Source organism: Sphingobacterium haloxyli (assembly GCF_002980525.1).
Lineage (GTDB): Bacteria > Bacteroidota > Bacteroidia > Sphingobacteriales > Sphingobacteriaceae > Sphingobacterium > Sphingobacterium haloxyli.
Genome location: NZ_PVBQ01000010.1, coordinates 1 through 57,671, shown reverse-complemented (window position 1 = coordinate 57,671; position 57,671 = coordinate 1). Strand labels below are relative to the sequence as shown.

Here is a 57,671-nt window from a genome sequence, read left to right as displayed (position 1 = left end):
CTCATGAAGGCGGAAGGACTGATCCAGCAAGGCATGAATGGCGACGCAGAAATCAACAGGGTGCGCAACAGAGCGGGGCTACAGCCAATAACTGGAGCTACTATGGAAAACCTGAAAAAGGAACGCCGCTCCGAGTTTGCGGGAGAGTATACCGATAGACATTCGGATCTGGTCCGCTGGGGCGATGCCGCAGCCGCCTATGCGAAACCTGCAACGGGTAGGCAACATAGCAATAGAAATGATCCGGAGTCGGCGTACGAGATCATCGAGGTCTGGCCGGCACGCGAGTTCAATCCAAGCATACATCACGTGTGGCCAATCCCACCGCAAGATCTGAGTAATGCCAAAATCCCACAAAACGAGGGTTGGTAGATCTTGCTTTTTGAAGCCAGTGCATATTCGATTGTGCTGGCTTCATTGTTTCTCAACGCTTATTTTTCAACGAAGCCACATATTCAGAAGGTGCCATCCCAAACTGCTTTGCAAAGCTCCTGGCAAATTGCGCCGACGAGCTAAAGCCCGTTATGGATGCAATTTTGAGAATTTTAAAATGGCCCTCCGCTAGCAGTGAAGCAGCGTGTTTTAATCGCGTGATGTTAATGAGTTCATGTGGCGACAGGTTGGAAATAGCTTTTGTTTTCCGGTAAAGCGTCGATCTGCTCATGTTCATCACATCCGCTAAAAAGTCGACATCTAGCGTCGTGTTGTCCATATTCTTGACAATGGTATCATTTATTTTTTCTAAGAAAGCCTCATCCGCTTTATTGTACGCCATACTTTTAATATGTGCCAGTGGAGACTGCGCGTAATGATTTTTAATTTTATCTCTTACCGTAAGAAGATTAACAATCTGCGTTAACAAGTGATTGGGCGAATACGGTTTTTCAATATAGGCGTCAGCACCAACTTCTAAACCTTCAATCTTCGCCTGCAAACTATTTTTCGCCGTTAAAAGCACCACCGGAATATGCGCATGATCAACGTTCATCTTGACCGATTTACACAATTCAAACCCGTCCATCCCTGCCATCATCACATCGCTGACGATCAACTGCACACTGACTTGTTCCAGCAGATCCAAAGCAGCTTGTCCATTGTCGGCCGTATAAACAATAAAATCCCTTTTTAGGATATTGCTGGTGAAGTTTCGTACTTCGGCATCGTCTTCAACAATTAAAATTACAGGGAGATCGTGCTCGGTTAGACCAAGATCGATTTCCGAAACCACCAACTCCTCCGCTGATAAGGTGTGACGATCAAGCGTATAACGATGCTCCTGGTACTTGGGCAATGAAAGCTCAAAACAAGTCTGGCCAGCGGCATCCATTTTCCAAGTCAACGATCCCTTATGCAATTCGGTCAACGATTTTGCCAAAGAGAGGCCTATTCCCGATCCCGATTTTGTTTTAACACTGTCTAAACGGAAAAAAGGTTCAAATATTTTCTCGCGGTATCTATACGGTATCGGATCACCGTCGTTCGTCACGACAATCTTAAACTGCTCATCGTCTACCGAAGTTCGGATACTGACCTTGGATAAGGCATATTTCAAGGCATTATCCACCAAGTTGCTCACTATCTTGGTCAACGCTTCCGCATCCGCGTACACCAATAAAGACCCTTGCCCCAACTCCACGTCCATTATTATTGACCTGTCGTCAACCGCTGGTTGAAAACGGGTGCATATTTCTTTAATGAGTGCATGAACATCCAATTGGACAAAACTAAGATTAAAACCCTTCTGCTCTGCTTTTCTAAAATCCATTAATTGGCGGGAAAGTTCCAAAAGTCGGTCTGTGTTCTTTTTCATGATCATCAGGTTCCCCCTGAGGGGCGATGTATCTTCACAAGTATGGAGCAAATCTTCCAGCGGCCCGTGGATCAATGTCAACGGCGTTCTGATCTCATGCGTTACTTGTGTAAAAAAATTGATCTTCGCGCGATATAGCTCCTTTTCTTTTTGGGTCTCCCAACGCTCCATCTTCGCCTTATGCTTATGCAGTACTCTTTTATGGTAGTTCCGTATGATAACTAAACCTACGCCCACAACAAGGAGTGCATACACGAGCAGCGCGGAGGTACTCGCCCACAACGGTGGAGATATGATGATCTCCAACTGCGTAACAGAATCATGTTCCACAACTCCGCTGTTAAATGCTTTAACTTTAAAAATATACCTGCCAGGAGAAAGATCCGTAAAATAAACTTTTCTATTCGTTTTGAGATGCGTCCAATGGTCATCGATACCTTCCATAATAAACGAATACTGAATCATATCGGGCGCCGTAAATCCTAATGCTGCAAAATCAATACTAAAGTTCGCTTGGTTATGGTTTAATCGAATGGTTTTCGTGAAACTGATCGGACTACTCAATGGCGAACCATCCACGCCGATATCCACTTCTTTGTTGTTTATTTGAAACCCGGTAAAATAAACTTTAGATATAGCGCGGTTTTTTTGGAAAGAAGCTGGGTAGAAGCTAATCATCCCCTTCAAACTCCCAAAATACATTTTCCCATCGTCGTCCTTAAAAGCAGAACCATAGTTAAACTGATTACTAAGTAAGCCATTGGACTTGCTATAAGTAAGAATTTTACCGGTTTTCGGATGGAATACGACCAGTCCCTGAGCGGTGCTGATCCATAAATTTTTTCGACTATCTTCCAGTATCTTATAAAAGGTATTTGTCGGGAAATTATTCTTTGTTGTATAACGCTTAAAAGTTTTTGACCCACGGGGCATCACACATAAGCCATTTTCCGTCGTGACCCAAAGATTGCGATCACTATCGATAAACAGTCCGTTGATTTCATTACTACTCAGACTGCTAGTGTCTTGTACATCAAATAAATAACTGCCCGATTGGTTTGTCTTGCTATTGAAGAAGTAAAGACCATCCCGGAGCGTTCCCGCCCAAATCGTGCCGTCGCTATCTTCAACCAAAGCCGAATAGTGTTTATTGCCTGGCACATCATTCAATAGAATAAAATCATCCGTATGCTCATTGTACCTATACAGTCCGACCGCAGTACCAACAAGTAACCCGTTGCGGTCTGTGGCTATCAGGCTTTCTGTAAAATTACTTTTCAGTTGATTGGCAGCCGGTCCGGCCTTATACTTTTTTACCACCTTATTAGTACCGATGTCCAATACATCGAGGCCATGTTCAAAAGTCCCAATCCACAGTCTGCCTTTATATAAGGCAAGTCCATGAATATTAGAATGCGAAATCCCATTCTTCTCCGTCGTGAGATTTTCAAAGGCATTCGTTTGCGGATTAAATTTATTTAGCCCGCCGTCCTCTGTACCGATCCAGAAATTGCCGTTTTCATCCTTCACGATCTCCCGTACAGCATCACCTTGAATGCTGTTCTCGCCAGATTTTGGATAAAATGTATCGAAGGCCGTGTATGGTCGAGGGTAATAACTTAATCCCCCAAAATAGGTGCCGCACCAAATGCCTCCTTCTTTGTCTTTTGTTAATGTATAAACCGCATTATCCGAGAGCGAATAGTTATCGTTCGTTCTATTTCGCAACTGCGTATACCGATGATTATTAATCGTATACACGAAAATTCCTGACTCCGTCGCAATCCAATATTCGCCGGTATCCGTCTTCAAAAAGTCTCGTGCAAATAGAAGCGATTGATCCGTGTTTTTTATAGGAATATCTGTAATTTGGTGCGTCTTCAGATCGAATAATTTAATACCTCGGCTTGCTGTCGCAACAAACAATTGCCCATCGCCCGTGTCCTCAATCTTTTCTATCCATTTTGTTAAGGCAGCGGCAGCGCCATCAAAAACATCAAAACTTTCAAATCCACCCGTTTTGTCATCGTGTCGCTGGAGGAACCCCTGCGCGGTAGATACCCATACTGCATTGTCCTTGGTGATAATTACAGAGGTGATTTCGCCATGCTCGCCATGCTCAAACTCCGTTAGCTCTTGCCGTTTAGGATTATACCGCTGCAACATATTTCCCGCCACAAACCATATGTTACCATCTCGGTCGCACTGTAAACTGGCAATATCGCTGCCTTTCGTTTCGGTTAAACATGCAAAGGTGTCTTTGCTAGGGTCATAAATGTACAGGCCTTTAAGCGTACCCACCCAAATAAAGCCGTTTTCATCTTCTAATAGCGAATGTATAAAATTATGCCCCAAACTGCCAGCTTGCTCCGGATCATGACGATATACACTAAAACGATAACCATCAAATCTGTTAAGCCCGTTTTTTGTCCCAAACCACATAAAACCATACCGGTCCTGCAAACTACATATAACCGTATTATGTGCCAATCCGTCCTCTACTTGGTAGTGCCTGAAGTTATACGACTGGGCGAATAAAGAAAAACTAGCGATCAGCAAGACATAAATCAAGCATAAGGTTTTAATTGTTCGCTGGTAGCAGATCATCATTGATTAAATTTTAAGGCAAAATATACAAAACCAATAAAATAATACCGATAGGACGTCAAAATAGGCATAATTGATACGTATTGCATACATTTTGAACCAATATGTGCTTCGATAATATCGTACTTAGCCCTTACCAATTTTAAATTTATTGTATATGAGCAAGATCATTTTTGTTTTTATGTTATGTACGCATGTCTTTTTTGCACATGCGCAGATAACCGGATCTGTTAGCGACAAAGACGGACCATTGAAAGGCGTCGCTGTTGTGTTGAAAGGCAGCACACTCGCTACACAGAGCGATTCCAGCGGTTATTTTAGTATCCCGACCGACCAAAAAGAGGCATCCGTTTTGGTTTTTTCACATATTGGATACATTACTAAGGAGGTTCCTGTAGCAAATGCACAACCGCTTCATGTGGTCATGGAGGCGTCCAGTACAGACCTTGATGAAGTTGTCGTCGTAGGATATGGCACACAGCGTAAACAAGACCTCACAGGAGCTGTGTCCGTTGTAAAAGCAGCAGACGTACAAAAAAGACAAGCAACAACCGTTGCCGAATCGCTACAGGGGCTGGCCACAGGTATCAGGGTCCGCGGCGGAGGACAGCCTGGAGCGGAAGCCCAAATTCAAATTCGGGGCATGAAAAATTTATCCGGTACGCCGCCTCTTTATGTGGTTGACGGGTTAATCACGACAGCCAACCGAGATTTCAATCCGAGCGACATTGAATCCATCCAAATCTTAAAAGACGCGTCAGCAGCAGCCATCTACGGCTCGCGTGCTGCAAATGGCGTTATCATTATCACTACCAAACAAGGTAAGAAAGGACCCGCGCAAATCGACGTCTCGGCGAAGTCAACCCTACAAACCACACCCCGGTACGACCTAGCGAAGACCGAAGAATTTGCGAGATTGAACAACATGGCTTACGATAACGCCAATGTTCCCCGGCAAGATCTAGACCTTACTGTCGATACCGACTGGCAAGACGCTGCTTTCCGTACTGGGAGAGTGCAGGATTATTCCGTTAGTTTCTCGGGTGGAGGCGATGATGGACAGTACTTTATCTCCGGAGGTTATTTCGACAACAAAGGAGCGGTCATCAGTACCGACTTTAACCGGTTTAACTTTCGAGTAAACACCGTCACGAAAAAAGGCATCTTTACCATTGGCGAAAATTTAGCCATCAGCAACGCTAAAACCGATGAAATGTCGGGGAACCCGTATATTGATGTGCTCCGTCTATTGCCAACGATCCCGATTTACAATCCAGACAACCCCGGTGGCTATGGTTACGGTGATGAACGTCGGGCCCGTACCTTTGGGTCAAATCCGGTCGCTATTGCAGATCTGGAAGATAGGACCAACGCGAACCTCCGCATACGGGGTAACGTCTTTTCGGAGCTACAATTTTTACCATCCTTAAAATACAGGTTCAATTTGGGTTATGAAACCAGCCGGGATCATCACACCTTTTTAAGAAAAGCAGGAAGTTGGACATTAAACCAACCCCTGGATCCCTCACGCTATCATGAAAATAGAGCAGAATCCTCGACGATCTTGGTCGAAAACACCCTTTCTTTTGAAAAAGATTTTAACCAACACCGGCTGAACGTCCTCGCAGGGCAATCCTATCAACGGGATCGCTATGCGCAAATGTGGGGCACTAAGCGTAACATGTTGGAAAATCCGGCCGGTGGTTATTATATGGTGCTCGATCAAGGAAATGAGCCACAAACGGGCGGATTCGCACGCAGAACGGACTTGATCTCTTATTTTGGTCGATTTGAATACAATTACGCCGATAAATACCTAATCAACGGAATTATCCGTACCGATGGCGTTTCTCGCTTCGGCAAAAACTACAAGTTCGGTACATTTCCATCCCTATCTGGTGCTTGGCGCCTTAGTCAAGAAGATTTTTTCCAGGTCTCCTGGATCGACGATCTAAAACTGCGGGCGAACTACGGAACCCTGGGCAGCAGCAATATCGGTCCGTATGATTATATACCTATTATCAATACCTTTCCCACGATCGCGATGGGTCCGGGTCAGGTGACGTTGCCGGGTGCGACACAGGTTCAACTAGCGAACCAAGATCTTCGCTGGGAGACCTTAACGCAGCAAAACTATGGCTTTGATGCGACCTTCTTGAAAAATCGACTTAACGTTAGCGCAGAATACTTTATTTCCAAAACCGAAGACGTGCTGATTCAATATCCGCTATTGATTTCCACCGGAAATGACGGCGGCAATCCGTACACCAACGGGGCAACCCTCGGAAACCGAGGTGTAGAATTGTCTGTCACCTATCAGGAGAACACGAAACCTTTCCAATATAGTGTAACCGCTAATATCACCACCTTGCGAAACCGGGTAATCGATTTGGGGTATGGACAAAACAGAACCTTTTCGGGCAATACCGTAACGGAGAAAGGTCAGCCGCTCGGCATGTGGTTTGTGCTCGAAACAGACGGCATATTCCAGAACATGGAGGAGGTCAACAGTTACAAAAATGCGGACGGTCGCGTTATTCAGCCGAATGCGCAGCCGGGCGATATCCGCTTCAAAGACCATAACGGTGACGGCACGATTACCAATGCCGATAAGGTTATCGTGGGCGATGCCTGGGCAGATTATGAGGTCGGTTTAAACATGAACGCCTCCTATAAGCAATTCTCGTTCAGCATGGATTGGTTCGGATCCGTAGGGGCTATGGTATTTAATGGCCCCAAGAGTGTGACGGACATGTTCTCCGATAATACAAACTACCGTGCCGGTATACAACCTTGGACACCGGAAAACCCCAATACCGATGTGCCGCGCGCCTATTATGCGAGTACGATGAACTCCCGCGGAGACATCGACCGCTGGCTGGAAGATGGTAGCTTTGTCCGCTTAAAATATATCGGTATTTCGTACCGTCTTCCAAGCAGCCTACTGGACAAAATCTATTTTAGCGAGGCACAGGTTACATTGTCCGGCCAAAACTTACTCACGTTTACCAAATACACAGGCCTTGATCCCGAATTCAATAATAACAGTGTTTTTCAAAAAGGTCACGACTTCGGGGTATTCCCGAACCTGAAAACCGTTTCATTAGGTGTACAATTTAGATTTTAAAAGATGAAAAATAGCATATTTATCCTCTTCATAACAGTGTCCAGTTTGATTTCGTGCGATAAGAGTTTGCTCGATCAGGACAATCCCAATACCCTCACCGAAGAACAATTTTGGATTACAGAATCCGATGCACAGCGTGGGGTAAATGCCATTTACCACATGTTTTACCAGCCCGGAAACTGGTCTCGGTGGATCTATTTCCGCTTAGATCTCACTTCCGATGAAGGCTTTAGCAAAAGTCCTTGGATAGAACTGGCGGACTGGACGCGGTTTCAGTATGTTAATTACAATTTTTTTGAAGGCAATGTCATCACGTATAAGGATACCTATAAAGCGATATTTCGGTGTAACCAAGTATTGACCCATGTACCGACTATTGAATTTGCCGATGAGCATAAGAAAACACAGCTTTTGGCCGAGGCCAAATTCCTTCGCGGGTTTTACTATTATTATGCGGCGTTGCTATGGGAGAACTTCCCGATTGTCACCACCTTGCAAAGCCCGACGGATATGCCGGAGGCCAGTACATTAGCGGAAGTCTGGGCGCAGGTCGAGGCGGATCTGTCCGAAGCCGCTCAATCATTACCCATGCAGTGGACAGGGAATGATATCGGCCGGCCCACCAAAGGTTCTGCGTTGGCGCTGCTGGGGAAAACCTATATGCAGCAGCACAAATGGAACGAGGCAAAATCAGCTTTAGACTATTTTATCACCGGCGAAGGAGTGCCCTATTACGATCTAGTAGACTACAAGGATAACTTCCGTGCGGAAAATGAAAACAACAAAGAATCCGTTTTCGAAATCCAGTTTTCCGATGCGAACAAAACCGCCGAGGGCGATATTCCGAGCTCCACGATGAGTACCAACCGGGCTCAGTTTTTTGCACCCCGATCGATTGGCTGGTCAGACGGACAAGCGCGCTACTGGTTGGTCACGGAGTTTAAGAAAGAGAAAACCGTGAATGGCGAAATTGACCCCCGTTTGCGCTATTCCCTGTTTTACCCAGATTTAGAAGCAGATTTTGGGGACAAAGTATACGGTAGAAGTTGGGAGTGGAATGCCGACGAAGCCTGGTTCCGAAAATATGCTCGGGATTACAAACAGAACCACGACGACTATTTTAACGAAGTCAATAACCGAATCATTCGATTTGCGGATATATTGCTATTATATGCCGAAGTGCTGAATGAACTTGACCAAACGGCCAGTGCCTATCCTTATGTGGATCGGGTACGCACGCGCGTAAACCTAGCGCCCTTGGCAACCACGCATCCCACCATTGGGAACGATAAGGATCGCTTTAGAGAACGGTTGAAAATGGAAAGGGCGTTAGAGCTATGTGGCGAAAGTGTGCGCTGGGCAGACTTAAAGCGCTGGGGAGATTTAGAAACCCAAGCGGGTATCGATCGCGTGGCCCAGCGTGACCCAGATTTCAACAACTTTGTGTTGGACAAATCCATACGCTTGCCGTTACCCGAAGTAGAAGTAGCCAACAATCCCAATCTTACTCAAAACCCACATTACTAAAAGCTTTTCGATACAACTATGACTTATTGCATTTTATTCAGACGCCTCGTTCAGAACGCCTTCCTATTTCTTGCCATCGTAGCATGCGCAAAAGATAATCCAACTCAGCTGCCGCTTCCCCCCGAGCCGCCAGATCAAGAGGAAACGTATATTCAGTGGGATCAACAGACGCGAAGGAAGGTATCTTCCGGAAACAACACACGGTATGCAGGCTACGGCCGGATTATTCAGCTGCCCGACCAATCCTTATTGGGCATCTACGAAGCTGACGGCAACGTCGTGTCGGTAAAAAGTAACGACCTAGGCAATAGCTGGTCAGCACCCGTAGTGGTTGCGGCGCGGGGCGAGGGAAGGAATATGTGTGTGCCTGATATGCTGCTGTTAAATGATCGGAAAACCCTATTGGCGCTCTATAACGGCAGGCCATTCGAGATTTCTCCCGAACGAAAATTCGATATACGAATAAAGAAAAGTACGGACGCCGGGCAAACCTGGACAGACGAGCAGGTGTTATACGAAGCTGGCCACGAGTTCGAGAATGGCTGTTGGGAGCCAGCGGCCGTTCAATTGCCTAGCGGTGAAATACAGCTCTTTTTTGCCAACGAAGGGCCTTATACCCAGTCCAATGAACAAAATATCTCCATGATCCGCTCGCAGGATGACGGCGAAACTTGGAGCGCCGACCCAACTATCGTGAGCTTCCGCCCAGGCAGAAGAGACGGGATGCCCGTTCCCTTATTACTGAATAATGGGAAGGACATTGTTGTTGCTATAGAAGATAACGCTATTCAAGCTTTTAAGCCGTACACCCTGCGAAACAGCCTAGAAGAAAACTGGGCAACGACGATTGGGGCCGAAAGCCCCAACCGACACTACGCACTGCTGCAGCCCGTCGCCAACGAAATCTATGCAGGAGCACCGTATATCCGGCAGTTGAGCACTGGGAAGACCATCTTGGCATATCAGGGCACGGAAGGGCGTACCAACGATATGAATTTTGCCGACATGAAAGTCGTGGTTGGGGACGATCAGGCCAAAAACTTTACGAGCAAGTCTGCCCCTTTCTCGATTCCAAGCAATAAATCTTGCTTATGGAACAGCATAACGGTACTGAACGATAATACGATCATTGCGGTAACCAGCACGAACGCCTATGGACCGGCCGGCAATACGGAAGTCTGGATGATCAAGGGAAAACTCATCAACAATACAAAACAATAGCACTATTAAATTAAAATCATGCAGAAAAACAGGCTTATTTTTATCTCACTCTTTGTCAGTATACTGCTGGGCAGTTGTACGGAAACACGAAAACAAGAAACCGATTCGGATCGACAAATCTGGACCAAGGAACAGGCCAACGCTTGGTATAACGATCAAGAATGGCTAGTCGGCCCGAATTTTACGCCAAGTACCGCCATTAACCAGCTGGAGATGTGGCAGGAAGAAACCTATGATTCCGTAACCATTGATCGCGAACTTGGCTGGGCGTCAGAATTAGGCATGAACACCGTCCGCGTTTATTTACACGACGCCTTGTACGAGCAAGACTCCACCGGCTTTCTTAACAGAATCGATCATTTTCTGTCATTGGCAGACAAGCATCACATCAAAACATTATTGGTTATTTTCGATTCCTGCTGGGATCCGTTCTTTGAATTAGGTAAACAAAGAGAACCAACACCGTTTACACACAATTCGGGCTGGGTACAAAGTCCAGGACAACTGGCCTTAAAAGACTCGACACAATATCCGCGGCTGGAGCGTTACGTCAAAGGGGTCATAAAAAGGTTTGCGAACGACGAGCGGGTGCTCGGATGGGATATCTGGAACGAACCCGATAACATGACGGGACCATCGTATGAAAAGATAGAAACACCAGACAAGGTCGATCTCGTCCTTCCCCTGCTTCGGCAATCTTTTGCGTGGGCAAGATCAGTCAATCCCTCGCAGCCCATTACTTCTGGCGTCTGGTCGGGCGATTGGTCCTCAGAAGAAAAAATGAAACCTATCGAGAAACTGCAAGTAGCAGAATCCGATATCATTACCTTTCACAACTACGGTAGCCCCGAGGAATTCGAACAACTGATCCAATGGTTGCAGCGTTATGAAAAACCTATTCTCTGTACAGAATATATGGCTAGGCCTAACGGCAGTACATTTGCAGGATTTTTACCCATTGCGAAAAAATATAACGTCGGTATGATTAACTGGGGGTTTGTTGATGGGAAGACCCAGACTAAGTTTCCATGGGACTCGTGGACGAAGACCTATACCGATGAGCCACCCGTTTGGTTCCATGAAGTACTGAGAAGCGACGGAAGCCCTTACGACCCCGCAGAGACAGCGCTCATCAAATCCCTAACAGGAGCAAAATAAAATGTCTACATATTGCAAGGCGGTCTCCTAATTAGGGGGCGGCCTTTTTTTAGTTTGAACTTATTGTTAATTCTGCTTTTGCTTCCGTTCTTTATCAAATATTTGTCGTTATTTTGTTGTAATATATTGGTTACAAGAATGATACTATGAACTCCTTAATCTATCCAGTGCTCGCCGTGCTCGCGCTGCTGCTGATTTTCTTACTCCTCGTCAACGAGAGACGAAAATACCAACGCTACAAGCGCTTTATGGATATGGATGTCACGGTGCAATTTCAGGAATCGAAGAGTTCGCATGATCAAATGCGCCATGGCAGCGTTATGATCAACTTGCGCAAGAGTGCAGACCATATCAAAGGGATCGTTATTAAAGACGTTGCTTTTAGCCACAGCGTTTTCCACGTGCCTGTGTTTGACCAATTATATTTCAAAGGGAATAGCGACACGAGTCAGCTCCTGTCGGCACGTTTCCGGATAAGTCGTCACAGCCTACACCGATTGGAGGGAAAGCAAGTACACATCATCCTAAAAGGATCGATAACGGATAAAGAAAATGAGGTCAAGCCATTTAAGGCGCGTATTCCGTATGTGCTACAGCCGGCGCGTCGCAAAGACGATGTTGTCTATTAATATTATGTAATATTATTTGTATAAAATCGGATTTTTTCCGATTTTTGAGTAAATATTTTACGAAATGGACCTCCGTGAAGATATAGAAAAGTATGCTGCGGCGCCTCTTTCCAGGCATGTCATGTTGGAATTGCTTAAGGACTACAAGCGACCGAACGACAAAATAAGCGAATTGGCAAAGGCCGGTATGCTGACTATCTTGAAAAATGGGTTGTATATCCCCATGGGCAAGCGTGGCTTTTACGTAACGGAGCCTTTTTTAGTTGCCAATCATCTATGGGGACCTAGTTATGTTTCGTTAGAGTCCGCATTATCCCATTGGGGGTTCATCCCCGAGCGGGTTTACGAAATTGCTTCGATGACGACGAAGACGTCAAAAAAATACGAAACGGCTATCGGCCGATTTACCTACAGACATCTGGTCAAGCCCTATTATTCATTGGGAATAAAACAAGTTACGTTAAAAGAAAAACAGGTTGCCCTGATCGCTTCTCCCGAGAAAGCTATTTGTGACAAGATCATCACCACACACGGGCTACTTTTGAGAAGCGCTAAACAAGTAACGGAATTTTTGATAGAGGATATGCGGATAGATGAAGACAATTTAAGGAAGCTGAATGTTGCAGAAATGAGAAACTGGCTACAATATGCACCTAAACGCACGAGTCTCGAAACCCTTGTAAAAACACTCGCTCTATTATGATAAAAGAATGGATAGACGATTATAATCCCCAAAATCAACAGGATGCATTTAATGCCTTGCGGGAGATTATGCAGGAAATTGCACTTGCCGGTTTGGAACGAACAGGTTTTTTTGAGAAGGCGGCGTTTTACGGCGGTACGGCGCTTCGTATTCTATATGGTTTGGACAGGTACTCCGAAGATCTTGATTTTTCGTTGCTTGAAGTCGACTCAACATTTTCATTGGAGCATTATTTTGATGGGGTAGTAGCGGAGTTTTCTGCTCTTGGAATAACGGTAAATATCAAAGAGAAGCAAAAATCCATCCAATCGAATGTGGATTCTGCATTCCTGAAGTCTGACACGGTTTGGAAGGAACTCGTTCTGGAGAACATTTTGCCGGAAATGGGCGTGCATCATTTACCCCCTGTCAAAATCAAGATTGAAATAGACCGCAAACCTCCATTGGGATTCCGTACGGAAGAGAAATTGCTGATTCGTCCATTTTCTTTTTATATAAAAAGTTTCGATCTTCCGAGCCTATTTGCGGGGAAGATGCATGCGCTTTTGTTCCGTAAATGGAAGAACCGGGTTAAGGGGAGAGATTGGTATGATCTGGAATGGTATATCAAAAAGGGCGTTCCATTAAGTACCGAGCATTTTTTAAGTAGGGCTCAGGAGTCTGGGGACTGGAACAGCGAATCTATTTCAAATGTGCAGATCTTGGAACTTTTGAGAACAAAAATAGAGACAGCGAATTTTGATCATATTCGAGCTGATGTGGTACGTTTCGTGAAGGATGCAGCTGTTTTGGAAATCTGGGACAGTAGATACTTTCTTCAACTAACGGAAAAACTAAGGTTTAGCGGCGCGGATGCAAAAAACAGTTAACAAAATAATAACTTGGATTTTAGAAATGTATCGAGTACCTTTGTTGCTCAATCTATTTCAAATCTATGTTAGGTGCGTTAATCACTTCCAAAACAAGATTAAAACTACTGATCAAATTTTTTGTGTCGGCGGGCAATACGGGCTATCTGCGCGGTATCGCTGAAGAATTCGACGAATCCACCAATGCTATCCGCAAAGAGCTCAATCAATTAACAGAAGCGGGCTTTCTGGAGCGGAAGCAGGAGCAGAAGAAGGTACTGTACCAAGCCAACACCCAACATCCCCTATTCAATCCCGTTCAGCGGTTAGTGCATTCTTTTTTAGGTGTCGATAAAGTAGTCGATCAAGTCATGGAGCGTGCAGGTGATGTGCATGAGGTTATGCTCGTGGGCGCATACGCCAAAGGACAGGAGTCAGATCAGGTCGAATTGGTTGTGCTGGGCGATACATTGGATACAGATTACTTGCAGAATGTCGTTGAAAAAACGGAGAAATTGATTGATAAGAAAATCGAACTGTATTTTGAAAAGCCCACAAGTGGAAGTTACATTGTGGTGTATAAAAAATAAGGAAACGTGAACAGCGACAAAATCAAACATATAATACAACAAGGAGAAGGCCTCCAAGTTGAGTTCAAGAAATCCCAATTTGAACTCAATAAAGATGTGTTTGATTCTGTCTGTGGATTCCTAAACCGTTATGGCGGGCATTTGTTTTTAGGCGTTAGTGATAAGGGAGTGATAGAGGGGATTTATGATGATTGTATTGATGATGTGCTGAAAAATTTAATCGTTAATGCCAATAATCCAAATAAACTGAACCCACCATGCTATCTTACCGCAACGATTCTAGAACTAGAAGGCAAGCAGATTATTTACGCATATGTGCCGGAGAGTTCTCAGGTGCATAGTGTAACAGGGCGAATCTTTGATCGTAATGAAGACGGCGATTTAGACGTCACCAAATACCCTGACCGGGTCAGTCAGTTATATCTCCGTAAGCAAACAACGTTTATTGAAAACAAGGTCTTTCCCTACATGCGAATTACCGACCTAGACAAACCTACTCTTGAAAAAGTAAGGGTATTAGCTAAAAACGAGCGGGCAGATCACCCATGGCAGCATATGAGCGACGAAGAGCTGCTACATTCAGCAGGATTGTTCAAGCGTGATCTGCAAACAGGCGCAGAGGGATATACACTGGCAGCAGCTTTGCTTTTAGGGACGGAGCAAACGGTGCTGAATGTATTGCCTTACCATAAAACGGATGCGATTTTGCGTAAAGAAAATCTCGATCGGTATGATGATCGGGATGATATTCGCAGTAACCTGATTACAAGCTATGAACGATTGATGGCTTTTGTTCAAAAACATTTGCCAGATAAGTTTTATCTGGAAGGTGTTCAGCGGGTTAGTCTGCGGGATCGGGTGTTTCGAGAGGTTGTCAGCAATTTACTGATTCATCGGGAATTCGGACATGCGTATCCTGCGAAGTTCATTATAGAAGAGGATCAAGTTGTCACCGAAAACTGGAATCGTGCGCAAGGTATCGGAAACATTGATCCGAATAATTTTACGCCATATCCCAAAAATCCGGTTATTGCCCGTTTTTTCAAGGAAATCGGTTGGGTTGATGAATTAGGATCTGGTGTGCGCAATGTATATAAATATGCACCCATATATACGCCCGGCACAAATCCATTTTTTATCGAAGGAGATGTTTTCAAGACAGTAATTCCGCTAAGCGTTTCAGATATCAGTGTAAATGAGGGAGTAAATGAGGGAGTAAATGAGGGAGTAAATGAGGGAGTAAATGATTTGCTGAAATTAATAGAAAAAATTCAAGGAAGGAGAACGCCACATTATGCGGCTAGTATGAATATTCCCGAAAAAACAATAGAACGCTGGCTAAAACAATTGCGAGAAGAAGGAAAAATAGAATTTAGAGGAGCCCCCAAAACAGGAGGCTACTGGAAAGTGAAATGAAAAAAAACCCAACATACGTCATACCGACAGCCGAATCCGAAACAGTGGAGTTCAAATCCAGCTTTCAGGATGAAGTGATCATCACGTTGGTGGCATTTGCCAATGCCAAAGGCGGATCGGTGTATGTTGGCGTGGGCGATAAAGGAGACATCAAAGGCGTATCGTTAGGAAAAGAGACGGTACAGAATTGGATCAACGAAATCAAGATTAAGACTCAGCCGTCGCTGATACCCGATGTGGAGACGCTCGAAGTTGAAGGAAAAACAATAGTTCTGTTAAAGATGCAGGAGTATCCTATTAAACCTGTATCTATAAAGGGAAAATGTTATAAGCGTATAGGTAACTCGAACCATTTGATGGGCGTTGAAGAAATTGCCAACGAACATTTAAAGACGATTAACGGCAGTTGGGATTTCTATCCAGATCCCCATCACTCTTTAAAAGATATTTCTTTAGAAAAAGTCAGCCGTTTTATCCACAGGATCGAGCAACGGACAGAAAATAAAATACCCTATACACCCGTAGAGTTTCTAACCAAAATGGAAATGCTCCGTGAAGGGAAACTCACGTTCGGCGCTTACCTACTATTCGTGGCGGACTATTGCCCGATCAGCGACATACAGGTAGGGCGCTTCAAGAGTAACATTACCATTATCGATTCGATTTCGCTGAATACGGATCTATTTTCGGAGGTGGAAGAGATCATTGCTTTTATCAAGAAGCACTTAATGGTAGAATACATCATTACCGGCGAGCCGCAACGTACGGAGCGATTCGACTATCCATTGGATGCTATCCGGGAGATTGTCATCAACATGATCGTGCACCGCGACTATCGCGACAGTTCGGGCAGTGTAATCAAGATTTTTGACAACCGAATCGAATTTTATAATCCGGGAAAACTGTTTGGCGGCATTACGATCGAGGATTTACTTACGGGAAATTACAGCTCCAAATCGAGGAACAAGTTGATTGCCAAAGCTTTTAAAGAAGTTGGTCTTATCGAAAGGTATGGTTCGGGTATTCATCGCGTACAGGAGATCTGTAAGGATTACGGCGTGATTGCACCTGTCTTCGAAGAGTTTTCCGGTGGTTTCCGCGTGGTGCTGTTTAATGAAAAACAGGGTATACAAAAAGATGATACTATAAAAGGCGGATTAAGTGGCGGATTAAGTGGCGGATTAAATGACGGATTAAATGACGCGGATAGATTTCTCTTATCTTTAATTGAGAAAAATCCGGGTATTCAGCTAAAGGAAATTTTAAGCGTGGTTGAAAACAAATCACAAAGAACCCTTGAAAGGCAGATAGCGCAGTTAATAGAGCGAAAGCTTATAGAACGTAGAGGGAGCCGGAAAACAGGGGGATACTGGAAGGTAAATAAAGAGGTTCAGTCATGAAGCAAATCAAAAAAATAACCTGTATCGGAGCAGGCTACGTAGGTGGTCCGACCATGTCTGTTATTGCGCAAAAGAATCCCCACATACAGGTAACCGTGGTCGATATCAACCAGGAACGCATAGCAGCATGGAATGATGCGGATTTATCGAAGCTTCCGATTTATGAAAAAGGACTGGATGCGGTCGTTGCTGAAGCACGCGGTCGTAATTTGTTTTTCGATACCGATGTCGATAAGGCAATTGAAGAAGCAGATATGATCTTCATATCCGTCAATACCCCAACCAAAACGTATGGAAAAGGTAAAGGACAGGCGGCCGACTTAAAATTTATAGAATTGTGCGCCCGTCAAATTGCTGAAGTTGCGAAAGATGATAAAATAGTCGTGGAAAAATCGACACTTCCCGTGCGGACCGCGGAGGCACTAAAAAGCATTTTAGACAATACCAGTAGTGGCGTGAACTTTCATGTGCTCTCCAATCCGGAGTTTCTTGCGGAAGGAACAGCCATTACGGATCTACATAACCCAGACCGTGTACTAATTGGCGGCGAGAATGCCGAAGCCATCGAGGCACTGGTGAATATATATGCCAGCTGGGTGCCAAATGATCGGATTCTAACAACGAATTTATGGTCGTCGGAGTTGTCGAAGCTCGTGGCTAATGCCTTCCTTGCACAGCGTGTTTCCTCTATAAATGCTGTCTCTGAGCTTTGCGAAGCAACCGGAGCCAACGTAGATGAAGTCGCAAAAGCCGTGGGCATGGATTCCCGTATCGGGCCAAAATTCTTAAAAGCGTCTGTCGGTTTCGGGGGCTCATGTTTCCAGAAAGATATTTTGAACCTCGTCTATATAGCGCGTTCTTATAACCTGCACGCTGTCGCCGATTATTGGGAGCAGGTTATTGTCATGAACGATCATCAGAAAACCCGTTTCGCCGAGAAGATTATACAGACGATGTATAACACCGTCAACGGTAAACAAGTTGCATTTTTGGGCTGGGCATTTAAAAAAGACACCAACGATACACGAGAATCTGCTGCTATATACGTCGCCGACCACCTGTTGGATGAGGAAGCTGAAGTTGTTGTCTACGATCCGAAAGTGTCCGCAACGCAGGTATATAAAGATTTAGATTACTTAGGCACACGTACGCCGGGGGCAAACCGCCGCCTAGTGAAAGTGGTTGATGATCCCTATGAGGCCTTAAACGGTGCACATGCGATTGCTGTCCTGACCGAATGGGAAGCATTTAAAACATATGATTGGGCAAGAATTAAAGAAGGGATGAAAAAGCCAGCTTTCGTTTTTGACGGCCGGAAATTGTTGGATAGAAAACAGTTAGAAGAATTGGGATTTAAGTATTATGCCATAGGGGAATAATTTAGGATACTCTTGGCACTTTTATTGCTCATTGCGGTGCAACGTCCGTCAATATGGAGCAGTTAAGCATTAAAATAGATGATAATATGGAAGAAAAAGTAGTTAGAAAAAGAGATGATTATAATCCCGGACCACGTGTCGGTATTACCTTTTCCACTTTTGATTTATTACATGCTGGGCACATTATGATGCTTGCGGAGGCAAAGCGTCAGTGCGATTATCTGATCTGTGGCCTGCAAATGGATCCTACCTTGGACCGTCCAGAAAAAAATGCACCTACGCAAACCGTAGTAGAACGTTATATCCAGCTTCGTGGATGCCAATACGTTGACGAAATCGTGCCCTACTCTACCGAACAAGACCTCGAGGACATTCTGCGTTCATTTAAGCTGGATGTCCGTATTGTCGGTGATGAATATAGGGATAAAGATTTTACTGGCAGAAAATTCTGTGAAGAAAAAGGCATCGAGCTGTACTTCAATAGCCGCGACCACCGGTTTTCCAGCTCGGGATTACGTAAAATCGTATACGATAAAGAAAACGAGAAAAACGGAAAAAAATAATCGTTAAACCGATCAGCACATAAGCAGTTTAGCAAATACATATACATGAGTAAAATATTGATCACAGGCGGAGCCGGGTTTATTGGTTCTAACTTAACAGAGCACTTCTTAAATCAAGGCCACCAGGTTGTTGTATTAGATAATTTTGCAACAGGTCATCGCCATAATATTGCCCAACACGAAGGCAACCCAAACTTTGAACTGATAGAAGGCGATATCCGGAGCGTGACGGACTGTGAAAGAGCGGTAGAAGGTATCGACTATGTTTTGCATCAAGCAGCATTGGGTTCCGTTCCGCGTTCTATAAAAGATCCGCAGACTACCAACGAGGTAAACGTGTCCGGCTTTTTAAATATGTTGGTCGCTTCACGAGATGCCGGTGTGAAACGTTTTATTTATGCGGCTTCTTCTTCCACGTATGGGGATTCCGAAAATCTTCCGAAAGTAGAAGATGTCATCGGTAAGCCTTTATCGCCTTACGCCATTACCAAATATGTGAACGAGCTTTACGCCGAGATATTTTCCAAGACATATGGCATGGAAACTATCGGACTACGTTATTTTAATGTTTTCGGCCGCCGCCAAGATCCGAATGGCGCCTATGCTGCCGTTATTCCATTGTTCGTCAAGAAATTTATGAACCACGAAAGCCCGGTGATTAATGGTGCGGGGGATTATTCCCGCGATTTCACCTACATAGACAACGTGATCCAGATGAACGAGCGGGCAATGTTGACTGATAATCCTGACGCGATTAATACCGTATACAATACCGCGGTGGGAGACCGTACGACCTTGAATGAGTTGGTAGGCTATCTGAAAGAGTTCTTGACAGAATACGACGCTGAAATAGCCAAAGTTGAAGTTGTACATGGACCGAATCGTCAGGGCGATATCCCCCATTCCTTGGCGTCTGTTGATAAAGCACGCCAATTATTGGGCTACGAGCCGACGCACGTAATCCGTGAAGGATTACAGGATGCCGTAAAGTGGTACTGGGATAACCTGAAATAGAAACGACAATAATAACAGAAAAGAAAATATAGCGATAATAATATATGAATACCGAGAAAAAAATAGCCGTTATCGGTCTGGGTTATGTTGGACTACCCCTGGCACGTTTATTTGCCACAAAATACCCTACGCTAGGGTTCGACATCAATCAGAAACGTATCGATGAACTCCGTTCGGGAAAAGACCTGACGCTGGAGGTCGAGGACGACATTCTTCAGGCAGTGCTTGTAGATAATAACCCACTTGGCAACGGAAGTTTAGGACTGTACTGCTCGAATCAATTAAGCGATATCGAAGATGCGAACTTCTATGTAGTCACGGTACCTACGCCGGTAGACAAGCACAACCGACCCGATCTGACCCCGCTTTACAAAGCTTCCGAAACAGTCGGTAAGGTGTTAAAAAAAGGCGATATCGTGGTGTATGAATCCACAGTCTATCCTGGCGTAACGGAAGAAGAGTGTATTCCGGTATTGGAAAAAGTCTCTGGCTTGAAGTTTAATGTAGACTTCTTTGCGGGATATTCGCCAGAGCGTATCAACCCGGGAGATAAGCAGCATACCGTAGAGAAGATATTAAAAGTAACAGCCGGCTCGACGCCTGAAATAGGACAAGAAGTAGATGCGGTATATAAATCGGTGATCACTGCTGGAACACATTTGGCTCCAGCTATCAAGGTTGCTGAGGCAGCAAAGGTGATCGAGAACTCGCAACGGGATATCAATATTGCTTTTGTTAACGAGCTTGCGAAGATCTTCAATATTCTGGATATCGATACACATGCAGTACTGGAAGCAGCGGGTACGAAGTGGAACTTCTTGCCGTTCAAACCGGGGTTAGTTGGAGGCCATTGTATCGGTGTAGACCCATACTATCTGGCACAGAAAGCACAGGAGCATGGGTACCACCCCGAGATCATCTTGGCCGGTCGTCGTTTGAACGACTCGATGGGCGAATATGTTGCATCACAAGTGATAAAATGCATGATCAAGAAGGGGATCAACGTGAGTGGAGCGGAAATATTGATGCTGGGCGTAACGTTCAAGGAGAATTGCCCGGATGTGCGCAACACGAAGATTGTTGATGTAGTCCGTGCACTAGAAGACTATGGTGTAAAAGTATCTATTTATGATCCCTGGGCGAGTCCTGCAGAAGTGAAGCATGAATACGGTTTAGACTGCTGTGCCGATCTTAGCGAGGGTTCAAAATATGATGCGATCGTACTCGGTGTCGCACATAAGGAGTTCTTAGATCTTGACTTAGATGCTTTGAAGAAGGATAAGGCCGTGGTGTATGATGTGAAGGGGATTATCGTGGGTAAGGCGGATTCGAGACTGTAAAAACTAGTAGGGATATGAAAAAAACGATTTTGATCACTGGCGGCGCCGGTTTTATTGGATCGCACGTTGTGCGCGAGTTTGTGAGGAAATACTCAGACTACCACGTTGTTAATCTTGATGCGCTAACGTACGCCGGAAACTTGGCGAATTTAGAAGACGTTGAGGGATGTTCTAACTATACCTTTGTAAAAGGCGACATCACTGATGCAGGACATATATTAGAAGTTTTTAATCAATACCGACCGACCGGGGTCATTCACCTCGCTGCCGAGTCCCACGTAGATAGATCTATTAATGACCCTCTTAGGTTTGTGATGACCAACGTTGTTGGAACGGTCAATTTATTAAACGCTGCGAAAGAAATATGGAAAGATAATTTTATAGGAAAGCGCTTTCACCATGTTTCAACTGATGAGGTCTATGGAACGTTAGGAGAAGAGGGGCTCTTTACGGAGTACACAGCATACGATCCGCATTCCCCGTATTCCGCATCAAAAGCGTCTTCCGATCATTTTGTGCGAGCTTATCACGATACGTATGGGCTGCCTGTGGTGATTACTAATTGTTCCAATAATTACGGCCCCAACCATTTTCCGGAGAAACTAATTCCATTATGTATCCATAACATACTTAATAGTAAGTCTTTGCCTATTTATGGAGATGGCAAATTTACACGCGATTGGCTATTTGTGATCGACCATGCGAGAGCTATTGACATGGTTTTTCATGGCGGCAAAACTGGTGATTCTTATAACGTAGGCGGCTTTAATGAATGGAAAAATATTGATTTGGTGAATGAGTTATGTAAGCAAATGGATGAAAAGCTCGGCCGTCCTGTTGGAACATCAGCAAAGTTGATCACCTTTGTTAAAGACAGGCCCGGACATGATCTGCGATATGCTATTGATGCGAGTAAGATTAACCGAGAACTAGGATACGAACCCACCGTTACCTTTGAAGAAGGGCTATCAAAAACGATTGATTGGTACCTATCTAACCAGAAATGGCTAGATCAAGTTACATCAGGAGAGTACCAAAATTATTATGAAACGCAATACAAAAAAACAATATGAAAATCAGCGAGACCAAATTAAAAGATTGCTATATAATAGAGCCGAGGAAATTTGAGGATGGGAGAGGGTATTTTTTTGAGAGCTTTAATGAACGTCTATTTAACGAGTTGACTAACACGACGACACGTTTCGTTCAAGACAATCAGTCGTATTCTACCAAGGGAGTGCTTCGCGGGCTTCATGCCCAGCGCGATGAATACGCCCAAGCTAAACTTGTGAGAGTTCTTCAGGGCAAAGTGATGGACGTGGTAGTAGATGCGCGGAAAGGCTCGCCCACTTTTGGTCAGCACATTACAATCGAACTATCTGACGAGAACAGTTTACAGCTTTTCGTTCCACGGGGATTTCTACATGGCTTTGTAGTGTTAAGTGAAACAGCATCCTTTTTTTACAAATGTGACAATTACTATAATAAGCACTCCGAGTGGGGTGTGAGATATAGCGATCCCACGTTAGCGATTGATTGGAAACTTCCCGAGGAGATGCTGATCGTCTCAGATAAAGATAAAGTATTGCCGGCTTTCCACACGGTGTTTGGATAATTCTGGCGATTTAACGATATAAGGAAAATGAAAATACTAGTTACCGGCGTAAGTGGACAGGTAGGATCGGAACTTAAAGATTTAAGTGCCGAATATCTTGGAGATGAGTTCTTTTTTGTCGACAGAAAACAGATGCCTTTGGATGATCTCGTCCGGGTCGAAACTGTCTTGAAGAATCTTCAACCCGACCTAATTATTAATACGGCCGCGTATACCGCTGTCGATAGAGCAGAATCTGAGCCTGTATTGGCGGATCTCGTTAACCATCAAGCTGTAGATGTAATGGCGAAATGGACGAAATCATACAATAGGAGGCTGATTCATATTTCGACGGATTATGTGTTCCACGGGAATAATGACGGACCGCAAAAAGAGGACGAGCCGACAGACCCTATCAATGTCTATGGACTGAGTAAACAGAAAGGGGAGCAAGCTATTTTAAACTCAGGAGCGAATGCGATTATTCTTCGGACTGCCTGGGTGTATTCCACCTACGGTGTTAATTTTGTAAAAACAATGATCCGCTTGATGTCTGAACGGGAAGAAATCTCAGTTATAAATGATCAGATAGGATCTCCCACCTATGCCTTTGACTTGGCAAAAGTTATTTTGAATATAGTTTATGGTAACAAATTTGAAAAAGGCATTTATCATTTTAGCAACGAAGGCAGTATCTCTTGGTATGATTTCGCCGTAGAAATTAGAAATAGATTGCAACTCGATTGTAAAGTCAATCCGATCCCGACCACATCATACCCTACGCCTGCTAGGCGTCCCGTGTTCTCATTATTAGACAAAGGCAAAATTAAGAATACTTTTAATGTCGACATCCCCGAGTGGAAAGTTAGTCTGGAAAATATGTTGACGAAGCTACAATAATATTATACTTTAACACACAAACAAAAAACGTACGCATATGAAAGGAATAATATTAGCAGGAGGATCAGGTACCCGTCTTTATCCTTTGACATTGACTGTGTCTAAACAACTGATGCCCGTTTATGACAAACCTATGATCTACTATCCGCTTTCTACCTTGATGCTTGCTGGTATTAAGGAGATTTTGATCATTTCGACTCCGCAAGACCTTCCTAATTTTAGAAAGCTCTTAGGAGATGGATCACAAATAGGATGCAAATTTTTTTACCAAGAGCAGGCCAGTCCGGATGGATTGGCACAAGCTTTTATCTTGGGAGAGGAGTTTATCGGAACGGAGAAGGTCGCATTAATATTGGGCGATAATATTTTCTATGGTTCCGGAATGTCCAAATTATTGCAGTCCTGCGCAGATCCTGACGGGGGCTGTGTATTTGCTTATCCGGTTCACGATCCTGAGCGATACGGCGTCGTGGAATTTGATCAAGATCAAAACGTCGTTTCGATCGAGGAAAAGCCAAAAGAGCCGAAATCCAACTATGCGGTTCCCGGCTTATATTTTTTCGATAACGAAGTGGTTGAAATAGCAAAGAACATTAAACCGTCTAGCCGCGGAGAATTGGAAATAACAGATGTTAATAGGGAATATCTGAAGAGAGGAAAATTGAGGGTCGGTGTTTTTGACAGAGGAACTGCCTGGCTGGATACCGGCACTATCCAATCCTTGATGCATGCAAGTCAGTTCGTTCAAGTTATTGAGGAACGGCAAGGAATGAAAATCGGTTGTATTGAGGAGGTCGCTTATAGAATGGGATTTATCGATAAGCAGCAGCTTATACGTGTGGCGGACCCCTTACGAAAAAGCGGTTACGGCGAATATTTATTGCGTATATAATGAAAGAGCCGAATTTAATTATGAAGTGCATTAGAGTAATGTATACTTTGTATAAAAAAAAGGTACCAGCCATACCCAAAGTTATCCAATGGTTTATTAGAGTCACCTGTTCGGCCGATATTCCTCCGAATGTTAAGATTGGTAAAGGAACAGTGCTTAAACATAACGGATTGGGAGTCGTATTACATGAAAAGGCTGTTATTGGAGAAAATGTCACGATCATGCACAACGTCACCATCGGCGGAAGAAATGGGAGAGGTGCTCCTACTATTGAGAACAATGTATTTATAGGTTCTGGTGCGTGTATTTTAGGAAATATAAACATTGGTGAAAATGCTATGATTGGAGCTAATGCAGTTGTAATAAAGGATGTTTTAGCTAACACCGTAGTAGGCGGGGTTCCAAGTAAATTTATAAAGTCCTGTGATGAGCAAGAGTAAGAAAACATTGATTTTATATGATTCAGTAGAATATTTTATGAGTTATATGGAATCTCAAGAGACCGATGTTTTTAGAATCTATAGGAAGAGAAATTTTGTTATAAGTCTTTTTAAAAGAGCTTTTTTAAAACTTAATATATTCTGTAGCGTATGGTATGAAAGTTGGGTGCAGAATCTCTCCTCATACAATACAGTACTAGTTTTTGCGACCAGGGATTATACATTTATAAGACGAATAAAAAAGAGATACCCAAATATAAGGATTATTTTTTGGTATTGGAACCCTGCTTTCCGTATGGGAGTCCCCCGAAACGAACTCTATTCACTTGCTGAGATTTGGTCTTTCGATCCAGCCGACTGCGTAAGATATGCATTGAATTTTAACACAACATTTTACTTCAGAGGCATTTCGCTACAAAGTGAAAAAATAAAATATGACGCTTTTTTTCTGGGAATTAACAAGGGCCGAAGAGAATTCCTAGAAGGGCTGAAAAAAAAATTAGACCGGTGGTCGATTAATACTTACTTTTATATAGTTCCTGATAAGAAGGAAAAGGAAATAGAAGAGAAAAAACCTATACCATATCACGAGTACCTGTATTTGTTATCTCAATCGAGCTGTATCATAGATATAATGCCCCAAGGACAAACGGGATTGACATTGCGTGCTATGGAGTCTTTGTTTTTTTGCAAAAAATTGATTACCAACGATTTAAGTATTTTGAATCAAGATTTTTATAGTCCACATAATATTTTTGTCCTCGAGAAAGATAACTTAGAATCTATTAGACAATTTATAGATGAGCCTTATAAGTCGATTAATCCGGATATAGTGAATAAATATGATTTTAATAGTTGGTTGAATAGATTTGATGGTAATGGGTAATTTCTTAAAGGCTTTTTTATCATTTGGCCTAGCAACTTCTATCGAGAAAATTTTGGGGTTTATTTTATTGCCAATCTATACCCGTTATTTTAGCACAGAAGTATACGGCGTTATAGACATGATGTCGACGGGTTTGGCAATTGGAATTGTATTTTCTCTTTTGCAGTTGGAGACATCGTTACAGAGATATTATTACCAATATAGTCGTGTTAAACGAAGTATGATGGTGACCAATATATATGGTACCATCTTGCTTTTCTCCATTTTAATCGGCTCATTAATTTTTCTTTTTTCAAAGCACCTTTCCGTTTACCTATTTGCAACTGGCGAATACGCCAATTTATTTTTGTTCGTGGGAATTCAGTTGCCGTTGGCCAACTTGAGTATGCTTGGATTAATACTATTAAGGTTTGAAGGTCGTAATAAAGACTTTCTGAAAGTTATTCTTTTAAAAGTCGTTCTTAATCTGGTGTTCGCGTATTTATTTGTGGTTCTTGGTGAAGATAAACTGGGCGGTGTTTTCTATGCCCAGATTTTAAGTCTGGCTTTTTCGACCTTACTAGTAACTTTTTATGTTAAAAGTAATTTCGTAGTGCGGTTCTCGCCTTTGCTCCAGATCAAAGCTTTTAAATATGCCCTACCTCAGTTACCTGCACGGCTTGGTAGCATGATGTTAGCGCAAGCTAATCGTTTCTTTATGCTTGGGTATTTGAGTTTGAGTACGATTGGTTTGTACTCAGTCTCGTTGAAGTTGGCTTCAAGTGTGCAGATAATTAATAGCGCCTTTATTATGGCTTGGACCCCGTTTATGCATAAACAGTTTCAAAACAAAAATAATAAAGTCGTATTTAAACATGTTTTACCATTATTAAGTGCTATTGTTTTTTTAGGGGTTAGTTTAATTGCGTTGTATAGTCGGGAAATCGTTCTATTGGTAACTTCAGAACCCTTTTATGGTTCTTACAGGTATGTCGGGGGGTTAGCTCTTTTTTTTGCATTTTATATCATTAAGGAAGTTGTGGATATTGGACCAAAAATCACTGAAAAAACGATCTATCTTAGTTACGTCTTTTTCGTCTCAGTTGTGGTAAACTTAACAACTCTTTACTTTTTTACCGAGTCTTTTGATTTGATGGGCGTAGTCGCATCTATGATAATAACCAATTTTGTATTGGTTGTTGGAGCATGGTTTGTTTCAAATATATTATATCCCATCGATTTCAGTTGGAAAAGATTTCTTCTTCTTTTAATTCCCTGTATGGCAATTGTTTTCTTTATTCTTTTGGACGGAGGTGGCTTAGTGTTAAGGAGCGTTATTTCGATAGGTGTGTTGCTATATTATGGTTTATTTTTTAAGGAAGACTATTATAAAGTAAAAAAGGTACTATCTTAGTCGGTTTTTAATGGGTCTTAATTTCGGATTGTTATGGTTGCAGTTCCTTTTTTCTATTTTCTTCTCCTTCTAGTTTTTGTGCTAGTTAGGAAAAGGTACTTTGATATTAGCGCTTATATTATTTTGCTTTATTTGATTTCTTCTTTTTGTTCAATCCTCGTGGATGTTTATGGACTGCGAATCCGGTATACGCAGTATTACGAGATAACTATGTTGCCGACGATCTTATATTGCACTCTTTTAACTCTTCTGATTTATCCGTTCTTCAAGTTGGCTCCATTAAAAGTACAAAATATTAGTCGTCTAGAACCTAAGTATTTTAACGCCATTTCCTATTTTTACATCGTAGTATTCTTTGTTGTTTTATTTTCTTCTGCTACTATTATCGTTAGAGTGCTGTCGGGCGACATGAGTGAAATCAGGCTCCTTATAGCTCAAGGGGAGGGAGAGGAAGTTTCGATCTTCAATAACGTCCCTAGCTTTCTTCGACCGATCGTTGTTACCGCGAATGTTTTTGCCTCGGTCTCAATGGTTATGTTGTTGTTTTACTTTTATAGTATCTGTTTTTTACAAAAGTCTAAGCTTTTTAACTCATTTCTATTTATTTCTTCAACTACCATTTTGATCTTCGCAATAGTTGGAGTTGACAGGTCAAAGGTAATATATTGGGCAATCGCCTATGGCTTTTTTATCTTGCTATTTTGGAAGGCTATGTCGAAAAAGCAACGAAAAAAAAATATTAAGTTGTCAGTGGGCATTATCTCGATTATACTAACATATTTTTTAATGCTTACATTCCAGCGGTTTGATAATTCGGATACAGGTTCAGGCGGTTCAATGATATATTATGCTGGCCAATCTTTTATCCATTTCTGCTATTTTTTTGATGAACATCCCTATCAGGGTTTTACTCTGCAAAAGGTATTCCCTTTGTACTTCAAATTGTTTGTCGACAACGATATTTCTTCTAGTCCCGAGCTGAATAGAATTATGTCCGCAGAGACGGGTATTTTTCACGGGATTTTCAATACTTTTATGGGCGATATTATGATGGCATCAAATATCGTCGTGACTATTATATATTGTGTGGTTATAGCTCTTTCAACCAGAATCATTTTTTGGGGAAAAAACAGAATTGATTTCTACTATCTAATTATGATTTTTTTCTTTTCTTCAATTTTACTTTTTGGTGTATTTGTGCATTTCTACGCTGAATTTACGCGAGTTATATGTTTTCTATTATTTTTAATTTACGCGTTATTGCATAGGGGTAATAAAAGGTATGTCTATCGATAACGGCAATTGTAGTAAATTTTTATTCTGTTAAAGAAACTGAAATGGGAAGAAAATTATTGTTAATAAACAACACGATATTTTATGAGGATGAGCATGGATTGTATCTTAATAAAGAAACCGGAAACTTTTTTGTTAGATTAAAAGAATGTGGGAATGATGTAAGTACTTTTCAGATTAGCCAACCGAAAACGGAAAAGGATAACTTTGCTAATTTTAACATTAGAGGCCGGGGCATAAATGTTTATGAAGTGAAACGCCGAAAAGGACGGTTTTTGCCGTTTGTGAAAGCCTTTTTTAAGATCCAGTATGCTATTAGGCGACATGATTTTGTTTATATTTTTTACCCAGGACCGATATGTCAGGTAATCGCTTTTTTGTGCCTTTTGTATAACAAACCCTACGGTATTTACGTCCGAGGGGAGGAGGGACTTACGTCTGGCATTTCGCGAGTTCTTCTCAAAAAAGCGAAGGTAGTACTTACAATTTCCCCCGATTTTACGAACAAGATATCTCTTGTAAACTCTAATAGTTTCACCATAAGACCGATGATAGGGTTTGTAGAACAAGATATCATCATGGACAGAGCTATAACGATCAAGTCACAAATCAATCTCCTCTACGTAGGACGATTGGTTTTGGATAAGGGGCTCTTAGAGCTACTGGACGCAACTGCAATATTAATTCGCAGGGGGTATCCTGTGTATCTAAACTTGGTAGGGAGTGGGAAAGACTATATGAAGTTGCAAGAGCATGTGGAGCGTAATTTAATAGAAGATCACGTACGATTTCACGGTATGATTTCTGATAGCGATCAGTTAAAGGAGGTTTACTTGGATAATGATTTATTAATACTCCCGTCATATCATGAAGGTTTCCCTAGAGTGCTGTATGAGGCTATGATGATGCATCTGCCTATAATTACAACTTTTGTCGGTTCGGTCGAGTTTCTTATGAAAGACGGACTAAACTGTTCGGAGATAAAGCCACGGGACGTAAATAGTATCATTGAAAAGGTAGAGCTTTTATTGAACAATCCTACATTGTTGCAAGCTATTGCTGATGGTGGTACAAAAACTATCATTAACTATTTAAATGATAAGAAACGAGATCATGCAACTCAACTAAATGATCTCTTGATGAATTTTATATGAAGGTAAGTGTTGTTATTCCCTTTTATTCTCAAATTGGATGGTTGGAAGAAGCTGTCGATAGCGTCTTGGGACAAACTTTTAAAGACTACGAGATAATCATTGTCAACGATGGGTCGCCAGAAGATGATAAGGATTTTCTGAAAAAATATGGGGATAAAGTCCTCTATTTTAAGACAAAGAATAAAGGGCCTGCCCACGCTCGAAATTTCGGCATTGATAGGGCTTCGGGTGAATATATAGCTTTTCTAGATTCCGATGATCTTTTTTGTCCCACAAAGCTAGAGAAACAGGTGTCAATAATGGATCTTGAAGAATTGAATTGGAGCCATACGATGTATTCTACTTTTGACGAGGTTACTGACAGATCAAAACGGAAGTACTATGAGATCGCTAATACTGGATTTCAAGGAAAAGTATTCCCGAAGAGTTTGGTTAGTCTCAATATCGGTACACCGTGTGTCATGGTTAGAAGAGAAGTGCTTTTACAGAACTCTTTTCTAAGATTCTCGGAAAGGATGAGGTACGGACAAGATGGTTACCTTTGGATATTGATGGGCGTGAGAAATGATTTAGGGCTTATCAATGAAAGCCTGACGTTAGTTCGCCGTTCGGGAAGTAACGCAGTTCAAAGAGCTCGTATTCATCTGAATGTTAGGGCCAACCTTTATATCAATCTTGTGAGAGAAATGAAGGTGATTGATCCCAAGGCGACCGTACCATTCATAGTCAAATTGCCGTATCTGTACTGTTATCATGTAGATAAGATTTTGGATAAGATATTCGGACCTGATAATAGACGAAATACTAAAGTGGAGATGATTTCCAAGATCGTCTATCTCCCAGCCTTTTTTATGTTCAAGACACTAAAACTTTTAATGTAAATGTTGAAAAAGTACGGAATAATTGGCTTCTTTTGGTTAGGATATTTTCGAATTAGGACGAAGCTCCTTTTTCGAAATGCTAGGTTAATCCGCTTTCCTTTCCGTATAAGAGGTCGAAGATTGGTTGTTGTGGGAAAGGGTTTTACCACAGGCTTTAACTGCCGGATTGACGCGTTCGATTTAAAAAAGAGCAACGCAGCGCTCATTACAATTGGTGAGAATGTTCAAATAAACGATTTTGTTCATATAGGAGCTGTGGAGAAAATTATTATTAAGGACAACGTTTTGATCGCGAGTAAAGTTTTTATAACGGACCATAATCACGGGAATTACTCTGGGGCATATCAGGATTCTCCAAAATCAACTCCGAGTTCAAGACCTATCATTTCAAAACCCGTGGTGATAGAGAGCAATGTTTGGATTGGTGAATTTGTCTCGGTCTTGCCGGGGGTTACTATCGGTGAAGGTTCTGTGATCGGCACAATGTCTGCGGTAGTAAGAGACATCCCTCCTTATTCGATAGCTGTAGGGGCGCCTGCAAAAGTTATAAAAAAGTTTGATTTTAAAAAAAATGAATGGATCCCAGTTGAAGGTAGTTAATATTTCTATCGTGCTTTATAATACAAGCTTAGGTGATATCGAAAACATACTTAGCTCATTAAACAGAGTTGAGCTTGCGTATGTACTGTATATTATCGATAACTCACCGTCAGACACTCTTAAAGAGTATTTTCAAGGCAAAGAGAACATCGTGTACGTCCATAACCCCGCAAATCCAGGATTTGGAGCTTCGCATAATCTTGTTTTTCAAAAAAGTATAGACGAGAATATCACCTACCATTTTGTTGTAAATCCTGACGTGTATTTTAATTCTGATGTAATCACGGCCATGGTAGAATATATGAACGCTAACAGCAAAGTTGGAATGATGATGCCACAAATTTTGAATCTAGACGGTTCGATTCAGAATTTACCGAAACTACTTCCTTCTCCGTTTAGTCTGATATTACGTAAGTTAAAAGCACCACGATTTTTATACAATCGTTTTATAGAGCGGTATGAACTTCGGGGGGTCGCTGCCAATCGAGTCTATAAAGCTCCCGTACTTTCCGGATGTTTTACGGTCTTTAGAGTGGAAGCCCTTAAAGAGATCGGATTATATGATGATCGTTTTTTTATGTATTTTGAAGACTGGGATATGTCTAGACGAATGTATGAAAAATATGAAACCATTTATTTCCCTCAAGTGTCGGTATATCACGGCTATGAGTCTGGCGCTAATAAAAGTCAAAGGCTGTTTAAAATTTTTATAGATTCAGCGAAAAAATACTTTAATAAATGGGGGTGGTTTGTTGATAAAGATAGAGATAACATTAATAAAGAAACTTTAAATCAGTTCTAATGAAAAGATTAGTAATTTTGTTCGTTTTGAACATCGCGTTTTTATTTGTAAACGCTCAACATTTTACTGTTAAAAATGTCCCACTGTCTACCATCAATAAGCATCTCAATAAGATGAAATATGAAAGGGAGTACAATAGGTACAAAAGGGCAGCCTATCCTGCGGTGAAATATCTTCCAAACAATTACAATAGAAGCGGTAAAGCAGATTATACAATGAACCTTCAGAGAGCGTTGGATCGACACCAAGTTGTATTGTTGCCAAACTGTCCTGTGCAAATTTCTGATAAGGGGTTGAGGCTGAAAAGCAATCAAGTCCTATTATTCCAACCAGAATCAAAATTAATTTTGAAGCCCACGGCGAGGGGTTATTATGACATGTTACAGGTTGCCGACGTTACGAATGTAAAAATATTTTATGCGAACCTAGAAGGAGATCGTTATGGGCATTTAGGCAAAAGGGGGCAATGGGGATTTGGGATTAGTATAAAGAGTTCGAGCAATATTCAACTGTATTCTCCCTATTTGAAGTATATGTGGGGTGATGGTATATATATAGGGCAATTAAACAATGTTCCAAGTAAGAATATAGAAATACAGAACGCGGTTATCGACAATGTAAGGAGAAACGGTATCTCTATAACCTCCGCAATTGGTGTGGATGTTATCGACACTTATATAGCAAATACAAATGGAAATAGTCCTGAAAGCGGTCTAGATATAGAACCGAATTCAATACATGACGAGATCAAAAATATAAATATTATAAATTTAACTACTTATAATAATAAGTGGTCGGGAATTCTACTTGTGTTTGAATTGTTTAAGTCGGAACAAGCTAAGGAAGTTTCGATTAATATCGATGGGCATTTTGACAACGGTTCGCGTAAAGGGATATCCTTTCACGGGTACAAAAACGACAGAAACACGGGTAATTTAATAGGACAAATTAAGCTTAATAACGTTCAATACACAAACAATCAGGAGAGGTATTATTTTTATAATACAAACCTCTCTAAATTAGATTTACAGACTCCCGAACAGGAAGTAAAAGAGAAGTTCGATAAAATGAGGAAAAGATGAGTATTGTAATTACCGGAGCCTCCGGCTTCGTCGGACAAAATTTACAGCAATATCTACCGGAAAGGGGGTATAACGTCAAGAAAATTTGTTTACGTAACGAAAATTGGCAAAACCATATCGAACATAATGCAACAGCTATTATACATCTTGCTGGAAAAGCACACGATACCGCAAATACCTCCGCCGATGAGGAATATTTTAAAGTCAATCGTGATCTAACAATAGAACTGTTCAATGTCTTCTTAAACTCCGATATCCGAGATTTCTTTTATTTCAGTTCGGTCAAGGCAGTAGCCGATACTGTCGAGGGTGTATTACAAGAAGATGTGCAAGGTAAACCGTACACGGCATATGGGAAGTCGAAGCTGGAAGCAGAGCAGTACCTTCTAGGGAAAACACTACGGGAACGTAAGCGGCTTTTTATCATCCGCCCTTGTATGATTCACGGCCCTGGTAACAAAGGGAATTTAAATCTGTTGTATAAAGTGGTAGATAAGGGAATTCCCTGGCCTTTAGCAGCATTTCACAATCAACGTTCATTTTTAAGTATAGACAATCTAAACTATCTGCTAGATGAAATGTTGGCGCATACAGCATTATCTTCCGGCATATACAACTTTGCGGATGACGATGCCTTATCTACCAATGAATTGGTTTCTCTAATTTCCGACACCTTGGGCAAAAGCCCTAGACTGTGGCATATCCCCGGGGGGTTGATTAAGGGTATAGTTAAAATCGGTGATGTTTTGCCGCTGCCGCTAAATTCTGAACGACTAAAAAAATTAACGGAATCTTATATCGTATCAAATGCCAAAATCAAACAAGCACTCGGTATTGAAACGCTACCACTAACAGCGAAAGAGGGATTGGAGAAGACGATTAAGAGTTTTCATAAACGGTGAAATAAAGGAAACGAGCATGACATACATTATTATACTCATCGCACTATTTATTTTAGAACTGCTGTATTTTAGAGTCGCTGATCGGTTTGATATCATCGACAAACCCAACGAGCGCTCCTCCCATACAGCCGTCACCTTGCGCGGCGGAGGTATTATCTTTTATTTAGGTGCACTGATCTATTTCTTTCTTTCGGGCTTCCAGTATCCATGGTTCTTTCTAGGGTTAACGATGATGACGGTTGTTTCCTTTATGGATGATGTCTTTACGCTATCCAACAGAATTCGCCTGTTAATCCACTTTACTTCGGTATTGCTCATGGCTTACCAGCTGGACGTGTTTGAGATGCCGTGGTACTACTTGCTCATTACCTTTATCGTGGTTGTAGGCGTGATCAATGCGTATAACTTTATGGATGGTATTAACGGTATTACGGCTTGCTATAGTCTTGCTGTTGGAGGTTTGTTGATGTTGGTGAATAACGAAACAGGCTTCGTCGCGCAGGACGTATTAGCTTATACGATGTTAGGCGTGTTAGTATTCACGTTTTTCAATTTTCGCGCGAAAGCCAAATGCTTTGCCGGCGACGTCGGTTCCGTAGCCATTGCTTATATCTTGCTTTTTGCTTTAGGAGCACTCATTATCAAAACCGGTAATTTGCTCTATTTTCTATTCTTAACCGTTTACGGTATTGATGCGGTATGGACGATCATCCGTCGCTTATATCTCAGAGAAAATATCTTTGAAGCACATCGCTCCCATCTATATCAGTTCTTGGGTAACGAAGCCGGTGTCAATAAGCTGCTGATCTCCTTTTTATACGGAGCCATTCAGTTTATTATTGGTCTAGCGGTAATCTACTTTGTCGATAAAAATATCACCACGCAGTGGATCTTTGCACTTGTATTGCTGGGTGGATTGAGTGTGCTGTACTTGGTTATAAAAACATGGGTAATCCGTAAATATTCGCCTGTTCAAAAGACAGCTTTAAAAATATAGTAATGAAGGAAAATAAAGTAAAATCCATCATAGGAGGGATTGCAAAAGACCATCGGGGTCAGATCAGGTTTGTAAACGACTTTGATATGGCCCAAGTGAAGCGTTTTTATATCATTAAGAATACAGACACCGAGTTGATCCGCGGCTGGCGGGCACACCGCATGGAACAACGATGGTTTTATGTCTTGTCTGGGACGTTCGCGGTAGACTTAATAAAAATTGATAATTGGGAAAACGCCTCGCCTGATTTGCCTGTGAACAAACTGATATTAAAGGCAGACGAGCAACAGGTGTTACATGTACCGATAGGATATGGAACAGCGTTTCAAGCGCTCGAGCCAGAAAGCGAATTATTAGTGTTCGCAGATTACGGTATCGAACATGCGAAGAACGATGATTATACATGGCCGGTTGATTATTTTGTGAAGCGGCTCAGTTTGTAATAATTTGTATTTGCCCACGTTAATTCATGAAAAAAAAACTATTTTTGCTCGAAATAAACAAATATTGGAAAGCTTTTTGTCATCCCATATAAAAGTAAAAAATATGTCTAAACGTATCTTCGGTGCCCTCCTTTCATTGTGCGCCATCACCGTATTATTTTGTACATCTTGTGCTAGCAAAAAGAATATGGTGTATTTTCAACCGGACTCAGTGGAATTGAATACTTTATACGAATTAAACGCTCCTAAACTTCAACCAGGGGATATCTTGGCCATTTCTGTAACAGCAGACGACATACGGGCTACACTTCCATTTAATCAGGTTTCGCCATATCAGGGTGCAGCAGGAACAATTCAGGCAACGAATCCATTTATTCCTACTTATGCCGTTGACGCCAACGGCGAAATCGATTTCCCTAAGGTGGGGAAAATAGAATTAGCGGGTAAGACCCGAACCCAGGCCATGGACTTATTGCGTCAAGAAGTGAGCAAATATATCGTCGATCCGGGAATCTCGATGGTCGTGAGGAATTTTCGGGTGACTGTACTGGGAGAAGTCGCCCGTCCAGGAACCTTTACCATTGAAAACGACCGATTGACAATTATGGAGGCGCTGGGTTTGGCTGGCGACATGACCATATACGGTGAACGTAATAATGTATTGGTCATCCGGGAGCAGGATGGAAAAAAGGAAGAATTTCGGCTGGATTTAAGAAGGCGAGAGTCGATGAATTCTCCTGCTTATTATTTGACGCAGAACGATGTGGTCTACGTGGAGCCTAATGGAGCGCGTATACAAAATTCAAAATATACCGCAACGACATCGATATTTGTATCTGTCATCGGTTTGATTGTGACAGTCATATCCGTTGTAACCCGCTAACTAAATTAGAGAAGAAGCAAAAGCATTTATGAAAAATACGCCTTACCCTCAAGTGAAGGAATCGGACGAGTCAGAGATAAATCTCAAGCAAATTTTTGAACAGTATGCTTTCTATTGGAAGTGGTTTGTTATTTCCATTTTTGCCTGCTTATTTATAGCCTTTGTCTACTTACGGTATGCACAAAAAATCTACAATACCAGCGCAAAAATCCTCTTGCAGGATGAAAAACAAGCCTCGGGTGATATGGCAGGACTGGCCGAGTTGGCTACCATGACGGGAATGGGAGGTTCATCCGCAGCCTTCGTTAACGACCAGATGGAAGTATTACGCTCCCGTCGTCTTATGCGTAAGGTGGTAGATACGAACCGGCTCTATCTTTCTTATTACATGAAGGGGAATATAAAATCTTCCGAAGTATTGGAGAAGCATTCTCCATTGAAAGTCCTTCTGCTGGATCCGGACCATGCACGATTAGACTCGGTGGTTTATGCCTTCACCGTAAGCAAGAAAGGTGATACGTATAAAATAAAGGATGAGCTGGAAGGGACAAGGGAGTACGCTTTAGGAGGCCGGTTGCAGACCCCAATTGGACCAATCAGTTTGGTGCCACAGGAAAGCAATAAATTTTGGGAAGGTGATTTAGAGGTAAGCTATACGCCCGCGGATATTACCGTAGATATCTTACGGAACATAGTGCAAATTATGCCGAATAAAGAAGCGCAGTCTTTTTTGGTGAATTTCTCGATGGATTATCCGTTAATTGCGAAATCGGAATTAATCTTAAATTCACTCATCGATCAATATAACGAGGACGTTACCCACGATAAAGCACAGGTAACGCGAGCAACATCGAAATTTATTAATTCGCGTTTGGAATTGATCTCCAAAGATCTAGCGGAAGCCGATTCAAAAGTAGCCGATTTCAAAGATAATAATAGCCTGATGGACATGCAGGCGGAGGCGCAGCTTTATCTGCAAAACGCGACGGAAAATGAACAGAAATTGGTGGAATACCAGACGCAACTGAGTTTGGCCGATATGATGCGAGAAGCAACTTCAAGCACGGAATATAACTTGTTGCCGTCTAATATCGGTTTGACGGATCCTTCCATACAGGCCAATATTGACAATTACAATAGTCTGGTCTTGGAACGCGATGATTTGCTGAAATCCGCCACACCGGATAACCCAGTAGTACGCCAGTTAAATAGTAATATTGCGCAGATTAATAAAAACTTACAAATTTCGCTGGATAACTACAGAAAGGTATTGCAGGGGAATGTGGATGCTTTACAGGGTCAGAAGAGCAAGTTCGAAGGGAAACTCAACCAGCTGCCGGACCAAGAACGCGGCTTCAAAGATATTTCTCGGCAGCAACAGATTGTGGAAACATTGTATCTCTTCCTCCTACAAAAACGGGAAGAAACGGAGATTAAGGCTGCGGCTACACCGGCAAACTTGAAAATTGTGGATGCTGCCTATGGCTATAAATTGCCAGTAGCACCGCGTAAAATGATCGTGATGTTGGGCGCATTGATCATGGGCTTTCTAATTCCTTTTGGAATTCTCTATATCAAATTTCTACTCGATAACAAAATTCATTCGCGCAAAGATCTTGAAGAGGTGTTTCATGCGCCGATTCTGGGCGAAATTCCGACTTCAGATCATCCGATTATTGAAGACAATGACCGATCATCTTTGGCCGAAGCAATTCGTATTTTGCGGACGAATATCACGTTTATGCTGGGCAGTACTAAAAAGCAAGAATCGTCTGTGTTGTATGTAACATCTACTACGTCGGGAGAAGGAAAATCCTTTATTGCGACCAACCTTGCGAAGATATTATCCATGTCAGGCAAGAAGGTGTTGTTGATCGGCGCGGATATCCGTTCGCCAAAAGTATTGGATTACCTGGGCCTGTCGCACTTGCAGCACACGAATATCGGTATCACACAGTATCTCGTGAATCCGGATATGTCGGTTTCCAACATCGTTATCCAAAAGCCAGCACCATACAATTTCGATATTATCTATTCGGGCTATATTGCGCCAAATCCGGCGGAATTGCTGATGAACGGGCATTTTGCGGATTTGATCGCTTACGGTCGTATGCAGTACGATTATGTCATTGTGGATACGGCACCGGTCAGTATGGTAACCGATACGCTGCTGATTGCAGAGCATGCGGATATGACCATCTATGTGGCACGCGCGAACTACCTGGATAAACGCCTATTGAATATTCCGAAAGAGCTATACGAGGAAGGTAAACTGAATAATATGGCGGTTGTTGTGAACGACGTAGACTTCAAACGTGGTTATGGCTATGGTTACGGCTACGGTTATGGCTACGGTGAAGGTCAGGAGGTATCGTTCCGTAAACGGATCATGAATATTATCAAGGGGAAGGGCAATAAGCCGAAACTTAGAGGTTAAATAAAAAATCCCGATGTCTTAAAAAACATCGGGATTTTTACTATAACTATAGCTATAATATTTTCGAAATACCCATAAATTGTAGCTGTGTTTACAAGTTACTAGCTTTGCTAGTCAAGTTAATCAATACTTCATCTGCAAGGTACTAATTGTACTACAATATCTCCCGCTTGATGCGGAGCGATTTTTAGTTCGAAACCAACTATGACCGTCTCGTTTCCTACGTAATCGAAATCCGTAGCCCACGTTTTTAAACTTATATCGTGCGGGCTATTTACGTGTAATAGGAGCTTTTTTCCTTCTTTTGTAAGTTCTGCATGCATACCGTCCACCAGCTTGACCGTTGCGTCGGTAAGCATGGACCACCGTATGGTATTTTCCGTTGCTCCACCAGCATAAGAATCGCTGATGGTTACATTTTCTGCATTGGCGACCGTGATTTTACGTTTCAAGGCTGTCAATTGAGGGTAGAGCGTGGAAAGATCCATTGTTGCTGTTGTACTGTCAGCCGTTTCGGAAAAATTGATCAAGGGCGCATGGCCTTTAACATTTTGGAGCTCTCCGTTAACAGATAGCGTATTGTGCGCTAAATTGGAATATTTAAATACACCCCATCGCTCAGAATCTTGGTCGAATTTCCAAATGTTTATTTTTTGCGCTTCGAGCAGTCGGTAATCTTCTCGGCCAAAGTCTATCGCCCATCGCACACCATCGGATTCCATTACAAAGGATCCAACATCCATATGTCCATGATTGGTCGATGGCGACCCGCCCTTAAATCCCACATATATAGCTGTCGAGTCAACCCACGAAGATCGCATTAACGCTACAGGCGTCTTACCTTTACCTGTCCACAGCTTGTTTTTAGGGGGATCCATAGCCTGAAGGTCACTATCTTTACTCCAGATTAGCGTTAAAGGTAGCAGACGATTATCTTCACGCACATTTGCGCTTAACTTGACCATATGTTCTCTCTCGACCCAGAGCAAAGAAGGATTATCCGTCTTCTGGGCAAACCAGAACATGGCCGGTTGCAAGACACCTCCAAGGTCAGAATCAGAAAAATTAAACGAATCCCCTGTCACGCCGGTCATATTTTGCATAAATGAAGCCGTCCCTAAGAAGCCCGGGGTTGACGACAGATCATAAGCTTTGCCAAAAGCGCGTTCCATGGTATTGATAAATAATACGTTGAAAGTCGTTCCGTACCCCCAATACATATAACCCTCGGGGTACGCCCCGTCCGGTTCATAGTCTTTCATCGGCAATTTAATGCTTTCCTTACCCCTTTCGATGAGCTGATCAGCTAGTTCGACATCATCTTCATAAATGGCCAGCGCACCCATCAGCATCCCTGTATTGCAAACCTGATTCCAATTATGGGTGGCTTTTAGCCACCAGTTGTACTGACTATTCAGCGAAGGCACTAAGCCTTTCGTCCGGATCGCATCCCTAATTTGTGTCCGTTCGGCCGGCGACAATTCGTCATATAGCCAATCATACCCGATGGCAGCGGCGATCGTCATCTCCGCGACATCCAAAAAATGAGATGGATTCCAGTCACTGAATAGCGAAATGGCGGCAAGCTCTTCTTTTGCACGTTCAACATAGCGTTTGTCATCCGTCATTCGCCAGGCATAAGAGAGGTAAAAAATGCGTAACATCGCTTCGCGAGAAGCCGAAAGCATACGCATTCCGATTTTGATGCGCTCTACAGGAACCGTTCCAAGGATTTCTTCGCACTCCGCAAGAATTTCGTTATGTACCTTTAGTTTGTAACGATCCGCTTTGACCGCTTCAATAAGTGCTTTTTCTTCCCCTTTTAATAATATTAATCTCGGGTGTCCAGCGACATTCGCCGCGTTCTGCTGACCGTTTGTATATCCTGGCAACAGTAATAATAGGACTTTAAGCGTAAGTAGTATATATAGGTTATTCATTCGTTTCATTTGATTCCCTCGCAGAAGCCTTATAGAGTCCTAACTCGGCTAGCTGCACAGGAGCTTTAGATTTCTTTACTGTAATTCTGATCTTATCGGTGGTTGTTAGCGGCACTCGCAATAAGCGTTTATAGCCGATAGTCGTGTGCTCACTTAATTGCGCCCATGCGGTTCCGTCCCAATACTCTACCAGTGCTTCTTCATTTCTTTGCCCCTCCGCAATATTTTCTTGAAGTGCAATCCGGTCAAAAGTCGTTTTTTTCTTCAGCTTTACCACGAAGGGTTTATTAGCATGGAGGGTAATGTAACTTTCCAGCGCCCCGTCAGTCAATGATTTGTCGGCGCCAGTTTTTGCCAAGTTCTTGCGAAACGTTTCATCAAGGATCGATCGGTATTCATATAGGTTTGCAACATCCTGTTCGGCAAATAGACCCTCTTTATTCGGTGGAATATTGAGCAACAGTACACTGTTTCTCCCTACGGAAGTGTAATAAAGATCGACCAAGTTTTGAGCAGACCGTACCTTATCATCTTCTTCGGCATGATAAAACCAGCCTGGTCTGATTGACACATCCGTTTCTGTCGGTATCCACAATTTGCCGTTCGGATCGCCTACATTTAAATATGCAGGCGACATTTTTCCGGGCGCGTTCTCCGGTTTCACATCGATTGTAGACCACATGGTCTCACCAGCGATTCCTTTCTCATTGCCTACCCAGCGAACGTCAGGGCCCACGTCCGAAAACATCACCGCACGAGGCTGTAATTCACGAACCAAATCCCAATAACCGTCAAAATCGTACTCCATATCGATGGCTTTTTTATCCTTTGCGCCGTCAAACCACACCTCTGCTATTTCTCCATAATTCGTTAATAACTCGCGAAGTTGGTTTTTATAAAATGTGTTATATGCCGATGTTCCGTAACTCGGATGGTTTTGATCCCAAGGCGAAAGATAGAAGCCAAACAGTATACCGTATTCACGACATGCCTGCTCAATCTCTTTTACCATATCGCCCTTTCCATTTTTCCATGGGCTGCTTTTAACAGAATGATCGGTGTATGCCGACGGCCAAAGGCAAAATCCATCATGATGTTTAGCCGTTATTATCGCCATCTTAAATCCCGTTTCCTTTAGGACTTTGATCATTTTACGGGCATCAAAATTTACCGGATTGAAAATTTCAGGGCTTTCAGTTCCATCTCCCCACTCCTTGCCGGTAAAGGTATTTACTGTAAAATGGATGAAAGCAGTTGTCTCTAATTTCTGCCATTCCAATTGAATTTCACTAGGCACGGGCGCGTCCTGCGCTCGAAGCGCTGTACTTACTACGAAAAGTAACAAGATTATGTATAGCTGTTTTTTCATCAATATGTGATTTTAAATACCCAAGCATGTTCGCATGGCGCGTTCGCTGGATTAATTTTTGGAGATTGGACGAGCAACCTATTTTTTGCTATTTTGAATTTTACGGGTAAATCTGTCCCTAGCAATGTCACATTGCGCGCGCTGCGAATGCCGTCAACAATCAGTTCTTTCTCGGGCCATTGGGTACATATGGCGTAGATATCATTACCTTTGCGGGTATAATATACACCACTATCTTCCTCTAGGGGCCGCTCTTCCCATGTGGTCGTGCCATAAATTGCCTCTCCGTTTACGCGTAACCAATCCCCGATAGCGAGCAAACGCTCTTCCATAACAACGGGAATCAACCCCTTCGCGTCCGGTCCGACATTTAGCAAAAGATTACCACCGTTTCCCACTTTTTCAATCAATAAATCGATCAACTGCTTGGATGAGTAATAATGTGCAGTTGTTTCAAATTGATTATATCCATAGGAAGTTCCGATCCCGCGGCTCTCTTCCCAGGGATGCAGAATCCTGCCTGTCGTTAGCGTGTCACCGATCAGGTTATATTCTGTTGTATAATATCCCCCATGTTTACTTCTTGTTTCTTTGCCCCATCTATCATTTACCACAACGGAATTTTTTACCGGGGATTCGTTATAAAGCCATGTCAGGAACGTTGTGCTTTTTAACTCATCACTCGTATAATCCCATTCTCCGTCCGCGAAAATTACTTCTGGGCGGTAATTATTCACTAAGTCTTTCATCTGTGGTATCATATGCTCCGTGGTCCATCTTTCCATATTGTCAGCGGTATAAAGCGGATTATCCCATTCTAATAGTGAATAATATAACCCAAATCGTAAACCAGTACGCCGCACGGCGCGAGATAGATCGTTTATAATATCGCGTTTAGGTCCTACGTCTACGCTATTCCAACCATTGCTGTGTGCACTTGGCCATAAGCAATAGCCGTCATGGTGTTTTGATGTCAATACCACGTAACCCGCGCCAGATCTTTTAAACAAATCAGCCCATTTATCTGGGTTGAAAAATTCCGCTTTAAACATTGGCGCGAAATCTGTGTACGTCGAGTTTGGTCCATAATTACGTTTCTGATAATCAGTGAATGAACTATTTTTTTCGATAAGACGCTTAAGATAATGCTCAGCATATTTTTCGTAAACACCTTCTACCTCGTCCACGGGCGCATAGGCGGGTACCGCATAGAGCCCCCAGTGTATGAATATTCCGAACTTGGCGTCTGACCACCACGTTGGTAGCGGTCTGGAGTCGAGTGACGCCCAGTTATTATCAAACTTTTGGGCAATCACATGTGGAGAAAACAGTGTGAATAAAAACACTGATAAACATATCTTGACATAAGAGTTAGTCTTCATTTTCTTATTTGATGAGATTTTTATAACGAAGTAGCGCTTCTACATAATAATAATCGGCGTAGGTGAGCGGAACATCGACTTCGCTGTTGTGCGGAATCGACCCCACACTATGCTTCAACAAAAAGCCACCATTCGAACCCAGTTCAGCCGTATACGGTGCGGAGGACAGATTGTACAACATGGTCTCCGCGGTTTTCAAGTAGTATCTGGAAAGCTTTCCTTTCACCATGGTGCTCATTTCAATTAGGGCGGATGCGGTTATTGCGGCCGTAGAGGCATCTCGGTAGTGTTTATATTTTGCATATTTATTATCTGCTGGAAGGTCGGGAGCATCGTAGTCCCAATAGGCAATCAGATCATCCGGCATGTTAGGATGTGCTAACATGTATTTTGCAATCTTTTTAGCAAACGAAAGGTATTTCTTGTCTTTCGTATCGCGGTACATCATGACGTATCCATACAAGCCCCAAGCCTGACCTCTCGCCCATGCCGATTCATCAAACGCGCCCTGGTTGGTTTTCTTCTTGATAATATCGCCCGTTTCGGGGTTGTAATCGACAACATGGTAACAGCTGTAATCCTTGCGATAATGGTTTTTCATGGTCGTGTTGGCATGCGTTACAGAAATATCATAAAATTTTCGATCGCCACTCAACCGCGTAGCGCTGTTTAGGAACTCCAAGTTCATCATATTGTCTATAATGACCGGAAAGTTGTCAAAGTCCCACGAACGAATAGCTTTTGTTACTGGGCTGTATCGGGTAGCCAGCGATTCGGCACCTTTTAGTAAGACTTCCTTATACGCCGCTGTATCTCCGGTAATACGCATCGCGTTTCCGAAACTACAGTACAACATAAAACCCAGGTCGTGCGTTGTTGTATTAAATTGTTCCTTTTCCAGCAGTTTCAACTTCTGCTTTGCTAAGGCCAATAACGCTTCATCACCCGAATGCTCGTACAGGTAAAGTAACGTACCCGGATAAAATCCTGACGTCCACCAGCCGGTCTCGGAATCAAAGTTCTTGCCATTATCGTAGGTCTTTGGTAACATAGTTTCGGAAGAGCGCTTCGCCAGCACCTTGATTTGCTGGACAGCGTTATCCAGCTTTTCGTTTACCATATTAACAGCTAATTTTTCCTGCGCCTGTGCCGCAGCTAAACAAGCTGCGGAAAACACCAGCAATGCAAATACTCGTATTGATTGGTTCATATTTTCTGTTATATTTATTCAGTTATAGTTCACTTTATATCCTTACTTCCATTTTTGCGGTTCAAAAAACTCCGTTGTCCCTTGACGCGGAAGTTTAAATACCTCTCCTTCTTTCGTCGTAAAGTAAATATTGGATTCCGATGGTTTACGCCCGTCGCCGTCCGCCCATAGGCCGTAAAAATCTTTTTTCGCGTTAACAGGCTTACGGACATAAGCGTGGTTTCGAGCACTGTTTTGGGTTATTTCTTTTTTCTTTTTCCAATTCCTTCCTCCGTCTTTGCTGATCCATATAGCTAGTTCACCGCCGGGATTATACGCCTGTGGCCCCGTCTCCGTCGGGCCGATGATTCTTACGCGGCCCTTGTCCTCCGCATAGACCGAGCCCATATCATAATTACTGTCCGAAGAGGTAATGATCGTATTGTCCCATTTTTTCGATTTGCTGTCTACATGAAAGAAATGCCAATCGCGCGACCCATTTCGCGGTCCAGGTTGCGGTCCTTTACTAGAAATTGTCAAAATCAATGGGTTCCCGTTTTCATCGAGATCAATATCGAGTAGGTAGTTATTCAATTGAGCTGACGTAAAGTCTTTCACTAACGCAGCATTGTCTCGGGTTGTCAAAGGAAGCTCCATGGTATGCTTGTTCACCGTCTGCCACGATTTACCCCAATCGGATGTCTCGAGGTAATATAAGTTCGTCCTGTAGTCCAACCCTCTACCGTCGGGGTGAAAATCAAAAGCGACACCTATTTTGCCATTTGATAGCGCACTAATCTGGTAATGTCCGCCCTCAATATTACCCAGCACTTTCCATTCATCCCAGTGCTGGCCGTCTTTGCTCGTGTTGTAGCCTATCACCCGTCTATGTTTAGTATCATATCTCGAGAACAGCGCAATGAATCCCTTGTCGTCATCGTAGTAAACCTGGAAATAAGAAAAATTAGTAAAAGGTTTCTTCTCGCCGTTCACCATCTCTGTTGCCTCAACCAGTTCGAATTCATCAATTTCATAGGGTTTGGTCGATTTTGAGATATAAGATGGGCGCTCAACACCGTGCGATGTAGAAAATATCCAAATGTAGCCCGCGGCATCAATAGCAATTACGGGGTTATCATGCGCATCCACGGTCTTTTTATCGAGAACCGTAGCAGGGTTTGCTATTTTCTTGGTGCGGTGATCATAAAAAGAAACGTTATGCAATAAGGTGCTATTGTTTTCATCCGTGCCACCATAACAGAAGTAGGTCCTGTTTACTTTTTCAACATAGACCGCGAAAGGTCGATGATTAGCAGGGTAAGTCCCTAACCCGCCACTATACTTAAAGGCGTATTCGTCGCCTGTAGGCTGGATCATGTACCATATTCCCCTAAAGCCGTTTGCTTTACTATTGATCAGCTCTTTCGTTTTGTTTGGTCTGTGCTGCGCAGTAGCTATGGAACAAAATGTAGCGACTACAAATAGAACTCGAAAAAAATTCGTAAAATGTAATTTCATATCAATCAATTAGTTAGTTTACATCCAACAAGTATCAGTTAACTCGAGGGTGAAAACGGATTTCTTTACTGTTACGCCTCTTATATATTGCTGCTAAGAAAAATAAATAATGTGTTAATACTTTATAATTGTATCTTTTCTGTTTAAAATTGTTAATGTAAAGTACCGAAAGAAATTTTACTGATACTGTATCATAACTAAACCATTTTATGTACAAAATAAACATACCATGATTAAACGGGTCCCTCACGAGATTAAAATTGACCCCTCTTCCATAAGGCAGACATTTAGAGAAATAAACATAAAACTCTTCTGCTGTAGATATTGGATTTTGGAAGAGTGGGCGTGCTTTGATTTATCTGTCCCATTTTGGCGCATTTATTACAACACCATTGATGGTGCAGAAATCATCCATAATAACAGGGTGATCATACTGAACAAACAGAATTTGGTTATTATACCACCTAACACCTCGTTTTCTACTCGTTTAAATACAACCGATGTTCGAAGTACGAATGAAAGCATCTCCGGACGGAAGTTTACCGAAGCCGATGCGCTGGAACAAATAAAGGCAACGAATAAGGTAGATCATCTCTTCATCCACTTTTCGTTAGGATTCCCCTTAGACTACGCCGGTGCTGGCGTGTATTGTTTGGAGCTGACTGATCAAAAGCTAAGAATGATAGAAGAAATTATACACACCTGTATACAAGACCATCCGTTCAATTTCTTTGATTGCTTGAAAGTCAATATGTTAATAGGATTATGCTTAGTGCAGCTAGAGCATTTGCTTACTGATTTTAAGACAATGGACCAGCGTATTTTTGCCGCGATGGCATTTGTCAATAATAATTACGATAAAATGATCACCAATGATGCACTAGCGACGATGGCAAATATGGCGCCCAACTCATTTGCTAGACTTTTTAAAAAGGCGACAGGAATCACCATTCAGCAATATATCATAAAAAGGCGGATTGAAAATGCCCTTAACCTGATGCATCACTCTGACAAAAATTTAGATGAAATCGCACACGATTGTGGTTTCTCCGACCGTTTCCATTTTTCTAAAGCTTTTAAGAAACATGTACATATGAGTCCTTCTTATTACCGGAAGAACCTGACGCTGTTTTAATTTATGTACGCTATCGCTTATGACACCTATCGGGACTACGACTCATCTGTTATGAGTTTAATCTCATAGTCGCTCAAGATGATGCGCTGCTCCTTATACAAGCCTCCAATCGCTTTTTTGAAGGCCTTTTTGCTGATCTGAAAGCGATCATGTATTTCCTCCGGGTCGCTTTTGTCGCCCAAGGGAATGCGACCACCTTCATCCATAAGGGCGCGTAGTAGCATTTCCTTGGTGTTAAGCACATGTCCGAAACCCTGCGGCTGCAAACTGAGGTCTACTTTGCCAGCTATCGTGATGTTCTTTACCCACCCTTTGCGCTTATCGCCAACGGCGATGTTCGCAAATAGCTCGTTGTGATATAGCAGACCGATGTAGCGGTTGTCGATGATGGCATTGAATCCCAAATCGGTCTCTTCGGCGATCAGCAGATCAACTTCGTCGCCTACTTCTAGGTCTACATCTTCCTCCTCAATAAACCGGCGCAGTTTTGTAGAGGCAAGCATACGTTCGTTTTCTTCATCCAAATATAAATATACCACATAAGCCTCGCCCTTTCGCATGGGCCAGCGCTGTTCTTTAGTGGGAACAAAAATATCCTTGTCGATTCCCAGATCTAGAAAGGCACCCGCCTCTGAAGCGGCAACAACATCCAGAAAGGCGAAATCACCGACTTCTGCTAAAGCCTGTTTCGTGGTTGCGACCGTATCTCCTGCTTTATTGACAAAAACAAACACACGGATGTCGTCATCGATCTCCACTTCTGGAGGCACCTCGGCCGAGGGCAGTAAAATTTCTGTCTCACCATCAGATAAACGTAAACCATTGCTATTGTGACCGGTGACCTTAAGGGTGTTGTATGTGCCTATTGCTATCATTGTTTTTAATTATCGTCGTAAACGCTCATTTATCATGGATAAAGAGACTTCGGTATAAAGTAAACAAAAAATATAAGGATAGTGCATAAAAAGATACAATTTTGGTTGCTAATGAAAAGTCCGCAAGGTGAGACCTGCGGACCGATAATGATAGTACTAGTTGTACTATGCTAATTAGTCATAGTAACTAATTAGCCTTATTATATGTAGACAGCTGTGCCTGTAGAAATTTTCGTGCATGGTGTATACGGGTCTTAACCGTACCTTCCGGCATATTAAAATACTCCGCTATTTCCCTGTATTTATAGCCATCGATATGCATATTAAAAATTTCACGGCTCTCAGCTGGTAATTTTTTCATTGCCGATTCAATATCCTCCATCATAAATTTTCCTTCAGAATGATTTTGGCTGAACGGTTCATTGCAGCCTGCAGCACGGACATCGTACGTATGTGCATTTTCATATTCCAATCGCCTCTGGCCGCGACGGTATCGATTGATAAACAGATTCTTCATGATAACGTAAAGCCACGACATAATTCGAGGGTTATTGTCGTACTCATCGATGTACTTGATCGACTTAACTAACGTTTCTTGTACCAGATCCTGGATATCATCCGGGTCCTTCGTGAACTTTCTGGCAAACTTAGTAAGAACAGATCTGCTTTGCTCAATCTGTTGCTGTAAATGAATTGTGCTCATAATCAATGTTTTGTATGTAGGTAGACCAATTTTTATGTCGGGAATATTTATGCAAAAGCTGTGCTAAAATTGGTTGGTTTTGCGTCAGTAGACGCGCTACGCGCAACGGGCTACGTGAAATACCTGTAATACGTATTTATACGTATAAGGTGCTCCGTTACAAGCCAAGGCGAGTCTTGGCGTCGTTTTCTAGCCTTTGGCACGGGCATTCACCGCTATTCCGATTTGTTGTTTTTCGGTATTTATTTTTTTCGATAACGTATTTTGCGTGTTTTTACCCCCCTTTCCCCTGTCTAGTTTTTTGCTACCTTCAATTTCACGGTCCCGCCGAATCATACTTTCAAAGTATGTTGTATTTGGCATAAATATTTCAATTAATATACTGAATATCAGTTATTATTCTTACCTTAGCGTTAGGTATCACGTTTAGCTGGTGTATTCTAGTTAGCTAGCCGATTTTTCAACAGCGAGGTTACTTCTTCGTATGGTGCACTTTCAAAATGATTTGCGATGAGCAAAAAAGACAACAATAGCGAAAAAGGGACGACGGAGAAAACTCTCCGCGAACTTAGAACACGATCGGCCGATCTAAAACAGCGACATGCTGCCACATCAGCCAAAATAGACAAATTGAATTTAGAGATTAAACGCACTTTAGACGGATCCGCTGGTGAATAACCAAGCATTAATCATGGATTAAAGCTCCGTCATTATAAATTCAATAATGCTTTTTCAGCCACCAATTAAGTCTGGTTTCCGGCTTATAATTTTTTGTTGTTGGTCTGGTCTCTGCTCGTTCAATGTTTAGCTCGTTTAAATTTGCCACTACCGACCAGATTGTACCGAATCTTTCTTTTCGCAAATCAAGGCAGACACACTTGTCAGATAAAATCTCTTTGGCTTTCTGCAAATCCATTTTGTTAATGTACTAAAACCCCAAGACTCAATAAAAATGCACCTAACTTTTCAGGTTTGTCTTGAATTCCCTTTGCGAAGCCTTCAATCTCTTCAATAACTTCAGGAAAGAATGATTTTAGTTCTCGATACGATTCAAGTCCAAAATCCATTTTTTGTTTACTAATCAGTGGAATGACGAAATTTGCTTTTTCATATAGCAGTTTGCCATACTTTAGGCCCATTTCGTAAAATTCGCCATATAGTCTTGGGTGATACATATTATCTTGTTGTCTCTTTTAAGTGTCACATACTCCCAAATATAATAATTAGTATGCTATTTACACTGAACGGTGCTTATGGACGAGGTTACCTTGTAGACAAAAATGTATTGTGTATATGATGCATATGGTGTATATTTGTTGTGATTAGATTTACGACAATGAGAAAGAATATTGATATTGACGAAAAGATGTTGACAAAACTGAAATTACTGTCTGCATTTGAAGAAATGAGTGTAAAAACCATTATGGAAAAAGCTGTTTCCTTTTATGTAGAATACAAGGAAAAGGAGCGATTAAAAACGCTTTCTGACGAAGAAAAAGAGGATTTGGGCTTGCTAGTGCTTATGCAACAAGCAGACAGAAAAGAAGTGGCAAGTCGTCAAGATGTAATGAATGCCTTAGACTAATGGAAGTTATTTTTTTACGGAGTTTTCTCAATGATATTAAAAAGCTGGGCGACAAAAAATTGAAAACCAAAATCAAGGAATTTATTATAGAGCTTGAAAAGAGCGAAGCCTTAGAGGGGATGTCCAATGTCAAAAAGTTAAAAGGGTTTTCTTCTGCTTATCGATGGAGAACAGGCGATTATCGCTTGGGTTTTTATAAAGATGAGAGTCGCGTTGAATTAGCCCGATTTGTAAAGAGGAATGATGTATATAAAGTTTTTCCATAGACAGCTATCTTCCTGAGCATCTGGAGCAATTCGGCGCAACAGATTCTAAATTTTTGTACAGTTAGCTTCCCGTGTTCTGTCATTTCTCATGGCCCCATACCTATTGTAAGTATGATTATAATTCTCTATGTTTATCTGTTGAAATCAAGAAGCACATGTTAAACGATAAACAAATCAAAGAAATCGCTGATTCCCTTCTTCCGACTTTTGTGCCAAAGAATGACGCAGAGACCGAACTGTCCTTTAATTTCACTGTCCCGCCAAATCATACTTTCAGCGTATCGTACGAAAAGCGCCATACGGTTTGGGTTTTTGTGAAATCTGAAAAAGTCCAGATTCAAAAGTGACTAAAGATTAAAGCTCCGTCATTAAAAAATCGATAGGGTTTTTTTGTAGTATCCCGCCGTAATTGTCAATACTTTTATGACCGGTTTATCGATAAATGGTAGGACGCGATTAGTATATCGGGGGCGAACTATTAGTTTCTTGTATATCGTATATTTTGATCAAAAATAATAAAAGTTTCATGTATATCGTATAGCGGTGTCACTTCTTATTCCACCACACCAAAAAGCCCGTAATAGGCAGGCTGGCACAAATCAAACTGATAAAAAAAGCGAAAATTTTCCCGGCCAGACCGCCGATGGAGCCCACATGGATATCATAGTTCATCATGGCCAGCTGATCCGCGAAAGACGCTTCCCTATACTTGCTGCCTTCCATTTCCAGGGGCGCTAGGGTGTATCGATCATAAAAATATTCACTATGGTCGTACCATTGGCCCCTGAGGTGATAAACGGTAATGTCAATAGGGTCGTCGTCGTCCGCTGGGTAAGGCGTCATATACATGCCGTTAATATCGTCAGCTGTTTCCAGGGTAGTGTACCAGGCTCTGTCGAGCGGTGTCATGGTATCCTCCCATGGCAAGTCTTTATTGGACAGGTCGGAGTGTGGGTGATGGTGCCCCTGCTTTATTTCACCTCCGGAAACGACGTAGTATACAGCTTTATCGAACCATTCAAAACTCCATACCAACCCCGTTACGGCGAGGATGAACGCAAAAATTAGACTATAGAATCCAAGCACATTGTGTAAATCATAGTTGGCCCGTTTGAAGCTTCCTGTAAGTTTGATCTTAAAACTCTTCTTCCTATTTGCTTTACTCCATTTTTTCGGCCACCACATCACCAAACCGGTAAATAATAGCACGACAAAGACCAACGTAGCTACGCCAACAACCGGTTTCCCGATTTCGTAAGGCAACCACAACGCTGTATGCCCATCCAAGATGAAATTGAAGAAATTGAATTCGTCGCCACCACGCGGTGTTTGTTTTTTCAGAAACTCGCCTGTATAGGGATTGATGAAAACCACTGAAAATGACGCCTTACTGATATAGCCGACAGCAGCAGCTTCGCCGCTATGTCCATAGGTCAGGCCGGTAGGCTGCTGACCTGGCATGTACACTGCTGCCGTATCCAAGATTCGGCTCGGCGGCACAAAGGGCTCGGTACGTTCTTCCACGAAGCGCCAAGGCTCGATCCGATCTTTTATTTCCTGCTGAAAGGCATAGAAGCAGCCTGTAATACTGACAATGAATACAATAACACCCGAGATTAACCCCAGCCAAAGATGCAGCCAATCATTGATCCGGCGTATGGTCGTCTTTTTTCCTTTTTTTTTCTTCGCCCGTTCCATCATGCATGTGATCACTTTTTTATGTCGTGATCTTTGTTTTTGTTTAAATTAAGTCTAAATAATATTATATTTGCCCACAAATATAATAACTCCTCTATGGATAGGTGGAAAATGATGGCAAAAAAGATAACTCTATATCCAAAAAGCGTACGGGTTCTGTTGTTACTACCCTTAATTTGGACAGCCCACACTCGCTTGGCGATGACACAGGATACCACCAAAACTGTATCGCAGCAAAAAGAAATTGATGCGGTCCATATCGATAAAAAAACGGAAAGCCGTGAAATTAAAGAGGAACCTTTTAATGTCAACGTCGTAGAAACCAAGCAATATTATAATTCTGCACTGGATATCAATCAGCTACTGACGCGTACCACGGGCATCCGTGTCCGCGAAGACGGTGGGCTTGGTTCAAACTTCAATTTTTCCTTGAACGGTTTCAGCGGCAAGTCCCTCAAGTTTTTCCTGGACGGCATTCCGATGGATAACTTTGGTTCGTCGTTCTCGCTCAACAACTTTCCGGCGAATATGGCAGAAAGAATTGAAGTTTATAAAGGCGTCGTACCTGTTTCGTTGGGCGCCGATGCCCTCGGCGGAGCTATCAATATGGTTACCCGCCGCAACCTCAACTATATGGATGTCTCGTATAGCGTAGGATCCTTCAATACCCATAAGGCCGGTTTGAACGGTGCCTATACAAACGAAAAAACAGGGTTCGCTGTCCGATTCAATGGATTTTACAATTATTCCGACAACAATTATAAAGTGAACGTGCAACCGATCAGGGGCAACACCCTGCTCCCGGAGCAAGAGGTGAAACGTTTCCACGACGGCTACAGTTCGCTGGGCGGGCAGGTAGAGGTCGGCGTGCGTGATAAACCCTTTGCCGATCAATTATTTGTAGGGCTCCTTGCCGGGCAGAATGATAAAGATATCCAAACCGGCGTGGTAATGGATCAAGTATTTGGTGCCATGACCCAATCGAGTAATTCGGTCATCCCTACGTTGAAGTATAAAAAGGATAACCTGCTTTTGGACGGATTGGATTTCAACCTCTACGGAGCCTACAATATTACCCGGAATAATTTTGTCGACACCGTAGGGCTTATCTACAACTGGCTGCAGGAAACCACGCCCCGCAGTGGCGGTGCCGAGCGGCAGCGCACGCAGCTCAAACAGCGGGATAATGAAGGGCTTATTACGGCGAATCTAGCTTATGCCTTACACCCAGACCACCGACTATCCCTAAACTACGTATTAACAGACTTTAAACGAAAGTCTAGTGATGTTGAACAGCCGAATAATGTTGCTTATACCATGCCGCAGCGCCTGCAGAAGCAAAATTTCGGACTGGGGTTGGACAGTCGTTTTGGCGCATTGCGCACCAACGTGTTTGCCAAATATTATGGCCTCCATGCCGAGTCGTTTGAGAACATTTCCCAGACGCTGACGCCGGAATATGCCGAAATAGCCACCAGTCAGGATAATATCGGGTATGGTCTTGCAGCAACCTATTTTTTATTGCCCCGTATGCAGGTAAAAGCTTCCTACGAACATGCCTATCGTCTGCCTGAACCACTGGAGCTGCTAGGAGATGGATTGTTCACCATTCGTAATGAAACCCTAACGCCAGAAAAAAGCGATAACATCAATATTGGGGGCTTATATGCCTTTACCGTAAATCAGACACACAACTTCCAGACGGAGGCCAATTTTATATACCGGAATTCTACCGACTACATCCGGCTGGAGCAAGGCCGGAACCAACCCACGGGCCGTAAATTCATCAATGTAGGGGATGTCAGAACCACGGGCGTAGAAGGCGAAATTCGCTACAACTGGAAGAATAGACTTTACAGCAGCGTCAATCTGAGCTACCAAAATATCATTGATAAAACGGAATTCACTTCCGGTGGAAATCTGAGTGGCGAGACCACCCAACCGAACCTCAATTACGGATACAAGGTGCCCAATATACCTTACCTCTTTGGTAATTTTGATTTGGGTCTGCAGTTACCGAAAGTGGGAGGCAAAGGCGGGGCGGCCAACATCCAGTACCGGCTCAATTTTATTGAAGAATACTACCTTACCCCAGAACAGCTAGGCGCTAATAATCCCGACATGATCCCGCGGCAGTTTGCGCATAGTATTCTAGCAGACTACAGCATCGGTGGGGGCAAGTACAATATTGCCGTAGAATGCCATAACCTGACAAATAGTAGGCTATTTGATAACTACAGGATGCAGAAACCCGGGCGCTCTTTCAACGTAAAAATTAGATACTTTATACAAAAATAAATGACTATGAGAAAGTTAAAACAATATAGAAATGTCGCCTTGGCTTTAGGCTTGGCAGTTGCTGCCTCTTCTTGTACTAAAGACGATAATGGGGGCGATGATCGTCCGAATGAACCGATAATAGAAGGTGGTCAAGCGTACGTTTTAGGCGTAGGTGTAGAGGCTGGTAGCGATAATATCAACTATATCGTACACAGCAAGGACCTGTTGAACGGTAAGATTTCCCTGTTGAATAACGGTATCCTGCAGGAGGGCTACCGCGAATACCTGAACATCAACAATTACTTTTATTCCATCGGCGGATTGGGTGTCAACAAGGTCGATGCTTATTACATTAATAACGAGAACCGGTTGACGGCGAAAACAGGCCTCACTTCCAATTCCGGAGCCGACGATTACCTGAGCGTAAACAATGACAAAACCTTATTGGGTGCTAAGCTCGTGGTCAATGATAAATTTGACGGTAACATGGAGTTTTTTGAGATTGATGCCGACGGCTATACCATGAAAGAGACGGTAAAAGTTCCGGCCAAAGATGTGTACAAAGATCCAGAAAACAAACACGGCTGGCGACACACCGGTTTGGCAATCAGCGGCAACCGCGCATACCAAACTGTCTTCCCGTTTGCCAACGGCGTTACCCCGAATTTAGATACGAACTATGTTGCGGTATACAGTTATCCAGAATTTGAATTAGAAACCGTTATCAAAGACACCCGTACCGGCCCAGCAGGTGCTCCCGTCAATATATCGGGTATCTTCACGGCAGAGAATGGAGATGTGTATACGGTTTATCATGGCGGCTATGGATTCGATCCGAAAGGAAATTACAAAGAACCCGCTATTTTGCGTATCAAGGCAGGTACGGCAGAATTTGATAAAGACTATCATTTTAAAACCGAAGGCACGCCGAATGGCGGCAAGCTTATCAAAGCTACGTATGTGGGCAACAATAAATTACTTGCCCAGAAGTATACAGCCGAACAGAATGGACAGTGGGATCAAACCAACCTAACCTATGTTATTGTGGACTTGGCCGCGGAAACAATTACAGCCGTGAAGGATGCACCAATCTATCAATATTCCGAGCCTGCCTTTGTGGATGGCGATAAAGCTTATCTACCAGCAAAAGTAGGGGCATCATTACATATCTATCAAATCGATATCCCTACAGCAACAGCTACGAAGGGAGTTGAGATCGAAGCCTCCTATGTAAAGGGAATGGGTAAGTTGCGCAAGCAGTAGTACGATGCCAACATATAAAAAAATGCACTGCTATAGTGCATTTTTTTATACTTTGCACTCACGAAGTGCTAAGCCATCCATTTAAATCATAATTATAACTTTCTGTATTTTTATATAAATTGTAGTTATGATTATAACTTTATAAGTTTGTTGCATCTCACCAAATCGGGTTCAAACATATATTTAACATTTAGTAAATACTTTTTTAGTCGTATCCGCCCTGTGAGCCACGTCTATGAATAATCTTATGTTGTTTCTAGCTTTGCTGGATGAGCAAAGAAGAAAAAAGAGTCCAGATGTTTGCTATGATAGCAGACTGGCAGCAGAGCGGCCTGAGCAAGAAACGCTACTGCGAGGAAAACGGCGTCAATGAGACTACGTTTTATTACTGGTTTTCGCGCAGCAAAGAAAACGATGCTGCCAGCGGAAGCTTTATATCGATCGATAAGACCGGCAGAAAAGGCGATGTTGAGGTTATCTACCCCAATGGGGTGCGGATCAAGGTCGATACCGATCTTGGTTTGCTTTCCCAGTTGATCCGTCTTTACTGATATGTTTTCATTGGGGTCTTCTCACCGTTTTTATTTATATGATGGACACTGCGACATGCGCAAGAGTTTCGACGGGCTGTGCGGTCTGGTCATTTCGGTGATGCAGCGCCAGCCGACCAGCGGTGAGGTATTTGTGTTTTTGAACCGTAGCCGTACCCATATCAAACTTCTGCACTGGGAACACGGGGGCTTTGTCCTTTATTACAAACGGCTGGAGCAGGGTACCTTTGGTACATCTGCACTTAAGAAAGGTGAACTGTCATGGAGCGATCTGGTATTGCTCATCGAGGGCGTCCAGGTTGTAAAAAGCATACAGAAAAAACGTTATTCATTGCCATAAAAACAGCTTTTTTGATTGCAGGAACGCAGATAAAACCGTATCTTTAGGGTATGGAAACAGCGCTGGAAAACCTTTCTAAAGATGACCTTCTGAAGGTCGTTTCCAGCCGTGACGAAAAGATCGAATATCTGGAGTCCCAGCTTGCCATGTACAAGCGTATGCAGTTCGGCCAGAAGCGCGAACGCTTTGAAGGCGATCCCAACCAGACCGCACTCCCGTTTGAAGCCGAGCCTAAGGAAGCAGAACAGCAACAGGAAGAAACCAGACAAAAGATCGAGTATACACGTAAGCGCCCTAACCATAAGGGACGTGCGAAGTTACCTGAACATCTACCTGTAGTAGAGATCGACATACACCCGGAGGGGGACCTATCGGATATGGTATGCATCGGAAAGGAAATCACCGAAGAACTGGAGTGCGATCCTGCAAAGTTTTATATCAAACGCTATATCCGCTATAAATACACGCCTAAAAATGGAGATGGCGTACGTATCGGCGAACTTCCCGAACGTGTCATCGACAGAGGTATCCCCGGAGCAGGCTTATTGGCGATGATACTGACCGGAAAATATCAGGACCACCTCCCGCTGTACCGACAGAAACAGATCTTTGCCAGGGAAAACATACAGATCGCCTCCTCGACCATCGAGGGCTGGACAAAAGAAT

General features: G+C 42.6%; 53 protein-coding genes (1 of these 53 running past the window's edge). 42 read left to right on the top strand and 11 right to left on the bottom strand.

The annotated features are described in order from the left end of the window. A protein-coding gene (locus C5745_RS13275) for a RagB/SusD family nutrient uptake outer membrane protein (RefSeq protein ID WP_105717495.1) crosses the window boundary here: on the top strand, nt 1-372 show its 3' end. Its footprint begins 1,197 nt before the window's first position; 372 of the gene's 1,569 nt are visible here — the last part of the coding sequence; the start codon falls outside the window, past its left edge; its stop codon occupies nt 370-372. 52 nt (nt 373-424) lie between these two features. On the opposite strand, the gene C5745_RS13270 is transcribed toward C5745_RS13275, so the two are convergent. Beyond that, nucleotides 425-4,420, bottom strand: coding sequence for a hybrid sensor histidine kinase/response regulator transcription factor (locus C5745_RS13270; RefSeq protein WP_105717494.1), 3,996 nt, complete (start codon nt 4,418-4,420; stop codon nt 425-427). A 154-nt stretch (nt 4,421-4,574) separates the two neighbouring features. On the opposite strand from C5745_RS13270, the gene C5745_RS13265 reads away from it, so the two are divergent. From C5745_RS13265 to C5745_RS13110, 32 genes are all read left to right on the top strand, one after another. Continuing rightward, entirely contained in the window at nt 4,575-7,544 is a 2,970-nt protein-coding gene (locus tag C5745_RS13265) for a SusC/RagA family TonB-linked outer membrane protein (RefSeq protein WP_105717493.1), read from the top strand. A 3-nt stretch (nt 7,545-7,547) separates the two neighbouring features. Then, nucleotides 7,548-9,071 (top strand): RagB/SusD family nutrient uptake outer membrane protein, encoded by a 1,524-nt coding sequence (locus C5745_RS13260; protein WP_105717492.1) that lies wholly within the window; start codon nt 7,548-7,550, stop codon nt 9,069-9,071. Between the two features lie 18 nt (nt 9,072-9,089). Continuing rightward, the gene (locus C5745_RS13255) at nt 9,090-10,292 is read left to right on the top strand and encodes a sialidase family protein (protein ID WP_105717491.1); all 1,203 of its coding nucleotides are present in this window, start codon (nt 9,090-9,092) and stop codon (nt 10,290-10,292) included. 18 nt (nt 10,293-10,310) lie between these two features. Beyond that, nucleotides 10,311-11,450, top strand: a complete 1,140-nt coding sequence (locus tag C5745_RS13250; protein WP_105717490.1) for a cellulase family glycosylhydrolase — start codon at nt 10,311-10,313, stop codon at nt 11,448-11,450. A gap of 146 nt (nt 11,451-11,596) precedes the next feature. Continuing rightward, complete coding sequence (locus C5745_RS13245) at nt 11,597-12,079, top strand: hypothetical protein (RefSeq protein ID WP_105717489.1); 483 nt, start codon at nt 11,597-11,599, stop codon at nt 12,077-12,079. A 64-nt stretch (nt 12,080-12,143) separates the two neighbouring features. Further along, nucleotides 12,144-12,782: a type IV toxin-antitoxin system AbiEi family antitoxin domain-containing protein gene (locus C5745_RS13240; RefSeq protein ID WP_105717488.1), complete on the top strand. Its 639-nt coding sequence runs from the start codon at nt 12,144-12,146 to the stop codon at nt 12,780-12,782. Beyond that, entirely contained in the window at nt 12,779-13,651 is an 873-nt protein-coding gene (locus C5745_RS13235; RefSeq protein ID WP_105717487.1) for a nucleotidyl transferase AbiEii/AbiGii toxin family protein, read from the top strand. The genes C5745_RS13240 and C5745_RS13235 overlap by 4 nt, the downstream gene beginning before the upstream one ends. 65 nt (nt 13,652-13,716) lie before the next feature. Continuing rightward, nucleotides 13,717-14,220 carry a helix-turn-helix domain-containing protein gene (locus C5745_RS13230; RefSeq protein ID WP_105717486.1) on the top strand — a complete coding sequence of 168 codons (504 nt, stop codon included), beginning with the start codon at nt 13,717-13,719 and terminating at the stop codon, nt 14,218-14,220. 6 nt (nt 14,221-14,226) lie between these two features. Beyond that, nucleotides 14,227-15,636 (top strand): RNA-binding domain-containing protein, encoded by a 1,410-nt coding sequence (locus C5745_RS13225; RefSeq protein WP_207795806.1) that lies wholly within the window; start codon nt 14,227-14,229, stop codon nt 15,634-15,636. Next, entirely contained in the window at nt 15,633-17,036 is a 1,404-nt protein-coding gene (locus C5745_RS13220) for an ATP-binding protein (RefSeq protein WP_105717485.1), read from the top strand. The genes C5745_RS13225 and C5745_RS13220 overlap by 4 nt, the downstream gene beginning before the upstream one ends. Next, nucleotides 17,033-18,415 carry a nucleotide sugar dehydrogenase gene (locus tag C5745_RS13215; protein WP_105717484.1) on the top strand — a complete coding sequence of 461 codons (1,383 nt, stop codon included), beginning with the start codon at nt 17,033-17,035 and terminating at the stop codon, nt 18,413-18,415. The genes C5745_RS13220 and C5745_RS13215 overlap by 4 nt, the downstream gene beginning before the upstream one ends. Before the next feature lie 86 nt (nt 18,416-18,501). After that, a complete protein-coding gene (locus C5745_RS13210) occupies nt 18,502-18,978 on the top strand; it encodes an adenylyltransferase/cytidyltransferase family protein (RefSeq protein WP_105717562.1) in 477 nt (158 codons plus the stop codon). 45 nt (nt 18,979-19,023) lie between these two features. After that, nucleotides 19,024-19,992 (top strand): SDR family oxidoreductase, encoded by a 969-nt coding sequence (locus C5745_RS13205; RefSeq protein WP_105717483.1) that lies wholly within the window; start codon nt 19,024-19,026, stop codon nt 19,990-19,992. A gap of 44 nt (nt 19,993-20,036) precedes the next feature. Then, nucleotides 20,037-21,332: a nucleotide sugar dehydrogenase gene (locus C5745_RS13200; protein WP_105717482.1), complete on the top strand. Its 1,296-nt coding sequence runs from the start codon at nt 20,037-20,039 to the stop codon at nt 21,330-21,332. 14 nt (nt 21,333-21,346) lie between these two features. Next, nucleotides 21,347-22,405 carry a dTDP-glucose 4,6-dehydratase gene (rfbB, locus tag C5745_RS13195; RefSeq protein WP_105717481.1) on the top strand — a complete coding sequence of 353 codons (1,059 nt, stop codon included), beginning with the start codon at nt 21,347-21,349 and terminating at the stop codon, nt 22,403-22,405. Beyond that, complete coding sequence (rfbC, locus tag C5745_RS13190; RefSeq protein WP_105717480.1) at nt 22,402-22,947, top strand: dTDP-4-dehydrorhamnose 3,5-epimerase; 546 nt, start codon at nt 22,402-22,404, stop codon at nt 22,945-22,947. Before rfbB ends, rfbC begins: the two co-directional genes overlap by 4 nt. 27 nt (nt 22,948-22,974) lie before the next feature. Next, nucleotides 22,975-23,826: a dTDP-4-dehydrorhamnose reductase gene (rfbD, locus tag C5745_RS13185; RefSeq protein WP_105717479.1), complete on the top strand. Its 852-nt coding sequence runs from the start codon at nt 22,975-22,977 to the stop codon at nt 23,824-23,826. Nucleotides 23,827-23,863: 37 nt separating this feature from the next. Next, nucleotides 23,864-24,718, top strand: a complete 855-nt coding sequence (gene rfbA / locus C5745_RS13180) for a glucose-1-phosphate thymidylyltransferase RfbA (RefSeq protein WP_105717478.1) — start codon at nt 23,864-23,866, stop codon at nt 24,716-24,718. Further along, a complete protein-coding gene (locus tag C5745_RS13175; RefSeq protein ID WP_105717477.1) occupies nt 24,718-25,158 on the top strand; it encodes a serine O-acetyltransferase in 441 nt (146 codons plus the stop codon). Before rfbA ends, C5745_RS13175 begins: the two co-directional genes overlap by 1 nt. Then, entirely contained in the window at nt 25,145-26,044 is a 900-nt protein-coding gene (locus C5745_RS13170; RefSeq protein ID WP_105717476.1) for a hypothetical protein, read from the top strand. Before C5745_RS13175 ends, C5745_RS13170 begins: the two co-directional genes overlap by 14 nt. Next, nucleotides 26,031-27,437 carry a lipopolysaccharide biosynthesis protein gene (locus tag C5745_RS13165; protein WP_117584412.1) on the top strand — a complete coding sequence of 469 codons (1,407 nt, stop codon included), beginning with the start codon at nt 26,031-26,033 and terminating at the stop codon, nt 27,435-27,437. The genes C5745_RS13170 and C5745_RS13165 overlap by 14 nt, the downstream gene beginning before the upstream one ends. A 33-nt stretch (nt 27,438-27,470) precedes the next feature. Further along, nucleotides 27,471-28,733, top strand: coding sequence for an O-antigen polymerase (locus C5745_RS20830; RefSeq protein WP_105717474.1), 1,263 nt, complete (start codon nt 27,471-27,473; stop codon nt 28,731-28,733). Nucleotides 28,734-28,774: 41 nt separating this feature from the next. After that, nucleotides 28,775-29,884 carry a glycosyltransferase family 4 protein gene (locus C5745_RS20825; protein WP_105717473.1) on the top strand — a complete coding sequence of 370 codons (1,110 nt, stop codon included), beginning with the start codon at nt 28,775-28,777 and terminating at the stop codon, nt 29,882-29,884. After that, nucleotides 29,881-30,765 carry a glycosyltransferase family 2 protein gene (locus C5745_RS13150; protein ID WP_105717472.1) on the top strand — a complete coding sequence of 295 codons (885 nt, stop codon included), beginning with the start codon at nt 29,881-29,883 and terminating at the stop codon, nt 30,763-30,765. The genes C5745_RS20825 and C5745_RS13150 overlap by 4 nt, the downstream gene beginning before the upstream one ends. A 129-nt stretch (nt 30,766-30,894) precedes the next feature. Then, entirely contained in the window at nt 30,895-31,365 is a 471-nt protein-coding gene (locus tag C5745_RS13145) for an LbetaH domain-containing protein (RefSeq protein ID WP_243403344.1), read from the top strand. Next, on the top strand, nt 31,337-32,167 hold the full coding sequence (locus C5745_RS13140) for a glycosyltransferase (RefSeq protein ID WP_105717470.1): 831 nt from the start codon (nt 31,337-31,339) through the stop codon (nt 32,165-32,167). Before C5745_RS13145 ends, C5745_RS13140 begins: the two co-directional genes overlap by 29 nt. Beyond that, nucleotides 32,167-33,249 (top strand): right-handed parallel beta-helix repeat-containing protein, encoded by a 1,083-nt coding sequence (locus tag C5745_RS13135; protein WP_105717469.1) that lies wholly within the window; start codon nt 32,167-32,169, stop codon nt 33,247-33,249. The genes C5745_RS13140 and C5745_RS13135 overlap by 1 nt, the downstream gene beginning before the upstream one ends. Continuing rightward, on the top strand, nt 33,246-34,151 hold the full coding sequence (locus tag C5745_RS13130) for an NAD-dependent epimerase/dehydratase family protein (protein WP_105717468.1): 906 nt from the start codon (nt 33,246-33,248) through the stop codon (nt 34,149-34,151). The genes C5745_RS13135 and C5745_RS13130 overlap by 4 nt, the downstream gene beginning before the upstream one ends. 16 nt (nt 34,152-34,167) lie before the next feature. Next, nucleotides 34,168-35,148: an MraY family glycosyltransferase gene (locus tag C5745_RS13125; RefSeq protein ID WP_105717467.1), complete on the top strand. Its 981-nt coding sequence runs from the start codon at nt 34,168-34,170 to the stop codon at nt 35,146-35,148. 2 nt (nt 35,149-35,150) lie between these two features. After that, nucleotides 35,151-35,591: a WxcM-like domain-containing protein gene (locus C5745_RS13120; protein WP_105717466.1), complete on the top strand. Its 441-nt coding sequence runs from the start codon at nt 35,151-35,153 to the stop codon at nt 35,589-35,591. A gap of 103 nt (nt 35,592-35,694) precedes the next feature. Then, nucleotides 35,695-36,474: a polysaccharide biosynthesis/export family protein gene (locus tag C5745_RS13115; RefSeq protein ID WP_105717561.1), complete on the top strand. Its 780-nt coding sequence runs from the start codon at nt 35,695-35,697 to the stop codon at nt 36,472-36,474. A gap of 28 nt (nt 36,475-36,502) precedes the next feature. After that, the gene (locus C5745_RS13110; RefSeq protein WP_105717465.1) at nt 36,503-38,911 is read left to right on the top strand and encodes a GumC family protein; all 2,409 of its coding nucleotides are present in this window, start codon (nt 36,503-36,505) and stop codon (nt 38,909-38,911) included. A 131-nt stretch (nt 38,912-39,042) separates the two neighbouring features. Here the strand turns inward: C5745_RS13110 and C5745_RS13105 are convergent, their stop codons facing one another. Genes C5745_RS13105 through C5745_RS13085 form a run of 5 tightly spaced genes read right to left on the bottom strand, consistent with a single transcriptional unit; the run spans nt 39,043 to nt 46,309 of the window. Beyond that, nucleotides 39,043-40,851 (bottom strand): heparinase II/III domain-containing protein, encoded by a 1,809-nt coding sequence (locus C5745_RS13105; protein WP_105717560.1) that lies wholly within the window; start codon nt 40,849-40,851, stop codon nt 39,043-39,045. Beyond that, a complete protein-coding gene (locus tag C5745_RS13100; RefSeq protein WP_105717464.1) occupies nt 40,844-42,220 on the bottom strand; it encodes an alpha-L-fucosidase in 1,377 nt (458 codons plus the stop codon). The genes C5745_RS13105 and C5745_RS13100 overlap by 8 nt, the downstream gene beginning before the upstream one ends. Next, nucleotides 42,220-43,602, bottom strand: coding sequence for an alpha-L-fucosidase (locus C5745_RS13095; protein WP_105717463.1), 1,383 nt, complete (start codon nt 43,600-43,602; stop codon nt 42,220-42,222). The genes C5745_RS13100 and C5745_RS13095 overlap by 1 nt, the downstream gene beginning before the upstream one ends. 4 nt (nt 43,603-43,606) lie before the next feature. After that, nucleotides 43,607-44,812, bottom strand: a complete 1,206-nt coding sequence (locus C5745_RS13090; protein WP_105717462.1) for a glycoside hydrolase family 88 protein — start codon at nt 44,810-44,812, stop codon at nt 43,607-43,609. A 42-nt stretch (nt 44,813-44,854) separates the two neighbouring features. Further along, a complete protein-coding gene (locus C5745_RS13085; RefSeq protein ID WP_105717461.1) occupies nt 44,855-46,309 on the bottom strand; it encodes a BNR-4 repeat-containing protein in 1,455 nt (484 codons plus the stop codon). 229 nt (nt 46,310-46,538) lie between these two features. On the opposite strand from C5745_RS13085, the gene C5745_RS13080 reads away from it, so the two are divergent. Then, a complete protein-coding gene (locus C5745_RS13080) occupies nt 46,539-47,444 on the top strand; it encodes a helix-turn-helix domain-containing protein (RefSeq protein WP_105717460.1) in 906 nt (301 codons plus the stop codon). A gap of 35 nt (nt 47,445-47,479) precedes the next feature. Here C5745_RS13080 and C5745_RS13075 read toward each other — a convergent pair whose 3' ends face one another. The 3 genes from C5745_RS13075 to C5745_RS20255 form a co-directional block, all read right to left on the bottom strand. After that, complete coding sequence (locus tag C5745_RS13075) at nt 47,480-48,319, bottom strand: CvfB family protein (RefSeq protein ID WP_105717459.1); 840 nt, start codon at nt 48,317-48,319, stop codon at nt 47,480-47,482. A 187-nt stretch (nt 48,320-48,506) separates the two neighbouring features. Continuing rightward, nucleotides 48,507-49,022 (bottom strand): RNA polymerase sigma factor, encoded by a 516-nt coding sequence (locus C5745_RS13070; RefSeq protein WP_105717458.1) that lies wholly within the window; start codon nt 49,020-49,022, stop codon nt 48,507-48,509. A gap of 189 nt (nt 49,023-49,211) precedes the next feature. Beyond that, nucleotides 49,212-49,385 carry a hypothetical protein gene (locus tag C5745_RS20255; protein WP_165793092.1) on the bottom strand — a complete coding sequence of 58 codons (174 nt, stop codon included), beginning with the start codon at nt 49,383-49,385 and terminating at the stop codon, nt 49,212-49,214. Nucleotides 49,386-49,532: 147 nt separating this feature from the next. On the opposite strand from C5745_RS20255, the gene C5745_RS20250 reads away from it, so the two are divergent. Beyond that, the gene (locus tag C5745_RS20250; protein ID WP_165793091.1) at nt 49,533-49,700 is read left to right on the top strand and encodes a hypothetical protein; all 168 of its coding nucleotides are present in this window, start codon (nt 49,533-49,535) and stop codon (nt 49,698-49,700) included. A 242-nt stretch (nt 49,701-49,942) separates the two neighbouring features. Here C5745_RS20250 and C5745_RS20490 read toward each other — a convergent pair whose 3' ends face one another. Continuing rightward, nucleotides 49,943-50,197 carry a C45 family peptidase gene (locus C5745_RS20490; RefSeq protein ID WP_207795804.1) on the bottom strand — a complete coding sequence of 85 codons (255 nt, stop codon included), beginning with the start codon at nt 50,195-50,197 and terminating at the stop codon, nt 49,943-49,945. Between the two features lie 161 nt (nt 50,198-50,358). On the opposite strand from C5745_RS20490, the gene C5745_RS13060 reads away from it, so the two are divergent. Continuing rightward, nucleotides 50,359-50,607 (top strand): hypothetical protein, encoded by a 249-nt coding sequence (locus C5745_RS13060; protein WP_105717457.1) that lies wholly within the window; start codon nt 50,359-50,361, stop codon nt 50,605-50,607. Next, complete coding sequence (locus C5745_RS13055) at nt 50,607-50,873, top strand: type II toxin-antitoxin system RelE family toxin (protein ID WP_105717456.1); 267 nt, start codon at nt 50,607-50,609, stop codon at nt 50,871-50,873. Before C5745_RS13060 ends, C5745_RS13055 begins: the two co-directional genes overlap by 1 nt. 546 nt (nt 50,874-51,419) lie before the next feature. Here C5745_RS13055 and C5745_RS13045 read toward each other — a convergent pair. Next, entirely contained in the window at nt 51,420-52,574 is a 1,155-nt protein-coding gene (locus C5745_RS13045; protein ID WP_207795803.1) for a PepSY-associated TM helix domain-containing protein, read from the bottom strand. Nucleotides 52,575-52,667: 93 nt separating this feature from the next. On the opposite strand from C5745_RS13045, the gene C5745_RS13040 reads away from it, so the two are divergent. The 5 genes from C5745_RS13040 to C5745_RS13020 form a co-directional block, all read left to right on the top strand. Beyond that, complete coding sequence (locus tag C5745_RS13040) at nt 52,668-54,869, top strand: TonB-dependent receptor (RefSeq protein WP_105717453.1); 2,202 nt, start codon at nt 52,668-52,670, stop codon at nt 54,867-54,869. 6 nt (nt 54,870-54,875) lie between these two features. Then, nucleotides 54,876-56,114: a DUF4374 domain-containing protein gene (locus tag C5745_RS13035; RefSeq protein WP_165793090.1), complete on the top strand. Its 1,239-nt coding sequence runs from the start codon at nt 54,876-54,878 to the stop codon at nt 56,112-56,114. Between the two features lie 269 nt (nt 56,115-56,383). Further along, nucleotides 56,384-56,665, top strand: coding sequence for an IS66 family insertion sequence element accessory protein TnpA (gene tnpA, locus C5745_RS13030; RefSeq protein WP_165793089.1), 282 nt, complete (start codon nt 56,384-56,386; stop codon nt 56,663-56,665). 1 nt (nt 56,666) lies between these two features. After that, entirely contained in the window at nt 56,667-57,005 is a 339-nt protein-coding gene (gene tnpB, locus C5745_RS13025) for an IS66 family insertion sequence element accessory protein TnpB (protein ID WP_105717451.1), read from the top strand. 50 nt (nt 57,006-57,055) lie between these two features. Then, a partial coding sequence (locus C5745_RS13020; protein WP_165793087.1) for an IS66 family transposase occupies nt 57,056-57,671 on the top strand: 616 nt, incomplete at its 3' end.

Bases quoted from the DNA above. Each gene is read 5' to 3' on its own strand.
- C5745_RS13270 (WP_105717494.1), bottom strand. From the start codon at position 4,420: ATGATGATCTGCTACCAGCGAACAATTAAAACCTTATGCTTGATTTAT.
- C5745_RS13265 (WP_105717493.1), top strand. From the start codon at position 4,575: ATGAGCAAGATCATTTTTGTTTTTATGTTATGTACGCATGTCTTTTTT.
- C5745_RS13260 (WP_105717492.1), top strand. From the start codon at position 7,548: ATGAAAAATAGCATATTTATCCTCTTCATAACAGTGTCCAGTTTGATT.
- C5745_RS13255 (WP_105717491.1), top strand. From the start codon at position 9,090: ATGACTTATTGCATTTTATTCAGACGCCTCGTTCAGAACGCCTTCCTA.
- C5745_RS13250 (WP_105717490.1), top strand. From the start codon at position 10,311: ATGCAGAAAAACAGGCTTATTTTTATCTCACTCTTTGTCAGTATACTG.
- C5745_RS13245 (WP_105717489.1), top strand. From the start codon at position 11,597: ATGAACTCCTTAATCTATCCAGTGCTCGCCGTGCTCGCGCTGCTGCTG.
- C5745_RS13240 (WP_105717488.1), top strand. From the start codon at position 12,144: ATGGACCTCCGTGAAGATATAGAAAAGTATGCTGCGGCGCCTCTTTCC.
- C5745_RS13235 (WP_105717487.1), top strand. From the start codon at position 12,779: ATGATAAAAGAATGGATAGACGATTATAATCCCCAAAATCAACAGGAT.
- C5745_RS13230 (WP_105717486.1), top strand. From the start codon at position 13,717: ATGTTAGGTGCGTTAATCACTTCCAAAACAAGATTAAAACTACTGATC.
- C5745_RS13220 (WP_105717485.1), top strand. From the start codon at position 15,633: ATGAAAAAAAACCCAACATACGTCATACCGACAGCCGAATCCGAAACA.
- C5745_RS13215 (WP_105717484.1), top strand. From the start codon at position 17,033: ATGAAGCAAATCAAAAAAATAACCTGTATCGGAGCAGGCTACGTAGGT.
- C5745_RS13210 (WP_105717562.1), top strand. From the start codon at position 18,502: ATGGAAGAAAAAGTAGTTAGAAAAAGAGATGATTATAATCCCGGACCA.
- C5745_RS13205 (WP_105717483.1), top strand. From the start codon at position 19,024: ATGAGTAAAATATTGATCACAGGCGGAGCCGGGTTTATTGGTTCTAAC.
- C5745_RS13200 (WP_105717482.1), top strand. From the start codon at position 20,037: ATGAATACCGAGAAAAAAATAGCCGTTATCGGTCTGGGTTATGTTGGA.
- rfbB (WP_105717481.1), top strand. From the start codon at position 21,347: ATGAAAAAAACGATTTTGATCACTGGCGGCGCCGGTTTTATTGGATCG.
- rfbC (WP_105717480.1), top strand. From the start codon at position 22,402: ATGAAAATCAGCGAGACCAAATTAAAAGATTGCTATATAATAGAGCCG.
- rfbD (WP_105717479.1), top strand. From the start codon at position 22,975: ATGAAAATACTAGTTACCGGCGTAAGTGGACAGGTAGGATCGGAACTT.
- rfbA (WP_105717478.1), top strand. From the start codon at position 23,864: ATGAAAGGAATAATATTAGCAGGAGGATCAGGTACCCGTCTTTATCCT.
- C5745_RS13175 (WP_105717477.1), top strand. From the start codon at position 24,718: ATGAAAGAGCCGAATTTAATTATGAAGTGCATTAGAGTAATGTATACT.
- C5745_RS13170 (WP_105717476.1), top strand. From the start codon at position 25,145: ATGAGCAAGAGTAAGAAAACATTGATTTTATATGATTCAGTAGAATAT.
- C5745_RS13165 (WP_117584412.1), top strand. From the start codon at position 26,031: ATGGTAATGGGTAATTTCTTAAAGGCTTTTTTATCATTTGGCCTAGCA.
- C5745_RS20830 (WP_105717474.1), top strand. From the start codon at position 27,471: ATGGTTGCAGTTCCTTTTTTCTATTTTCTTCTCCTTCTAGTTTTTGTG.
- C5745_RS20825 (WP_105717473.1), top strand. From the start codon at position 28,775: ATGGGAAGAAAATTATTGTTAATAAACAACACGATATTTTATGAGGAT.
- C5745_RS13150 (WP_105717472.1), top strand. From the start codon at position 29,881: ATGAAGGTAAGTGTTGTTATTCCCTTTTATTCTCAAATTGGATGGTTG.
- C5745_RS13140 (WP_105717470.1), top strand. From the start codon at position 31,337: ATGAATGGATCCCAGTTGAAGGTAGTTAATATTTCTATCGTGCTTTAT.
- C5745_RS13135 (WP_105717469.1), top strand. From the start codon at position 32,167: ATGAAAAGATTAGTAATTTTGTTCGTTTTGAACATCGCGTTTTTATTT.
- C5745_RS13130 (WP_105717468.1), top strand. From the start codon at position 33,246: ATGAGTATTGTAATTACCGGAGCCTCCGGCTTCGTCGGACAAAATTTA.
- C5745_RS13125 (WP_105717467.1), top strand. From the start codon at position 34,168: ATGACATACATTATTATACTCATCGCACTATTTATTTTAGAACTGCTG.
- C5745_RS13120 (WP_105717466.1), top strand. From the start codon at position 35,151: ATGAAGGAAAATAAAGTAAAATCCATCATAGGAGGGATTGCAAAAGAC.
- C5745_RS13115 (WP_105717561.1), top strand. From the start codon at position 35,695: ATGTCTAAACGTATCTTCGGTGCCCTCCTTTCATTGTGCGCCATCACC.
- C5745_RS13110 (WP_105717465.1), top strand. From the start codon at position 36,503: ATGAAAAATACGCCTTACCCTCAAGTGAAGGAATCGGACGAGTCAGAG.
- C5745_RS13105 (WP_105717560.1), bottom strand. From the start codon at position 40,851: ATGAATAACCTATATATACTACTTACGCTTAAAGTCCTATTATTACTG.
- C5745_RS13100 (WP_105717464.1), bottom strand. From the start codon at position 42,220: ATGAAAAAACAGCTATACATAATCTTGTTACTTTTCGTAGTAAGTACA.
- C5745_RS13095 (WP_105717463.1), bottom strand. From the start codon at position 43,602: ATGAAGACTAACTCTTATGTCAAGATATGTTTATCAGTGTTTTTATTC.
- C5745_RS13090 (WP_105717462.1), bottom strand. From the start codon at position 44,812: ATGAACCAATCAATACGAGTATTTGCATTGCTGGTGTTTTCCGCAGCT.
- C5745_RS13085 (WP_105717461.1), bottom strand. From the start codon at position 46,309: ATGAAATTACATTTTACGAATTTTTTTCGAGTTCTATTTGTAGTCGCT.
- C5745_RS13080 (WP_105717460.1), top strand. From the start codon at position 46,539: ATGATTAAACGGGTCCCTCACGAGATTAAAATTGACCCCTCTTCCATA.
- C5745_RS13075 (WP_105717459.1), bottom strand. From the start codon at position 48,319: ATGATAGCAATAGGCACATACAACACCCTTAAGGTCACCGGTCACAAT.
- C5745_RS13070 (WP_105717458.1), bottom strand. From the start codon at position 49,022: ATGAGCACAATTCATTTACAGCAACAGATTGAGCAAAGCAGATCTGTT.
- C5745_RS20255 (WP_165793092.1), bottom strand. From the start codon at position 49,385: ATGCCAAATACAACATACTTTGAAAGTATGATTCGGCGGGACCGTGAA.
- C5745_RS20250 (WP_165793091.1), top strand. From the start codon at position 49,533: ATGAGCAAAAAAGACAACAATAGCGAAAAAGGGACGACGGAGAAAACT.
- C5745_RS20490 (WP_207795804.1), bottom strand. From the start codon at position 50,197: ATGTATCACCCAAGACTATATGGCGAATTTTACGAAATGGGCCTAAAG.
- C5745_RS13060 (WP_105717457.1), top strand. From the start codon at position 50,359: ATGAGAAAGAATATTGATATTGACGAAAAGATGTTGACAAAACTGAAA.
- C5745_RS13055 (WP_105717456.1), top strand. From the start codon at position 50,607: ATGGAAGTTATTTTTTTACGGAGTTTTCTCAATGATATTAAAAAGCTG.
- C5745_RS13045 (WP_207795803.1), bottom strand. From the start codon at position 52,574: ATGATGGAACGGGCGAAGAAAAAAAAAGGAAAAAAGACGACCATACGC.
- C5745_RS13040 (WP_105717453.1), top strand. From the start codon at position 52,668: ATGGATAGGTGGAAAATGATGGCAAAAAAGATAACTCTATATCCAAAA.
- C5745_RS13035 (WP_165793090.1), top strand. From the start codon at position 54,876: ATGAGAAAGTTAAAACAATATAGAAATGTCGCCTTGGCTTTAGGCTTG.
- tnpA (WP_165793089.1), top strand. From the start codon at position 56,384: ATGAGCAAAGAAGAAAAAAGAGTCCAGATGTTTGCTATGATAGCAGAC.
- tnpB (WP_105717451.1), top strand. From the start codon at position 56,667: ATGTTTTCATTGGGGTCTTCTCACCGTTTTTATTTATATGATGGACAC.